Source organism: Pseudomonas sp. JAI120 (assembly GCF_014207255.1).
Lineage (GTDB): Bacteria > Pseudomonadota > Gammaproteobacteria > Pseudomonadales > Pseudomonadaceae > Aquipseudomonas.
Genome location: NZ_JACHCZ010000002.1, coordinates 625,246 through 682,916, shown reverse-complemented (window position 1 = coordinate 682,916; position 57,671 = coordinate 625,246). Strand labels below are relative to the sequence as shown.

The 57,671-nt window shown below is 61.3% G+C and carries 44 protein-coding genes (1 of these 44 running past the window's edge); 29 read left to right on the top strand and 15 right to left on the bottom strand.

The genetic code is table 11. The features are described 5' to 3' along the window. Positions 1–492 precede the first annotated feature (492 nt). From HDC32_RS14955 to HDC32_RS14905, 11 genes are all read left to right on the top strand, one after another. Entirely contained in the window at positions 493–726 is a 234-nt protein-coding gene (locus tag HDC32_RS14955) for a VF530 family DNA-binding protein (protein WP_016977534.1), read from the top strand. Positions 727–730: 4 nt separating this feature from the next. After that, positions 731–1,354, top strand: coding sequence for a Pr6Pr family membrane protein (locus HDC32_RS14950; protein WP_131697428.1), 624 nt, complete (start codon positions 731–733; stop codon positions 1,352–1,354). Between the two features lie 426 nt (positions 1,355–1,780). Further along, complete coding sequence (locus HDC32_RS14945) at positions 1,781–2,302, top strand: fimbrial protein (RefSeq protein ID WP_131697427.1); 522 nt, start codon at positions 1,781–1,783, stop codon at positions 2,300–2,302. Positions 2,303–2,352: 50 nt separating this feature from the next. Then, positions 2,353–2,913 carry a fimbrial protein gene (locus HDC32_RS14940; RefSeq protein ID WP_131697426.1) on the top strand — a complete coding sequence of 187 codons (561 nt, stop codon included), beginning with the start codon at positions 2,353–2,355 and terminating at the stop codon, positions 2,911–2,913. Between the two features lie 19 nt (positions 2,914–2,932). Then, the gene (locus HDC32_RS14935; protein WP_184744548.1) at positions 2,933–5,536 is read left to right on the top strand and encodes an outer membrane usher protein; all 2,604 of its coding nucleotides are present in this window, start codon (positions 2,933–2,935) and stop codon (positions 5,534–5,536) included. Continuing rightward, positions 5,533–6,294: a fimbria/pilus periplasmic chaperone gene (locus HDC32_RS14930; RefSeq protein WP_145335188.1), complete on the top strand. Its 762-nt coding sequence runs from the start codon at positions 5,533–5,535 to the stop codon at positions 6,292–6,294. The genes HDC32_RS14935 and HDC32_RS14930 overlap by 4 nt, the downstream gene beginning before the upstream one ends. 21 nt (positions 6,295–6,315) lie before the next feature. Then, positions 6,316–6,897, top strand: a complete 582-nt coding sequence (locus HDC32_RS14925) for a fimbrial protein (RefSeq protein ID WP_131697423.1) — start codon at positions 6,316–6,318, stop codon at positions 6,895–6,897. Beyond that, a complete protein-coding gene (locus HDC32_RS14920; RefSeq protein WP_409438479.1) occupies positions 6,890–7,402 on the top strand; it encodes a fimbrial protein in 513 nt (170 codons plus the stop codon). Before HDC32_RS14925 ends, HDC32_RS14920 begins: the two co-directional genes overlap by 8 nt. A 13-nt stretch (positions 7,403–7,415) precedes the next feature. Further along, entirely contained in the window at positions 7,416–7,895 is a 480-nt protein-coding gene (locus HDC32_RS14915) for a fimbrial protein (protein WP_131697422.1), read from the top strand. Positions 7,896–7,906: 11 nt separating this feature from the next. Then, complete coding sequence (locus HDC32_RS14910; RefSeq protein ID WP_184744546.1) at positions 7,907–8,455, top strand: fimbrial protein; 549 nt, start codon at positions 7,907–7,909, stop codon at positions 8,453–8,455. Between the two features lie 106 nt (positions 8,456–8,561). Next, on the top strand, positions 8,562–9,518 hold the full coding sequence (locus HDC32_RS14905) for a fimbrial protein (RefSeq protein ID WP_145335184.1): 957 nt from the start codon (positions 8,562–8,564) through the stop codon (positions 9,516–9,518). A gap of 18 nt (positions 9,519–9,536) precedes the next feature. Here HDC32_RS14905 and HDC32_RS14900 read toward each other — a convergent pair whose 3' ends face one another. Continuing rightward, positions 9,537–10,304: a siderophore-interacting protein gene (locus tag HDC32_RS14900; RefSeq protein WP_131697419.1), complete on the bottom strand. Its 768-nt coding sequence runs from the start codon at positions 10,302–10,304 to the stop codon at positions 9,537–9,539. Further along, on the bottom strand, positions 10,301–10,849 hold the full coding sequence (locus tag HDC32_RS14895; RefSeq protein ID WP_145335182.1) for a PadR family transcriptional regulator: 549 nt from the start codon (positions 10,847–10,849) through the stop codon (positions 10,301–10,303). The genes HDC32_RS14900 and HDC32_RS14895 overlap by 4 nt, the downstream gene beginning before the upstream one ends. A 522-nt stretch (positions 10,850–11,371) precedes the next feature. On the opposite strand from HDC32_RS14895, the gene HDC32_RS14890 reads away from it, so the two are divergent. From HDC32_RS14890 to HDC32_RS14860, 7 genes are all read left to right on the top strand, one after another. Then, a complete protein-coding gene (locus HDC32_RS14890) occupies positions 11,372–11,863 on the top strand; it encodes a CS1 type fimbrial major subunit (RefSeq protein ID WP_131697417.1) in 492 nt (163 codons plus the stop codon). Positions 11,864–11,981: 118 nt separating this feature from the next. Then, the gene (locus HDC32_RS14885; RefSeq protein WP_184744544.1) at positions 11,982–14,507 is read left to right on the top strand and encodes a CS1-pili formation C-terminal domain-containing protein; all 2,526 of its coding nucleotides are present in this window, start codon (positions 11,982–11,984) and stop codon (positions 14,505–14,507) included. Positions 14,508–14,747: 240 nt separating this feature from the next. Continuing rightward, the gene (locus HDC32_RS14880) at positions 14,748–15,800 is read left to right on the top strand and encodes a hypothetical protein (RefSeq protein WP_260403617.1); all 1,053 of its coding nucleotides are present in this window, start codon (positions 14,748–14,750) and stop codon (positions 15,798–15,800) included. 365 nt (positions 15,801–16,165) lie between these two features. Continuing rightward, positions 16,166–17,089 carry a hypothetical protein gene (locus HDC32_RS14875; protein ID WP_260403616.1) on the top strand — a complete coding sequence of 308 codons (924 nt, stop codon included), beginning with the start codon at positions 16,166–16,168 and terminating at the stop codon, positions 17,087–17,089. Between the two features lie 15 nt (positions 17,090–17,104). Beyond that, the gene (locus HDC32_RS14870) at positions 17,105–17,845 is read left to right on the top strand and encodes a molecular chaperone (protein WP_167654793.1); all 741 of its coding nucleotides are present in this window, start codon (positions 17,105–17,107) and stop codon (positions 17,843–17,845) included. Beyond that, a complete protein-coding gene (locus HDC32_RS14865) occupies positions 17,845–18,363 on the top strand; it encodes a CS1 type fimbrial major subunit (protein WP_237683036.1) in 519 nt (172 codons plus the stop codon). The genes HDC32_RS14870 and HDC32_RS14865 overlap by 1 nt, the downstream gene beginning before the upstream one ends. A 13-nt stretch (positions 18,364–18,376) precedes the next feature. Continuing rightward, positions 18,377–19,117 carry a molecular chaperone gene (locus HDC32_RS14860; RefSeq protein WP_131697413.1) on the top strand — a complete coding sequence of 247 codons (741 nt, stop codon included), beginning with the start codon at positions 18,377–18,379 and terminating at the stop codon, positions 19,115–19,117. On the opposite strand, the gene HDC32_RS14855 is transcribed toward HDC32_RS14860, so the two are convergent. After that, positions 19,060–22,203 (bottom strand): transglycosylase domain-containing protein, encoded by a 3,144-nt coding sequence (locus HDC32_RS14855; RefSeq protein ID WP_184744538.1) that lies wholly within the window; start codon positions 22,201–22,203, stop codon positions 19,060–19,062. The genes HDC32_RS14860 and HDC32_RS14855 overlap by 58 nt on opposite strands. Positions 22,204–22,395: 192 nt before the next feature. On the opposite strand from HDC32_RS14855, the gene HDC32_RS14850 reads away from it, so the two are divergent. Both HDC32_RS14850 and HDC32_RS14845 read left to right on the top strand, forming a co-directional pair. Continuing rightward, entirely contained in the window at positions 22,396–27,015 is a 4,620-nt protein-coding gene (locus tag HDC32_RS14850; protein ID WP_184744536.1) for a hypothetical protein, read from the top strand. 258 nt (positions 27,016–27,273) lie between these two features. Further along, positions 27,274–28,692, top strand: coding sequence for an amino acid permease (locus tag HDC32_RS14845; RefSeq protein ID WP_131697410.1), 1,419 nt, complete (start codon positions 27,274–27,276; stop codon positions 28,690–28,692). A gap of 50 nt (positions 28,693–28,742) precedes the next feature. Here the strand turns inward: HDC32_RS14845 and HDC32_RS14840 are convergent, their stop codons facing one another. The 6 genes from HDC32_RS14840 to HDC32_RS14815 form a co-directional block, all read right to left on the bottom strand. Next, on the bottom strand, positions 28,743–35,231 hold the full coding sequence (locus HDC32_RS14840; protein WP_184744534.1) for an NEL-type E3 ubiquitin ligase domain-containing protein: 6,489 nt from the start codon (positions 35,229–35,231) through the stop codon (positions 28,743–28,745). Between the two features lie 66 nt (positions 35,232–35,297). Then, positions 35,298–36,431 (bottom strand): OpgC family protein, encoded by a 1,134-nt coding sequence (locus tag HDC32_RS14835; protein WP_184744533.1) that lies wholly within the window; start codon positions 36,429–36,431, stop codon positions 35,298–35,300. 248 nt (positions 36,432–36,679) lie between these two features. After that, entirely contained in the window at positions 36,680–36,964 is a 285-nt protein-coding gene (locus tag HDC32_RS14830) for a putative quinol monooxygenase (RefSeq protein ID WP_131697407.1), read from the bottom strand. A gap of 12 nt (positions 36,965–36,976) precedes the next feature. After that, complete coding sequence (locus HDC32_RS14825) at positions 36,977–38,596, bottom strand: FMN-binding glutamate synthase family protein (RefSeq protein WP_184744531.1); 1,620 nt, start codon at positions 38,594–38,596, stop codon at positions 36,977–36,979. A gap of 81 nt (positions 38,597–38,677) precedes the next feature. Beyond that, on the bottom strand, positions 38,678–40,942 hold the full coding sequence (bglX, locus tag HDC32_RS14820; protein WP_311771971.1) for a beta-glucosidase BglX: 2,265 nt from the start codon (positions 40,940–40,942) through the stop codon (positions 38,678–38,680). After that, positions 40,939–42,519, bottom strand: a complete 1,581-nt coding sequence (locus HDC32_RS14815; protein WP_260403625.1) for a glucan biosynthesis protein — start codon at positions 42,517–42,519, stop codon at positions 40,939–40,941. Before HDC32_RS14815 ends, bglX begins: the two co-directional genes overlap by 4 nt. A gap of 371 nt (positions 42,520–42,890) precedes the next feature. On the opposite strand from HDC32_RS14815, the gene HDC32_RS14810 reads away from it, so the two are divergent. Then, positions 42,891–43,418 carry a hypothetical protein gene (locus tag HDC32_RS14810; protein WP_184744527.1) on the top strand — a complete coding sequence of 176 codons (528 nt, stop codon included), beginning with the start codon at positions 42,891–42,893 and terminating at the stop codon, positions 43,416–43,418. Between the two features lie 159 nt (positions 43,419–43,577). On the opposite strand, the gene HDC32_RS14805 is transcribed toward HDC32_RS14810, so the two are convergent. Genes HDC32_RS14805 through HDC32_RS14790 form a run of 4 tightly spaced genes read right to left on the bottom strand, consistent with a single transcriptional unit; the run spans position 43,578 to position 49,647 of the window. Next, positions 43,578–44,957 carry an ATP-binding protein gene (locus HDC32_RS14805; protein WP_131697403.1) on the bottom strand — a complete coding sequence of 460 codons (1,380 nt, stop codon included), beginning with the start codon at positions 44,955–44,957 and terminating at the stop codon, positions 43,578–43,580. Beyond that, positions 44,954–46,768: a DAHL domain-containing protein gene (locus tag HDC32_RS14800; RefSeq protein ID WP_184744525.1), complete on the bottom strand. Its 1,815-nt coding sequence runs from the start codon at positions 46,766–46,768 to the stop codon at positions 44,954–44,956. The genes HDC32_RS14805 and HDC32_RS14800 overlap by 4 nt, the downstream gene beginning before the upstream one ends. A 10-nt stretch (positions 46,769–46,778) precedes the next feature. Further along, positions 46,779–47,747, bottom strand: coding sequence for a cytochrome-c peroxidase (locus HDC32_RS14795; protein WP_131697401.1), 969 nt, complete (start codon positions 47,745–47,747; stop codon positions 46,779–46,781). A gap of 25 nt (positions 47,748–47,772) precedes the next feature. Next, a complete protein-coding gene (locus HDC32_RS14790; protein ID WP_131697400.1) occupies positions 47,773–49,647 on the bottom strand; it encodes a bifunctional diguanylate cyclase/phosphodiesterase in 1,875 nt (624 codons plus the stop codon). Positions 49,648–49,902: 255 nt separating this feature from the next. Between HDC32_RS14790 and HDC32_RS14785 the strand changes: the two genes are divergently transcribed. From HDC32_RS14785 to HDC32_RS14775, 3 genes are read left to right on the top strand one after another with little or no spacing between them, the layout of a single operon-like run. Next, complete coding sequence (locus HDC32_RS14785; protein ID WP_167654804.1) at positions 49,903–51,219, top strand: HD domain-containing phosphohydrolase; 1,317 nt, start codon at positions 49,903–49,905, stop codon at positions 51,217–51,219. A gap of 32 nt (positions 51,220–51,251) precedes the next feature. After that, positions 51,252–51,665 carry an NUDIX domain-containing protein gene (locus tag HDC32_RS14780; RefSeq protein WP_184744523.1) on the top strand — a complete coding sequence of 138 codons (414 nt, stop codon included), beginning with the start codon at positions 51,252–51,254 and terminating at the stop codon, positions 51,663–51,665. A gap of 5 nt (positions 51,666–51,670) precedes the next feature. Then, the gene (locus tag HDC32_RS14775; protein ID WP_167654805.1) at positions 51,671–52,177 is read left to right on the top strand and encodes a GNAT family N-acetyltransferase; all 507 of its coding nucleotides are present in this window, start codon (positions 51,671–51,673) and stop codon (positions 52,175–52,177) included. A gap of 17 nt (positions 52,178–52,194) precedes the next feature. On the opposite strand, the gene metR is transcribed toward HDC32_RS14775, so the two are convergent. After that, the gene (gene metR, locus HDC32_RS14770) at positions 52,195–53,112 is read right to left on the bottom strand and encodes a transcriptional regulator MetR (protein WP_053133526.1); all 918 of its coding nucleotides are present in this window, start codon (positions 53,110–53,112) and stop codon (positions 52,195–52,197) included. A gap of 182 nt (positions 53,113–53,294) precedes the next feature. Between metR and HDC32_RS14765 the strand changes: the two genes are divergently transcribed. The 5 genes from HDC32_RS14765 (at position 53,295) to HDC32_RS14745 (ending at position 56,845) form a co-directional block, all read left to right on the top strand. Next, entirely contained in the window at positions 53,295–54,314 is a 1,020-nt protein-coding gene (locus tag HDC32_RS14765) for an alpha/beta fold hydrolase (protein ID WP_145335156.1), read from the top strand. A gap of 55 nt (positions 54,315–54,369) precedes the next feature. Then, positions 54,370–55,029, top strand: coding sequence for a DsbA family oxidoreductase (locus HDC32_RS14760; RefSeq protein ID WP_184744521.1), 660 nt, complete (start codon positions 54,370–54,372; stop codon positions 55,027–55,029). Between the two features lie 117 nt (positions 55,030–55,146). Next, positions 55,147–56,067 carry an arginase gene (locus HDC32_RS14755; protein ID WP_184744519.1) on the top strand — a complete coding sequence of 307 codons (921 nt, stop codon included), beginning with the start codon at positions 55,147–55,149 and terminating at the stop codon, positions 56,065–56,067. Next, on the top strand, positions 56,064–56,444 hold the full coding sequence (locus HDC32_RS14750; RefSeq protein WP_131697393.1) for a transporter: 381 nt from the start codon (positions 56,064–56,066) through the stop codon (positions 56,442–56,444). The genes HDC32_RS14755 and HDC32_RS14750 overlap by 4 nt, the downstream gene beginning before the upstream one ends. Beyond that, positions 56,441–56,845, top strand: coding sequence for an EamA family transporter (locus HDC32_RS14745; RefSeq protein WP_131697392.1), 405 nt, complete (start codon positions 56,441–56,443; stop codon positions 56,843–56,845). Before HDC32_RS14750 ends, HDC32_RS14745 begins: the two co-directional genes overlap by 4 nt. Before the next feature lie 116 nt (positions 56,846–56,961). Here HDC32_RS14745 and HDC32_RS14740 read toward each other — a convergent pair whose 3' ends face one another. Beyond that, on the bottom strand, positions 56,962–57,671 hold the 3' portion of the coding sequence (locus HDC32_RS14740; protein ID WP_131697391.1) for a MipA/OmpV family protein. Its footprint extends 61 nt past the window's final position; only the last 710 of its 771 coding nucleotides appear in the window; its start codon lies beyond the right edge, outside the window; its stop codon occupies positions 56,962–56,964.

The following is a 57,671-nucleotide window of genomic DNA, read 5'->3' as shown; positions in this document are numbered from 1 at the left end:
GTTACGTTGGAATTATGTATCCCCGTGTTTCTTCACTGTAGATGACGATTCGGCACGGGCTTGGTTCAGCGTTAATTACGTTTTTCTGGGGATATCAGCGTTATCCACAGGCGGGCGATTTATTCCCAGGCGCAGATCGGTGTAAGACAGCGCTGTCTTGACGGGTAGGAATAATCAGCAAAATGGGGTCGACCGGGGAGTGAAACGTTTCAGGTTATTGCCGACAAGGATAAAGCGCCGGCGCACCAAGAGAAAGCACGAATCGCAAGATGCATCATTTCCGATTTGGTAACAGTGACAGATCGTCGCTGCCAAATAGGGGGGGAGGGGGAACTTCAGGGTTTTTTAGACGGTGGGGGCGGACGGTGATAAGGGTTGAGACGGGTGGTTACAACCTAACATCTGTCTTTCGCCGAAAGCGGGAACTTTTTTACCTGTAAGGGTGGAGTGATAAGGTGTGCACCTTCGTGAGTACTTTTTCATAGGCCCGGCATGACCGCGACAAGCAACGACCCCCTCCACGGCGTGACCCTGCAACACGTCCTCACCACCCTGGTGGAACATTACGAATGGGAAGGCCTTGCCGAACGCATTGATGTGCGCTGCTTCAAGAGTGACCCGAGTATCAAGTCCAGCCTGACCTTCCTGCGCAAGACGCCTTGGGCGCGGGAGAAGGTCGAAGGCTTGTACGTCAAGCTGATGCGCACCAAACGCCCGCTGGATTGATCCCATGAAGCGGTATGTGGCGGCAGCGGCGCTGGCCGGTTGGGTGGGGTTGGCGATTCAGCAATACCTGATTTTCTATTCGCGCTGGGAAGCCGGCGCCAGCCTGCTGGGCGGGCTGATCAACTTCTTCAGTTTCTTCACGGTGCTGACCAATACCCTGGCAGCGGTGGTGCTCAGTTACGCACTGATTCGTCGGGACTCTGCCGCCAGGCGGTTTTTTCTCGCGCCCAGTGTCAGCAGTGGCATTGCCGTGAGCATCGTGGTGGTGAGCCTGGCCTACAGCCTGTTGCTGCGGCACTTGTGGCAGCCCGAAGGCTTTCAATTTATCGCCGACGAATTGCTGCACGACGTGATGCCGGTGTTGTTTGTCATCTACTGGTGCCGGTGTGTACCCAAGGGCAGCCTGCGCCTCAAGCACGTTGGTGCGTGGGTAATTTATCCGCTGATCTACTTCGCTTATGTGCTGCTACGCGGGGATTTGCTCGGGCAATATCAATACCCGTTCATCGATGTCGGCACCCTCGGTTATCCACAGGTGTTTGTGAATGCCGGGGGCATTCTGGCCGGGTTTGTGCTGGTTGCACTGGCCGTGGTGGGGCTGGATAAGCTCATCAAGCCCCGCGCCTGATTCACTCCTTTCCTTAGCGCTATTGGGCACGCACCGTCTTGTCGAACGGTTGCGTGCTTCCTCTCGAACTCTTCAACTCATTAGTTAATCTTTTCACATAAATGCCCTGGTTTTTCAGGTGATGTAATCCTGTTCCTACAGTTATATTTACCCATAAAACCTTCTCCTTAAAATCCATGTAATCCAATTCTTACAGATACATTCAAAGTTTTGGCAAATTGCCATAATTTTCCTATGTGTCTTGGTGTTGCAGGGCTACGTAATTAAATGAATCTGCCGACTTAACTTCTAAAATCTGCGCTGGATAATTGCCGGGCTTCAAATGAGCTGAGTTGCAATGCAAGTAATTGGAAAAAAGTGGGATGTTCTGCGTGCTAAAGCGGCGGAATGACTTAATGACGTTTATTACTATGTGAGCCTCTATACATGAACGCTAAAATTAACACTGCGCTGTTATCCATCGGGTTGTTGGTAGGGTCGATGTCTGTCGCTCAGGCGGCGGATGGAACGGTCACGTTTGTGGGCTCGGTCCATTCCGGGGCCTGCTCCATCAAGCCTGACTCCGTCGATCAAACCATTCCCCTCGGCGCGATTGCCAAGCATCAGTTGCAGGCGGGAGGGAAGTCCGAGCCTCGGCGCTTGCTGATTGAGCTCGAAGGCTGCGATCTGGCCGGCCTCACCGATAACACCGTGACCACGACTTTCACGGGGGCGCCATCCAGCGTTGTGCCGGGTGCGCTGGGTACCGTCGGTAGCGCGGGCAATGTGGGCATCATGATGACCCATGGCAGCCAACCCGTTCAGTTGGGTGTGGCTACCACACCGCAGGTTATTGCCACCGGTGATAACACACTGGAGTTCGGTGCCTATGTGCAAGGCGCTGCTACGGGCGACATCGTGCCGGGCGATTTCAGCGCGGTGACCAATTTCACCTTGGCTTATCAGTAAGCTTTTTCCCCCGCCACCCAGGGTGGCGGGGGAGGCTGGTGGAGGCATAGGTGAAAACATTCATAAGTCTCGCTATTTCCTCTTCATTGACGATGTTCATCAGCCCTTGGGTGGTTGCCCAGGTGCCTGCGCAAGGTAATGGGCTCGTCACGCTGGGAGGAGAGGTCGTTGACTCGGCCTGTGGGCTGGAGTTGGTCAGTGTCGATCAAACCATCGATGTGGACCCCGAGCCCATTGGCCGGTTTTTGCGACGCGCCAGGGGAGGGGACCAATCCTTCCAGTTGCGCCTGGTCAATTGCACATTGAGTCGCACCGACCCGTTGCGCCCTGGAGTAACGCTGCCCGACTGGCAGCACCTGCGGGTGACATTTGATGGCCCCACCGACAGAGGCGGCCGTTCTTTTGCGGTATTTGGTGGCTCACAAGGTGTTGCCCTCAATATCGAGGATTCCGTTGGCCAATTGAGTATTCCCGGTCAGCCGATGACGCCGCATCCCTTGTCGGAAGGCGACATGACGCTTCACTTCACGCTTCATTTTGTTGGCAACGGATTGCCCATAGTGGCCGGCGCGCACCGTGCCGCAGTGCGGTTCAAGTTGGAATATTTCTGAACTTTGATGGGTTGCTTGCATGTTGAATACGGCGAAGGTCAAAAATACGCTGCGCTCAAACTTTTTCAGTGGGTTGATGTTATTGCCGGGCACTGCGATGGCTGTCGGGGATATTGAGTTTAATACGGACGTTCTTGATCTGAGTGATCGAACTAATATTGACTTGTCTCGGTTCGCGCGCAGCGGTTTTATTCTGCCTGGCACTTACTCGATGGGGGTGCAGATCAATAACCAGGCGATTGCCGAGCACTCAGTGGCTTTCTATCCTCCCGATAATGATCCTAAAGGCAGCCAGGCCTGTTTGTCGCCGGCCTTGGTGGGCCTGTTGGGCCTCAAGGCGTCGGGCGCTGCTGAACTCAAGTGGTGGAAAGGCAGTGACTGCCTGGATATAGAAAGCTTGCCGGGCATGGAGGTCAGTGGCGACCTGGCCACCTCCACGCTGAACATCAGCGTGCCCCAGGCCTACCTTGAATACAGCGCCATCAATTGGGATCCACCTTCCCGTTGGGATGAGGGCGTGCCGGGGCTGCTGGTCGATTACAACATGACGGTGCAGTCCAGTTATCAGAAGAATGACGGCACCCGAAACAATCTTAGTGGTAACGGTACCCTGGGGGCGAATGCCGGGGCCTGGCGCCTGAGGGCGGACTGGCAGGCGCGTGTCGAAAAAGGCCTCGACAGCGGGTACGGGGACCCACAACAGCTGGAGTGGAGTCGTTACTACGCCTATCGCGCAGTGCCTGCACTGAAGGCGCGCCTGACGGTGGGAGAGGACTACCTGTATTCGGACCTGTTTGACAGCTTCCGCTATACCGGCGCCGCTCTCATTTCGGATGCAAGCCAGCTGCCCCCCAACTTGCGTGGTTACGCGCCGGAAGTGGTAGGGGTCGCCAAAACAAATGCCAGGGTTGTTATCAGCCAGAAGGGCCGCGTGCTCTATGAAACGCTGGTCGCGGCAGGCCCGTATCGTATTCAGGACCTCAATGACGCCGTGAGCGGCACCCTGGATGTGCGGGTGGAAGAGCAGGATGGTTCGGTACACACCTTCCAGATCGATACGGCAAGCATTCCCTACCTGACGCGCCCTGGCCAGGTTCGTTACAAGCTGGCGGCGGGGCGACCCTCCGATCTTCAATACGGCGCCGATGGCAATGTTTTCGGCACCGGTGAATTCTCCTGGGGGGTCAGCAATGGCTGGTCGCTGTTCGGCGGCGCTATCACCGATAACAACTACCGTGCGTTGTCTGTCGGCGCCGGTCGTGACCTGTTGGCGCTTGGAGCCGTATCGCTGGATGTCACTCAGTCCCACGCCAGTGTGTGGGGTCAGTCGCTCTCGGGCAAATCCTACCGCCTTCAATACTCCAAGCACTTCGAGCAGTACGACAGCCAGGTGACGTTTGCCGGTTACCGGTTTTCCGAGAAAAACTACTTGAGCATGAGTGAGTACCTGGACGCTCGCCATTACGGGTTAAACGGCGAGCGTGGCGAAATCGATAACGTTGAGTTCATCGAGGGCTGGAAACCGATCGGCGACAGCAAGGCACTGTATACGGTGACGCTCAATAAGCAGTTTCGTGACCTTGGGGCGACGGTCTACGCCAGTTACAACAAACAGACGTATTGGGGGCGCCCGGACACGCAGCGCTGGAACCTGTCGATGTCGCGCTACTTCAATGTGGGCTCCGTCAGGAACATGAGCCTGTCCCTGAACATGTACCGCAGTCAGGAGTACGCCTACAAGGATAGCGGAATGGCGCTGACGGTCAGCCTGCCATTGGGGCGCAGCGGCACACTGTCGCTGGATGGGAGCAGGACCTCGGGCAAAGAGAGCTTTTCCACGCGTTACAGTGACCGCATCGATGAACGCAACAGCTACCAGCTCAGTGCCAGCGATCGCTCTGCCAGTGGTTATCTGAGCCATATTGGCGACCAGGCTGATATCGATCTCAGCGCCAGCACACAACAAGGCAATGGCAGAACCCTCAGTGCGTCTATTCGCGGTGGCGGCACGCTCACGCCCTACGGTGCGGCCCTGCACCGAACCAATACCGTCGGCGGGACCCGCCTGATGCTCGACACCGGTGGGGTACCCGACGTGCCTGTGCGGGGTTACGGCGTGTCGACCCGCACCAATGTCTTCGGCAAGGCGGTGATCTCCGATATCAGCAGCTACCAGCGTACGGCCGCCAGTGTTGACCTGGAGAGCTTGCCGAGCAACGTCGAGGCCACTCAGTCGGTGACGCAACTGACACTCACCGACGGGGCCATTGGTTATCGATCGCTGGACGTGATTGCCGGTGAAAAGGCCATGGCAGTCCTGCGCCTGCCGGATGGCAGTTCACCGCCCTTCGGCGCGACGGTGAAAAACATAAAACAGCAGGACACCGGAATTGTGAACGACGGCGGCGCCGTTTACCTGAGCGGCATCCAGGCCGGCGAGCAGATGATCGTCAGTTGGGGAGGCATCGACCAATGCCTGCTCACGCTGCCTGTGGTGTTGCCAGCCGACAGCTTGACCGATGCCCTGCAACTGCGCTGCCAGAGTGTCGCCACTGATCAATCCTCACCCGAGCCAGCAGCGCTGACCGGGAAGCGCACCGATACGGAGAACACCGCCTCATGATGCTCAATACGCGCCCTACACTCCTGGTCTTCGCACTGCTGGCTCTGGGCCTCAATCCGAACGCTGACGCTGCGGTTGGCCTGGACCGGACCCGTGTGATTTTTGATGGGGGCAAGGATGCCACCAGCGTGAACATTACCAATAACAACACCCAGTTGCCGTACCTGGCCCAGGGGTGGATCGAGGACGAGCAGGGCAACAAAATCGCCTCGCCCCTTATCGTGCTGCCGCCGGTTCAACGCTTGGAGCCCGGTAAACAAAGCCAGGTGAAAGTCCAGGCGTTGCCAGCGGTCAAATCGTTGCCCCAGGATCGCGAGACCGTCTACTACTTCAACCTGAGGGAAATTCCGCCGCGCAGCGACAAATCCAACACCCTGCAAATTGCGCTGCAGACCCGCATCAAACTGTTTTACCGCCCGCAAGCCATCATGCCCAGCCAGCAGGACTTGGCTAATCCCTGGCAGGAAAAGCTCACCCTCACCCGGCAAGGCGACCGTTACCAGGTGAATAACCCCACGCCTTACTACGTGTCCCTGGTGGACGCGCGCAGCAGCAAAGACGGCAAAACCGTGGCGGGCTTTGAACCGGTGATGATCCCGCCCAAGGGCACGCTGGCTTTGGGGCCAACGGCCAAGGCACTTGGCCAGGCCCCCTATCTGGCCTATGTGAACGATTACGGTGGACGCCCGCTCCTGGCGTTCACCTGCAGTGGCCAGACTTGCACGGTGAACGCGCAAGTCTCATCGCCTAATGAGTAGCGTCTGCTGCGGGAGAACGCCATGAAGTCGCACAACGTGAAAGTCCTGGGCTGCGTGTTATTGGCCTTGGCGGCGCGTGTGAGCGCCGAGGATGACGACGGTATCGATGGCCAGCGTGGCCGGTTGAACGTTAACGGGTCCATGCATGAATCGCCTTGCAGCCTGGAGATGACATCGCGCCATCAAACGATTGACCTGGGCGCCGTGTCGGCCAGCCAGTTGCAAAGACCTGGCGATCAGGCGCCATCGAGGCCCTTTCAGCTGCGCTTCCAGGACTGCCAGCGCATCGCCGGCAGTATCCGCAGTGAGCGTACCGGGAACCTGGCATGGAGCGCCCATCAACCGGTGCTGTCGGTCACGTTTATCGCGCCTGCCGATGCTGATGATCCACGGCTGGTCAAAGTGCAAGGCATCACCGGGATGGGGCTGCGTTTGACCGACGCCCTGGGCCGGGACGTGCAACTGGGCTCCCGGGGCGAGCCGTTGTTTTTGACCGAGGGCAGCAGTCTCCAGACCTGGCATGTTCAACCCACGCGCACCTCCGCTCCGTTGACCAGTGGGGCATTTCGGGCCGTGGTGGATTTCAGGCTCAGTTATGAGTGAGGGCAATCTAATGAGGAAGGCAGTCGGCTCGCGGGCCATTCTTATAGGGGGAGGCCTGCTGTGGGCCGTCAGCCAGGGTGCGCTGGCCGAAACCAGCCTGATCATCCGCGCGGTCATCATTGCGCCTCCTCCATGCGTCATTAATGGTGGGAGTACGCTCAACGTGCCCTTTGGCAATGATCTGCTGACGTCGCGGGTGGACGGTGTCAACTATCGTCGCGACGTGCCCTATACCGTCACCTGCGACGCGCCTTTCAGCAATGCGATGAGGCTTGAGCTCAGGGGCACCGGGGCTTCGTTCGATGGTCGCGTACTCTCGACCCGTAACCCGGATCTTGGGGTGAAACTGTTCGTTAATGGCGCGGATTGGCCCCTGAATGCGGCCGTGAACTTTACCTATCCAACCTTCCCCGTCGTGCAGGCGGTGCCTGTCAAACGCGCGGGCAGCAGACTGACGGGGGGCGCGTTCGATGCCGCCGCTACCCTCGTGGTCGATTACCAGTGATGAGGAACGATCAATGACCTGTTGGCAGCGGCGAGCCTTGCTCGCCTTGTGTTCCATCGCCCTCAGCAGCGGCGCCTCGGCCAACTTGACCTTCAGCGGAACGCTTAATGAACCGCCGCCCTGCACGATCGATGCGGGGAACAAAATTGAAGTCGATTTCGGCGATGTCGGCGTAAAGCGAGTCGATGGTGTGAGATACCGTCAGGAGGTTGGCTACACCATCAGTTGTGGGGCCGACACGCTGCCGTGGGTGCTGAAGTTGAGTGTCAACGGGGCACCTACGACATTCGACGGCGCGGCATTGCAGACCAGTGCGCCAGACCTGGGGATTCGGATATTTCAGAATAACCTGCCGTTTCGACTCAATACGCCACTGGACATAACCGTGTCGTCACCGCCGGTATTGGAAGTCGTGCCGGTCAAGCAGCCGGGTGCAACGCTGGCCCCCGCAAGGTTTACAGCGGTGGCCACGCTGTTGGCCGAATACCAGTAGGAGTTGAAGCCATGGGACATGAAAGGGTTCATCGGAGGTGGCTGTGTGCCGTGCTGGCGGGGCTGCCAGCCTTCAGCCTGATCCCCGGGGCGCAGGCGGCGGACAACCTGAATTTCAAGGGCAACCTGGTTGAAGAGGCCTGCACTATCCGGCCTGGCGACGAGGCAATTAACCTGGAGCTCTGGGACCTTACCAGCAAGCACCTCTACATCAACACGCGCTCAGTGGGCAAAGGTTTCAAGCTGCATCTGGAGGACTGTGACACCACGATCGGCAACACGGTGACCATCACGTTCGGCGGCGTGGAAAACCAGGCGCTGCCCGGATTGTTCGCGCTTGATGGCGGTAGCGGTGCCTCGGGTATCGGGCTGGGGCTGGAGACGCTGAGCGACAAGCCATTACCCGTGAATAACGTCAGTGACGAACAGGTATTGGTCAATGGCAGCAATGTGATCGAGCTCAAAGCCTATGTGCAGGGTGAGCCGAATGCCATCAGGGATCAGACCATTGGCCATGGCGCCTACACCGTGACCTCTACGTTTACGCTGGACTATCCGTAATTCATAAGCTCAACAACCGGGTGCATACGCATTGGCTTTCAGGTCATTTACACGGGCTGATTGTTCGCTGGATGGCGCCTGTGTAGAGAAGCAACGAGAGATCAACATGAAACGACTATATGACAGCGCCATTGTGCTTCTCCTGCTGATGGGCATTAACACAACCGCGCAAGCCGTAGACTGCCGGGTCAATGGCGGTGAGTGGGCGCGCGTCACTCATCTGACCGTTCCCGTAACTGTGCGACTCGATACAGATCGCACGAGGATTCTGATGGAAGGTGCTCGGCTCGAATGTCGGTTTACGGCTGGAGCGGGCCCCGTGTGGGGCGCTGACTATTGGGAAACGGGCAATGCCTCAGGTACACCTTGGACATCCGGCCCCAAGTTCGCCGGTGAACAGAGTGGTTTGCGCATCAATGGCGCTTTCCTCAATACCCCGGTTCCGGCGGGTATACGGGTGGCCACCATGCCCAACAACGGGATCGGCTATCCGATCAATATCACCCCCTATATTCTGGTGCGCCACAGTCCCTCCAACCCGATCGATATTCGAGCAGGCGACACCCTCGGCCTGTTACGCCTGACCAGCTCGAACAATTACGACGCGACTCGGCCGCAACTCACCGTCACTTATACGGCCGCCAACAACTTCACCATCTCCCCGTCTACCTGCACGATCAACAATAACAACCCGATCGAGATCAACTTCGGCGATGTTCATCAGAGAGCAATAGGTACCGATCCGCTGACCACGTCCATCCGCAGCAATCGCCGGCTCACTTATTCATGCCCGGACGGCGGGATTTCCACGCCGATCACCATCACTTACAAGGGCAGCCCCTCATCGTTCGACACGCGTCTGCTGATGATGACCAACCCGGACGTGGGGACAGCCCTTGTTCGTGGCGCAAGTGCGGTTCAAGTCGGTGGTTCGTTCCTGACCCAGATTACCAACAGTGTAGGAGGCGACGATGTGACGTTCTCCCTCGTACGGCGTGCCGGGTCCTTGCCTGCCGCCGGGGCTGTGAGCGGCAGCGGTGTACTTGTCATGGGGGTGCCATGACATCCCCACACCTGAGGCTTACTCCTCTTCGCTGTCGGCCGCACGCCAGTAACCCACGGCCTTGAGGAATTCCTCATTGACCTTATGCGTGTCCAGCAGCACCCGGCGGACCTGGCGCGACAGCTTGGTTTCGGTGGCGACAAAGCTGTACAGCGAGCCACTCGGCAGCGTGAGGTTTTTCACGCTGTCGAGCAGGTCATCCTGACCGCGCACCACCCAGATCACCTCCACATCGGCGGCGCTTTCCAGGGCCTGCTGTTCCGCCGCATTGGCGATTTCAATCAGCGCAAGTACCTTGCGCCCCGCCGGCAGTTCTTCCAGGCGTCGACCAATGGCCGGCAGCGCGGTTTCGTCACCGATCAGCAGGTAGCTGTCGAAGATGTCCGGCACGATCATCGAGCCGCGTGGCCCGCCGATGTACAGGTGTTGGCCGACCTTGGCCTGGTCGGCCCAGGTGGAGGCGGGGCCGTCGCCGTGCAGCACGAAGTCGATGTCCAGCTCGCCGGTGTCCAGGTCGAAGCGGCGTGGCGTGTAGTCGCGCATCGCCGGTTGCGGGCCGTCACCCTTGATGCTGAACGTCGGGCTCTCCAGCGCTGCCTGTTCGGCGGCATTCTGCGGGAACAGCAGCTTGATGTGATCGTCACTGCCCAGGCTGATAAAGCCCGCCAGTTCCGGCCCGCCCAAGGTGATGCGGCGCATGCGCGGGGTGATATCGACTACGCGCAGTACCTCGAGGCGGCGGCGTTTGATTTCGTGGGTCACGCGGTGGATGGCTTGGGTATTCATTGGGCTTCCCCGTCGGCAATGGCTTGGGCGGTGCCGTTGAGCAGCGCCGCGACACGAACGATTTCTTCCGGGCTCCAGCGCCCGTGGTGCGAATGCAAGGCGTGACGCAGGTTATGCACCGCCTCGTGGATTTCCGCTGGGCGATCATGGCCGCGCAACGAGCGCTTGCTCACCTCCATGCGCAGGCGAATGCCGTCGAGAGCGACAGCCTGTTCGCTTAAGAACAGACGACCGGCGTCGGTGATTGTGTAGCGTTTTTTTCCACCCTCGGCATCGCCGGCGATCAATTCGCTTTCTTCCAGGAAGGTCAGCGTGGGGTAGATCACGCCGGGGCTGGGGCTGTAGGCGCCATCGAAGAGGGTTTCGATGCGGCGAATCAGGTCATAGCCGTGGCACGGTTGTTCGGCGATCAGGGCCGGCAGCAGCAATTTCAGGTCACCCGGCGCAAAGACGCGCGGGCCACGTCCGCCGCGTTCGCGGCCGGGGCGTTTTTCGAAGCCGTCGCGGTCGTCACCGTGGTCTCGGTGGTGATGAGGGTCTCTCATTGTCGTGTTCTCCTGTCTGGTTTAGATACAACTTAAGATATATCTTACGCTTTGCGCAAAAGCGTCTGACGAGCGGTAGCGGCGACAAAATGCAGCCTGCAACGGGCCGGATGCATTGAATTAGCGCCTGGCAATACCAGCAATTACTTGACAGGTAAATGGCACTTTTATGAATGAAAGATAAACTGGTTAATCAGTGCGTTAGTTCTAATCACGTTGAGAACCCCTCAATAGATAGCGTGTAGCCCATGTCCTACGGATAAGTGATTAATGCGAGTGGTACTGAGGTATCTGCGGTGTAATAAATGGATGACAGTTAATATTCATCTTATTGAATAATAAGGTTTTTATCTGTCGCGTCGCGTCGTGATTAATTACGCGTTTAAGCGAAAGCGCTGGCATCGTTAAGTGGGTTTTCGAGGGACTATTTACCGGCGTCGCAAGACACGAATTGCTCGGGTTTTGCCATGCAGTAAATAACGAATCCCCCACTAACATCTGATGCCACAACAGGTAATTAAAATGCTTAAAAAGACCGCTTTCGTACTGCCACTGATCGCACTGGCTGTCGGCGCTTCCAGCGTGTTTGCCGCCGGTGAAGCCACCAGCGTCATCAACATCAAGGCAACGATCCCAACCAAACAGTTCCACGCCCAGCCGTTGGACCCGGATTTCGGTAAGGACGAAACCATGTCCTACAACACCGTGACCGGTCAGTTGAGCCCGATCCGTGCGACCTACGCGGTAAAAAATACCGACGGTTCGATCAAGGCCTACATCGAAGGCGGCCCGGCTTCCCTGAGCAACGGCACCTCTTCGATTGCCCTGACCACCACCTTCAACGGCGTGACCCTCACCGGTTCGCCACTGGAAGTCGTGGATGATGCCAGCTCCACTCCCGGCACCCAGGCTGACCTGGTCGTTGCGGCCGCCAAACCGGCTGACACCGACGCTGGCCTGTACACCACCAACTACACCGTGGTGTTCGATCACGAGCCGCGCGTCACCCGTTGAGCGCGATTTGTTGATCGATAAGCATCGGCTTATTGCTTAGCCCTTACCGATCGACGGGCAGCCTCTGTCGGTTGATCGGTATCCAAGAATTCCCCGAGTGTAATCAGAGTATCCGTTCATGTTCCCGATGATTCTCATCGCGGCAGCGCTTGCCTTGTTGTTTTGTACGGGGGCGTTTGCAGCTGACGCGACAACTGGCACAACCCCAAGAAGTTTGCTGTCCCAGGCCAAGGGTTTACCGGCGGACTTTGAAGAGCACTTTTTTGATGTGCCGTTGGCAGTACGGGTCGAATTGGACCAGGAGTTTGTCGCCGAGGCGATGATCGTGCTGACCCGTGATGACCGCCTGACCCTGCTGGATTTCACCGATCACGAAGGCAGTGTGATCAAGGACGTCGAGCGTGATAGTTGGGGTGATTACCTCAAGCAGGGCGTGCCGTTGGGCGCCTGCGAAAGCAGCTGCCCGGCGCAACTGCTGGCGGTCCACTACAACCTGGAAAAGTCCCTGGTCACGTTGTTGACCGAAAACGCCGAACGTGAGGGGCAAGAGTCCAAGTATTACTCCCTGCCCTCCGGTGGCAGCACCGGCCTGATCGTACGTAACCAGCTCAACCTCAGCGGCGGCCAGGGCCAGGACCTCGGCGGACGCCTGGGGCTGGACGCCAGCGGCAGCCTGGGCAACTGGAACCAGGTGATGAACATGCAGTTTTCGCGCTTGGGCGGCCCGGACGACGATGCCCTCAACCATGCCGTGTACTCGCTGTATGCCCAGCGCGAAATGCACGGTGAGTTCCTGCGCCTGGGCTATTTCACCCCCAATGCCGAAGGCCTGACTCGCCAACTGCGCACCTTCGGTGCCAGCCCCGACACCGCCGTCGGCGTGATGTATGGCAGCTCCGACAGCCTGATGATCAGCAACCCCAAGCCGAGCATCTACCCGATTTACGTCACCGCCAATCGCCAGGCCTCGGCGGAGATCTACCGCAACGGCCTGCTGATCAACACCCAAGCCGTTTCCACCGGCCTGCAAAGCCTGGACACGCGGCCCTTGCCCGGCGGCATCTACGAGGTGGAAGTGCGCCTGGTAGAAGACGGCCAGATCACCAGCACCACCCAGGAGTTGGTGTACAAGCCCAACAACTGGCGCAACCTCGACAACCGCTGGCGCTACAACGTATTTGCCGGGCAAGAGAGCAAGTTGCTCAGCAACTGGGACGAACAATCCAGCGGCGACCTGACCGCCGGCGTATCCCTCAACTACCTGGCTCACCCGCGGGTGGTGCTGGGCATGTCCGGGCGCCAGGTCAAGGACAGCATGCAATACGGCACGTCGCTGGACTGGAGCCTGGCCAGTAACGCCAGCCTGTATGCCAACGTCTACCAGACCGACAACTACGGCACCGGCGTCGACTTCAACAGCCTCTACAACTACGGCCTGGGCAGCGTGGTGTTCAACCACACGCGCAGTTGGCTGGACAACCGCAACACCTACGAAACCCTGCCCGACGGTACCCGCATCCGCCAGCGCGATGTGTTCATCGGCCAGACCAGCCTCTCGTCGCTGTCCATCAATCATCGCCTGAGCAACCTGCGTTCCATCAATGCGCGGCTGGCCTACAGCGAAGGCAACAACGAAGGCCTGGGCCTGGACCTGGGCTGGACCGAACGCACCCAATTGTTCGGCAGCGATGCCAACTGGCGCTTGTCGGTGTTCGACCGCCCGGCCAGCTCCAGCACCGGCGACAAACGCAATCGCGGGATCGACCTGAGCGTCAGCCTGGCGCTCGGCAGCCCCGGCGAGCAGTGGTCCGCCAGCATCGGTACGCGAACCTCCCGCGATGGCAAGCGTGACAACAATGGCTCGCTGAGCTACCGACGCGACCTGCAGGACCACGTGCTGCAAAGCGTCTCCGCTACGGTACTGGCCGATACCTACGGCGTGGGCCTGTCGGGCATGGCCAGCTTCCAGAACGACGCGGTCAATGGCGACGGCTTCGTGCAGCGCTCATCGTTCAATAACGAACTGACCGGTGGCCTGAACCTGGACAGTACCTTTGCCTTCGGCGGGCAGAAGATGGTGTTCACCAGCCAATACGCCGGCAGCGGCTCGGGGATGATTGTCGATATTGAAAGCGACGTGGACGACATCGTCCTGCGCGCCGATGACCTGAGTGGCGGCAGCACCGTGCTGCGGCCGGGGCGCAACTTCATCCCGATCACCGCCTACAGGGGCAGCTCGGTCAGCTTCGACTTCGACGGCAACCACGCCCCGGCGGCGAATATCCAGCCACCCCGCACCGCCTACCACTTGAACAAGGGCGGCGTGGACTACCGCAAGGTCAGCGTGATGCGCACCGTCACCGTACTCGGGCGCCTGGTGGACCCCCAGGGCAAGCCGCTCAAGGGCCATCACATCCTCAACCACGCCAGCCGTGGGGTGAGCGAAGTGGATGGGTTCTTCTCCCTGGAGATGAACGCCAGCTCGCCGACCCTCGAAGTGCGCCGCAACAACCAGTTGCTGTGCCAGTTCCGCCTGGATACCGCCAACGCGCGCAATGAAAACGACGTGCTGATGATCGGTGATCTGCGGTGTACGCCGGATACGTTGGCCGATTCCACCTTCAAGTCTGAGACGGCGGGTTAAGTGAGCACCATGAAAAAGGTTTCAGAAGTGAATAGATTCAGGGCCTTCACACGCCGTCTCTCATGTTGCGTGATACCCGCGATGGCGTTGGCGTTTTCCCTCGAAGCTCATGCCGGGAGGATCGAGATAACGGCGGATTTCAGGCCAGATCCGGCGAATCCGATGGTCAATAAGTTCAAGAACACAACGCCTGACTTCGGTTACTGCGCGAACTGGGCACCGTATTGTCGAGCGCGCAATATGTTCAGCCTCAACTTGCCGATGGGGGCTTTTCCTCAAACGGTAGGTGGCCCGATTGCTGCCAACCACAGCGATCCGCGCGAGGGTGCATTTTGGCGGGTGCCTTCGCAGTGGCGAACCCTGACGGTGACGAATCAGAAGGGGGATACCGAGCAACTCGAAATTCGAGTCTCCGGGATCGGTGGCCGTGCCGACCTGGGGGAGGACGCACGGGTGCTGACTGGTGAGTCGACTATCTACAACGCCTATCAAGCTTTATGGTCATCGGGCCGCTGGAACTTCGCCCCGTTACCGTGCATTTCCCCAGGGGGGCTCAATGGCAACGTCGACCATGTGATCTGGATGTGGTTGATGCCCGAAGGCGCCACCCAATGCAGCACCACGGCGCGTTTCGATATCCCCAACTTCTTCTATCGCTACGTCCAATTCGCTTATGAACTGCGAACCCCCGACCCGCTGGGGATGCCGACCGGCATCTACCGTGGGAGCCTGTCCTACACCATCGGCCCGGGCATGGACTTTGACTTCGGCAATCGCGTATTGCCCAACGACAGTATTGCCCAGCTCGATTTCGTGCTGAATGTCGAGCACACCCTTCGGGTGGAAGTCCCCCCCGGTGGCAACCGTGTCGAACTGATCCCTCAGGGCGGCTGGCAGGCCTGGTTGAACCAGGGGCGCAAGCCGGCGCGGCTGTTCCGTGACCAGACCTTCAATATTTCCGCCTCGTCGCGTTTCAAGATGCAGATGGCCTGCGAGCGCGTCATCGGGGACACCTGTGCGTTGAAAAACAACACCGACGGTCATGAAGTACCCCTGGATATCAGCGTCAGCCTGCCCCATGGCTTGAATCGTCAGGATGGCGCAGCCGTGAACCGCCAGCCGCTGCTGTTGAGCGGTGCCGGTACCGAGTTGTTCCAGCCGGGGTTCTACGTCGATCGACGGCCCGGTACGTTGCACTTCGAGGTCACGAAAGACTCCGCCGACCAGATGCTCAGCCGGGGCGGATCGACCTATTCGGGCCAGGTCTCGGTGGTCTGGGATTCAGAAGTATGAGGTGCCGTCAGATGGATGCCGTTGCTGGAAGAGGCAAGAATGTATCGAGGCTGGCAGGGCGGTGTTCGCAGCTTGCTGCCAGTTTGTTATTGGCGTCGCTGGCAATGCCCGTAATGGGTGTGGAGATGAACATCCATGCTGAGTTTCGGCCGGACCCTTCACAGCCGCACTTGAATAAGTTCGAGAACAAAACGCCAAGCGTTGGTTACTGTGCGTCTTTTCCCGCCCAATGTACTGCCTTGAATATATTCAGTCTCAGGGCCGCCATTTCGGCGGATTCCGTTACGCAGATCGCTGCTTTTCATACGGATCAACGCCAAGGCGCGATGTTTAAAGTGCCAACGGAGTGGCAGGACCTGACCGTCGTGCATCGACAGACTCAGGAGACCGAGACGTTAAGGGTACGGATCATGGGTGTCGGCTCGACGTATGCCATCCCCAATCTGGTCAGCCTGGTGGGCGGCGGCGTTACCCCTTTGCAAGCTCACCAGCAATTATGGACCGGCTCCAGTTGGGTTTACCCGCCGCGCACCTGCCTGGGCACCGGGGTGAGCTTGTATGGGACGACAACGTATGGGTTTTTCTGGCGAACACCGGTCGGTTCTCTCTGTGCCAGACAAGCCAGGTTCGATATTCCCACCATGCGCTTAACCAACCTTGAGTTCGCCTATGAACTCATCACGCCCAACCCCTTGGGCATGACTTCAGGGGAGTACGTCGGTCGCCATCAATACACCGTAGGGCCAGGGAAGGACTTTGATTTGGGCGACGTGATGTTGCCCAGCAGTCCTACCCTGACCCTGAACTTCACCCTGGCGGTGCAACATGACCTTAAAGTCGAAGTTCCCCCCAACGGCAACCGTATCGAGCTGGTGCCCCAAGGCGGTTGGCAAGCCTGGCTGAACCAGGGCCGCAAACCTGCGCGTTTGTTCCGCGACCAGACCTTCCGCATTTCTGCTTCGTCGCGTTTCAAGATGCAAATGAGCTGCGAGCGGACCATAGGCGACACCTGCGCCCTGAAGAACCCCACCGACGGCCATGAGGTGCCGCTGGACGTCAGCGTCAGCCTGCCCCATGGCCTGAATCGACCGGACGGCAGCGCTGTGAATCGCCAACCGCTGTTGCGCAGCGGCGCCGGTACCGAGCAGTTCCAGCCGGGCTTCTATGTCAACCAACGGCCCGGCACCTTGCACTTCGAGGTTAAGAAGGATTACGCCGACCAGATGCTCAGCCGGGGTGGATCCACCTACTCGGGCCAGGTCACGGTGGTCTGGGATTCGGAGCTCTAAATGAGGTTTACAGCAATGAAACATTTGTTGGCGCTGTGCGCGCTGTGCTGGTTGCCGCTGTCGGCACCAGCGGCCCCCAATATCAACGTGGGGGTGTTTTATGACTACCTGGACGGCGACAAAAGCACCTACCTGAAACGGGTCTTCAACGGCGGCGACAGTACGGCGTTCATCAAGGTGTCGGTGATGGAGATCCTCTACAAGGCCGACGGTAGCTCCGAGGAAGTCGAGCTCCAGAGCAACGCAGAAAACACCGCTCGCGATGGCTTGATGGCCACGCCGGCGCGTCTGATCGTCCCCTCCAATGGCATGCAGGGCACACGCTTGCTGTACCTGGGCGCGCGGGAAAAAGAGCGCTATTTCCGCCTGCGCTTCGTGCCGGTGATGCCGGAGCCGGAGGATGACTTTGCTGTGTCCAGCGAGGCGCGTGAATCCTATAAAGAAAGTCTCTCGGCCGGGGTCACGGTGCTGGCCGGGTTTGGCACGGTGTTCTTCGTGCGCCCCAAAGACACTCGCTTTGCCACCCGTATCGACGAGCAACCCGCCCAATACGCGCTGCATAACGACGGTAACAGCGTCGTGGTGGTGGATCAGTTCAAGGACTGCGCCAGCGGCGATGCCCAGGACTGTCTGCCCGTCACCAAGAACCACATCCTGCCGGGTCGTGCCTTCAGCTTTCCCAAGCAGGCCGGGCGTACCTACCGCTTTACCCTGGTTGAGGGCAGCGAAAAAAAACCTTATGAGGTCAAAGGCTGATGCTCAGAAAAAGAGCCCATGGAGCCGGGTATCGCCCGGACAAGGTCATCGCGACGCTATTGCTGTTGATGGTTACAGCGCTGCTCAGTACCCAGGCCCTCGCGATCCGTGAGGAGCAGGTGTTCGATGTGTCGGTCACCATCCCAACCGCCGATTTTTACGTGCTGCCCATCAACCCGGTGTTTCTGGAGCGCGAGCAGGAGATGGCCTGGAACCTGGTGAGTCGCACGCTCAAGCCATTGCGTGAGCACTTCGATGTGAAGAACAGCGGCGGCGGCATCGTTGCGCGCCTGGGGGAGTTGCCGGTGCTCTCCAACGGCCGGCGCCTGATTCTGTTGAATGTCAACTTCAACGGCGAATGGCTGGACTTGACCGACACCCTGGTGGTGCCTGCCGAGGAGGCGCGGGCCGGCAAGCGGGTGCTGTTGGAAATTGCCGCTGTCGAGCCCGAGGACGGTTATACCCCGGGCGACTATTTCGGCAGCGTTCATCTGATCTTCGACGCGTTGCGACCGTGATAACGAGGTGCTTATGAAATACGTTTATGCAGTACTGGGCATGTGCCTGTGGTCCTTCAACGCCCAGGCCGGGCCGGCCATCAACGTCGGCGATTTTTACGACTACTTGAATGGCGACAAGAACACTTACCTTAAGCGCGTGTTCAACGGCGGCACCAGCACCGCGTTCGTCAAGATCAAAGTCACGGAGATGCTCTACAAACCCGATGGCAGCTACGACGAAGTGCCCCTCAAAAGCCAGGCCGACGGCCTCGTGCGCGATGGCCTGATGGCCAGCCCGGCACGCCTGATCGTGCCGGCCAATGCGATGCAAAGCACGCGCTTCCTGTTCATGGGCGAGCGCGATCGGGAACGTTACTTCCGGGTGCGCTACCTGCCGGTGGCGCCGGAAAAGGACGATGACTTCGGCATCAATGACGAAGACCGCGCCGCCTATGAAGCATCCCTGGCGGCGGGTGTGCGGGTGATGTCCGGATACGGCACGGTGTTTTTTGTGCGGCCCGAACACAGCCGTTTTGATACCCGCGTCGAGAACGGCGGGCGCACCTACACCCTGCGCAATGCCGGTAACACCGTCGTAGTGGTGGATGAGTTCAAGGACTGTTCGGTCGCCGACCGCACGGACTGCGCGCCGATCACCAAGAACCATATCTTCCCGGGTCGGGTGTTCAGCTTTGAGAAGCAGGCCGGACGGGTCTATCGGTTCTTCGTGGTAGAGGGCAGCACCGAGAAAGTCGTCGAGATCAGTGGCTGAGGTACGCTGCACAAGGTATGGCCACCCGGTTGCAGATACGGCATCAGCACCGGCGCCATGCCCTTGAGCACCTGCACCGGCAGTGCCGAGGTAAAGGTGAAGTTCTGCGCGCCGCTGCCGGGGACGAAGGCGGTGAGGGTGCCGAAATGCCGGTCGCCGATATAGAACACAAAGGTAGCCGTGCGGTTGATCGACTTGGAGCTGAGCACGCGCCCACCGGCGCCAATCGCTTCGATGCGGTTGTCGCCGGTGCCGGTCTTGCCACCCATGGCCAGCGGTGTGCCGTCGCCCAGCTTGAAGCTGCCCGACACGCGTTTCGCCGTGCCCGCATCCACCACCTGGGACAACGCCCCGCGCAAGGCGCTGGCGACTTCGCTGGGCATCACCCGCTTGCCTTTGTCGGGGTTGTTGACCAGGTGGGTTTCATAGGGGGTGTCTGCGGCAAAATGCAGGCTGTCGATGCGCAGCGTCGGCTCGCGTATGCCGTCGTTAAGGATCGTCCCCACCAGTTCCGCCAACGCCGCGGGGCGGTCTCCCGAGCTGCCGATGGCGGTGGCCAGGGAAGGCACCAAATGGTCGAACGGGTAGCCGACCGCCCGCCAGCGTTGATGAATATCCAGGAACGCCTCGATCTCCAGCATGGTACGGATGCGACTGTCGCGCGCGCTCTTATGACGGCTCTTGAACAGCCAGCCATAGACCTCCTGGCGCTCGTGCTCGCTGGCGGCGACGGCTTGGGTGAAGGTGGCGTCGGGGTGGTTCAGCAGGTAACCGAGCAACCACAGGTCCAGGGGGTGGACCTTGGCGATATAACCTTGGTCCGGCAGGTCGTAGGCACCGGGGCCGTAGTTTTTGTAGAGCTTGCTCAGGCGCTCGTCGGTGAGTTTTTCTGCGGTTTTGGTGCCGGTCAGGTGCGAGCGCACGAAGCTGTTGAAACTCGCCTGGCTGGCCTGGGGCAACAGGTAGCGGTGCACGGCGGCCAGGCGGATGGCGGTAGGGTGCAGGCCGTCCAGAAAGGTCGCGAGCCGGGCCTGGGTGTCCTTGTTGCGGTATTTTTTCCAGAAGCGCAGCAGGAAGGTTGTGCCTTCGCGGTCGGCGAACTGGGCCAGGTATTCCTGGCGCCGTGGGTCGCTGTCGTCCTTGAGCAACTCGGCACTGTTGTTGTCACCGTGATAGGTGCTGTAGCGCACCAGGTCGCGCATCAGGCGAATGAACGGCAGGTTGATCGACTCGCGCAGGGCGTCGCGCAAGGTCGGGTTGCGGCCGTTGTCTTCATTGCGAAAGTTATGGAAGCGATGCAGGCCGCCACCGGTAAAAAAGCTTTCGCCGGGGCTGGCGGAATATTGCCGGTCGAGCGCGGCGTCGAGCATCTTCGACAGGCTCTGGTCGCGGTTTTGCGCCAGGTAGTCCACGGCCCAGCGCGACAAGCGGTCCTGCTCGTCAATCTCGACTTTTTTCAACACGGCGGGCGTCTGGCCGGCATAGCGCTGGTGCAACTCGCTGATGATTTGCAGGTAGGTGGTGAGCACCCGCAGCTTGGCGGTGGAGCCCAGTTCGAGCTTGCTGCTCTCGTTGATATCGAAAGGTTGGTCGGTGTTGTCGGTCTGCACCCGCACTCGCGCGCCGTCGCCCGTCATCTCGTATAGCGTGAAGCTGTAGCGCACCTGAGTCGTGCTGGCGGGTGTCAGCAGGCGCGGGCCGAGCAGGCCGAGTTGCCCGGCGAAGGCCGGATCGGCCAGGTGCTTGAGGTAGGCGGTGGTCTGGGTTTGCAGGTCATTTTGCAAGGTGCTGGTGGCGCTCAGGTCCAGGCGATCAAGGTCATACAGCGGGCGGTTGAGCAGGGTGGCTAGACGGTTGCGGGCCACGCTGATGCCTTTGTTGGTTTCAATCGGTTGGATCGTCGGTTGCTGCTGCCAGTCGCGGTAACTGACCTTGCTGGCCAGGGCCGCCTTGGCCAGGGCAGGGGCGATGACGCTGTTTTGTTCCAGCAGGCGGATATGGCTGTCGGTCAGGGTCGCCAGCTCCGCGTGGCCTTTGGACAGGTAATGGGAAGGCCGGCGCTGGGCGATCATCAACGACAACACTTCGCGCAGGGCCAGGCCCTTTTGCGCGAGGTTCTGCGGGCTGTTGTCGGCGAGCAGCGCATTGGTGCGGTTGAAGTCGGCGCCGTACCACACCCGCAGACCGTCGGCCATACCATGCACTTCGCCGTGACCGGGCACCGCAGACAACGGCACGCTGTTGAGGTAGTCGCGCACGATGTTCTGGCGCGCCTGCAAGGTCTGCGGGCCGTCCTGATAGGCGCGCACGCTGGCGGAAAACATCTGGCGCAGTTTCTCGCCGCCCGACAGCGTCAACCCGTCAGGGGAGTGGCGGTATTTTTCCAACTGGGTGGCCAGGGTGCTGCCGCCGGCCGTCTGTCCGGGCAAATGCAAAAGCTTGGCCACTTGCGACCACGCCGCCTTGGCGAACCGCGGCCAGTCCACCGCCGGGTTGGCCTGGGGCTGTGCCGGGTCGAGCAGGTCGCGGTTTTCGATGAACAGCAGGCTATTGACCACCACGGGCGGGATCGCCTCGAAACGCTGGTAGGACTGCTGTGGATAGGTGAACTGGTACAACGGCTCGGCGCGGCAGTCGCTGATCGACAAGCCCGCCTGGATTTTCTCCGTGTAGGGCACGAACAGGCCGCGCTCGACATAGGTCATCAAGGGCGCGGAGAAGCGCACCTGGCTCTGGATCAGGTAGTTGCGCTTGAGCAGGCGCGGCAGGAACTCATCGAGGTCACTGTAACCCAGGCGTTTGTCGAACGGCCCGGCACCGGGATAAACCAGCGCATCGCTGGGGCCGGGTTCCAGGGTGTAGGTCAAGGTCGCGGCCAGGCGGCTCAGTTCCCGGGCCTGCCAGTGCGACGTGCGCATTTCGCGCTGGGCGGCAAAGCCCGCAGCGATCAGGCCGATCACCAGCAGCAGCCATACCATTCGCCACCTGTACAACGGTTTGCGGGGGCGTCGTGGCAATGGCTGTTCGTCCATGCTGTCGGTGGGAGCCGCAGCCTCGGTTGAATCGGTTTGCCATAAAGCGCCCATAGTCGATTGATCCATCCCTGCAGATTGATCGGACTTGACTGAAGCTTAGACGCTGATTGGCGCTGTCGAGGAAATTGTCTGCAGTGAGGGCGGGCGGGTGCATACCCGGTTACCACAAATGGGCGCGGGACTGCCCCTACCGTTCAGGGCTTATCGGACCGATTCCAGCGTCCGTACAAGGAAGTCCAGCCCATGCCTGAAACACCTTCATTGCGTCGTAACCATATCGAGCAAATTCTCACACTGTTTTCCAACGTCCCCACCCTGCGGGAGGTGGCGATCACGCAGGTGCAGGCCACACTCGATCGACGTTTCCCAGCCTTCAACCTGCTGGCCGAACGGGTTGCCATCGGCACCCCGATGCAGGCCGACCAGTACCACTACAGCCTGCTTGCCGATGAGGTGATGGTGCGCCTGACCAGTGCCCGGCCGATGCGGTATATCGAGGACTACCATCAAGTATGCCTGCGTCAACGAGAAATCCATGTGCCCGGTGGCCCGCCCTTGGCGGCTATCGAGCAGGTGGTCAACCAGCTCGGGCCGAACCTGTTGCAGGCCTGGCTGGAGCGGCTGGAAGCATGGTGGCGGGCAACGGTGTCGGTGAACACCACGCGATGGGCCTACCTGTCCGATGACTGCCTGGCCTTGTTGTATGACAGCCAGAAACCGCCGGGGATGGATGAGCAGCAATTTGCCCGGTTATTCCCCCGCACGGCGTTACGCGCCAGTCGCCCGGATCGCGAATGGAGCCTGCACGGCGCAACGTTGCAGGTCCAGACCGTACATGTCAGGCCGCAAGGTTCACAGACCTCGGAAATGCTGCCGCTGCTGATCCTCGCCCATCGGTTGCCCGGTGCCGAGCTGCCTGCCTTGCTGCTGTTCAGCCCGGCGACCGGCCTTCACCCGCTCGCCCGCCTGGAGGACATCGAGCCATTGATTCCCGACTACCTCAGCCAGCGCCTGGTCGGCCCGACGCTCGAGTGGTTTGTCCAGGTGCCCTGGGGGGATCCGTTCGATGCGCTGGCCGCCAGTTATGCCGAGCGTCAGCGGGCGGATGTATTGGCCATCGACCTCACGGTGCCCCGAACGCCCGCGCAGTTTCAGCACATGCTCGACTATGTGACTGATCCTTCGCGCTGGTTTGAGTCAGTCCTGACCCCGTTTCAACTGCGCTTGCAGGACCAACTGCCACTGTGGCTGATCCATGCGTCGGCGGCAGACAGCCTGGCGTACGCCCGTGCGCTTCAGGCACTGGTCGTGGCGCAGGCCGCAGCCGGCGGGCGTAGCTTTGTTGACGGCATCGCGCCGCTGGGTACCTTTGCCGCACAGGCTCTGAAGCAATGCCTGCGCAAGGATCGCCGGGCCGACGGCATCGAGCCGGAGGACATCGAAATGACTTACCACATCGTGACGGCGGCGATGACGCCGGGCGGGTTTGCCACGGGCGAGGTGCACCCGGTGAGCCTGAGCCTTACGGACCTGGCCTTGGCGAACCTGGGTGGTTTTCCCCATTTGCCGTCGTCGATCCACCTCAACGGCAGCCCCGCCCCCGACTGGCTGACGGCAACGTTGCTCAAGGGATGTGTGACCGAGGTGGATATCGGGCAAACCTACCCGGCGCTGCTCCAGCAAACGCTGGTGGACGATGCGGCTGAGCGGCAGCGCCGTGAAGGGTTGTTCACCCGGCAGGTCCGTGCACAACTGCCGCTGCTGGCGTTGCAGATGAAGATCAAGGGCGAGCACGGCTTGACCGAGGCCGGTTATCGCCTGGTGCAGGCGGCCGTGATGCAGCAGCCAGAGGCGGCGTTTTGGCCGTTGGCATTCGAGGCCACGCCGACCTCATCGCCGGATGCGGTGGTCAATCTGTATGTGATTGGCCCCCGGCAGTCCGAGGAGGGGCCGCATCTGCTCTACCAGCCCTTGTTCAGTCCCTGCCTGCGTGAATTCGCAACGGCTCAAGCCTTGTTCGATGCGATCAAGGCTCCCGGCGAACTGCAGGACACGGTACTGGCCTGGCTCCCCGCGACACGCCAGGCGATGTATGCCAACGGCGGTTTTGAGGAGCCGCATGTGCGGCGCTTTCTGGCCGGCGATGAGTTCAGTGTGCCCGAGCGCCCGGCGCCGGCGCGCTTGAGCAAGCAACCGCTGGCCGCTGACCCGCTGCCTCAGGTATTTGCTTCCACGGTCCAGGCGCTGGTCAGTCTGGCCCAACGCCAATCGGTGTCCAACGCCGAGCAGCGCTGGGCGACGTTGAAGGAAGGCGGCTGGTTGCTGTTCAACAGCCTGTTGCCGTTCCTCAGGGGACCGGTGGCGTTGGTGGGATGGATGGTTCAGGTGATGGACAGTGTTCAGCAGGACGTGCAGGCCATCAGCGGCAACCAGCCGGCCTTACAGGCATCGGGTGTGATGGACCTGTTGAGCAACCTGGTGCTGATACTCGCGCACCGGGCTTCGCCCCACGAGTGGCCGTCGACCCTGGACCTGCAACACCCGGCGTTCGAGCCGACCCCCCGGAGGCTCGCGCCGGCAACCCTGGTGCGTGGCCCACTCGACGTGCAACTACGCGCCCCCGGTGGCTGGAGCAATGCCCGCGACACCCTGACAGCGGATTTGAAAGCCCGCCTTGAGCAGCTGAGTCTCAAGGCCTTTGCCCTGCCTTGGCCGGTACGTTTGCCCGGCGCGCAGGTGGGCGGGCGGCTCAATGGGATGTTATTCAACCCCGCCACGCAACCGCCGCAGTGGCAGGTGCTGGTACGCGGTCATTTGTACCGGGCCAGGGTCACGGACAACAGTGTGCGGATCATCAGCGCCGATGGTCGTGTGTCCGGGCCTTGGCTCAAGTTGGTGGACAATGTCTATTGGGACGTGGATTTGAGCCTGCGTCTGCGCTTGATCGGCGGGCAGCCCGATACACCGGTGGCAGGGGCGGACACTGAGTCGCGTCACGAGCAATTGGAGCGGGACTATCGTCAATACGGCCAGCGTCGGGAAACTGCGAATCGGGCCATGGTCGTGGCCTACACCCTCAAGACCAGTGATGCCGCCAGCGTCACCGACCAGCAGCGCGCCACGGCGAGCAGTCGTTATACCCAGGAGTTGCAAAGCAAGCTGGAGGCTTCGTTGCTGGAACTGCGATGCCTCAAGGCGCTGCAACTGCTCAAGCCCCGAGCGGGTTATGAACGTGAACTGTCGACGTCGCTCGAGGGGCTGATCCTCAGCCTGCGGCAACTGCTGATGCACGCCCGGGCAACGACCGTCGCCATCAATGCCCGATTGGTACCGGTGCTGGACCGGGTGCAATCGCTGAGTGAGGACGAGGCCACCTGGGACGTCAATCAACAGGCTCACCAGGTGTTGATGGAAGGGCTGCGGCAGTTGGCTGACAGCAACGAAAATGCGATCCGCTGGCGTACTCAGGAACTCAACTTGCTGCAAGAGCTGGAAGCGGTTCCCAAGTTCGGGCGGGACAGGGCCCAAGCTTTGCGGCAGAGCGAGTTGGTTGGGCCGACGGTGCTGGAACTGCAGTCGTTGCAGGTGACGGCCCTGTGGGCGGTGGCGCTGAAGACCGAAGGGCCGAGGCTGGATGAAGATTTTTTCCAAAGCCTGGACGACACCATTCAGCGCGCGCGTTGGGCCAGTGGGTCCCAGGCGCAACTGGACGAATTGGCGCCCCATAGCACGGAGTTACGCATCGAGTTGCTGGAGAGCTTCAACCGTGTCTACGCCCAGACCGATGACCGCATCGAATTCTGGCGGGCCATGGAGCCGGATAAATTCCATCTCGATTACCTGGATAAGTTGCAGCAACTGTTCACCCAACTGCACGCTGAGGTCGAACGCGAGCTGTCTGCGGCCCTGATGCCCGCGAACCCTGCGCCACGCCCGGTGCCGGCACCTCGTGCACCGCGCAAAAATATCATTCGCACACGCAATCAGGGTTTGTATGTCGCTCAACTCAAGATGACGACTGGCGAACAGCCGACGCAGGTGGCAGAGGTGTTGGATGCCCAGAACAGCGTGATTGCCTCGTTCACCCCGGCCGCCGATGGGATCTGGGAACCGGTCGAGAAAGCGGCTCCCCGGCGTGCAGGTTCAATGCCCAGTCTCAATCGCTTGATTGAGCAGGGCCAGGCCTTGCGGGCTGCGGTGGAGCAAGCCATTGGCGAAGTTCTGAAAATGGCGCGCAGGGCCAACGAACCGCAGTCGCTGCAGGACATCCTGGAACAGCGCGCCGACAAGTTGCGCCAGTGTGCCGAGGCCATCCAGCGCCACCTTCAGCACAGCGAGCCGGCGCGCCTGGCTGCCACCCAGCGGGCGCGGGCCAGGACCGAAGCCGACGCACTGCGGGCTGCGGCCAGTCGTTTATCCGAGCAGGGCCTGCAGGCTCGATTGAATGCGATCAAAGCGCGCCTGCCCACTCAGTCCGGGGTGGACGTGCTGGTCAGCCATCATGAGGCGAATATTTTCCGGCAGGGCGGGCGTGTCGCTCTCGCCGCACGCCCCAATGATTGGTTGCAGGCTTATGGGGTGGTGGATGTACACACGCGCCAGCCCCTGTGGTACGCGCATTTCCACTATGAACGCCAGGCGGGGCCGGACGACCATTTCACTGCGGCGCACCTCAAGACCCCGGAGCAACACCGCATGGGCAAACAGACTCAGGCCCAGGCGCAGGCCCAGGCGTTTGCCAGCATCCAGGCCGGGCAGGGCGGGCGGGCCTCGCAGGCCCTGGAGATCCATCGTGGCGAAATCAACCTGCGCATGGCGCGCAAGTTGTTCTTCGACGCACCGCAGTGGAGGCGTGACGAATAGGCGCGGCTTGAAATGACGCACCATTGCCGTGCGATACTCCAACCGCGCAATCGGAGTTTTCCGGGAATTCCCGCTGAATATTGCCGTTTATAGAGTGAAAATCACTGGGTTGAGCTTTTTATACTGCACCCCCCTGATCTGGCCCGGCCAGACCGTTTGACCCAAAAGGTCAAGCGGAGACGGCACGCCATGGCACACCCGCCGTGGCGTGCCGGACTCGGAGGCTCATATCCAATAACAAGACGAGGTTGTATCCCTATGCCAGTCGGCAACCACCTGCCCCATGGCGAGACCGCTTCGGGCGGCCCGCTCAAACGCGAACTGGGCGAACGGCATATCCGCCTGATGGCGCTCGGCGCCTGTATCGGTGTCGGCCTGTTCCTTGGCTCGGCCAAGGCCATCGAAATGGCCGGCCCGGCCATCATGCTCTCCTACATCATCGGCGGCCTGGCCATCCTGGTGATCATGCGTGCCCTCGGCGAAATGGCCGTGCACAACCCGGTCGCCGGCTCATTCAGTCGCTACGCGCAGGATTACCTCGGCCCGTTGGCGGGCTTCCTGACCGGCTGGAACTATTGGTTCCTGTGGCTGGTGACCTGCGTGGCGGAGATTACCGCCGTGGCCGTTTACATGGGCGTGTGGTTCCCCGACACACCGCGCTGGATCTGGGCCCTGGCAGCCCTGATCAGCATGGGTACCATCAACCTGATCGCAGTGAAGGCCTTCGGTGAATTCGAATTCTGGTTCGCGTTGATCAAGATCGTCACCATCATTGCGATGGTGATCGGCGGCGTCGGCATCATCGCGTTCGGCTTTGGCAACGACGGCGTGGCACTCGGCATTTCCAACCTGTGGACCCACGGCGGTTTTATGCCCAATGGCGTCCAGGGCGTGTTGATGTCCCTGCAAATGGTGATGTTCGCCTACCTGGGCGTAGAGATGATCGGCCTCACCGCCGGGGAAGCGAAGAACCCGCAGAAGACCATTCCCCGCGCCATCGGTTCGGTGTTCTGGCGCATTCTGCTGTTCTACGTGGGCGCGTTGTTCGTGATCCTGTCGATCTACCCATGGAATGAAATCGGCACCCAGGGCAGCCCGTTCGTGATGACTTTCGAGCGCCTGGGCATCAAGACCGCCGCCGGCATCATCAACTTCGTGGTGATCACCGCAGCGTTGTCGTCATGCAACGGCGGCATCTTCAGCACCGGGCGCATGCTCTACAGCCTGGCGCAGAACGGCCAGGCACCGGCCGCGTTCGGTACCACCTCGAGCAACGGGGTACCGCGCAAGGCACTGCTGTTGTCGATTTTTGCCTTGCTGCTGGGCGTGTTGCTCAACTACCTGGTGCCGGAGAAAGTCTTCGTCTGGGTCACGTCCATCGCCACCTTCGGTGCGATCTGGACGTGGGTCATGATCCTGCTGGCGCAGCTCAAGTTCCGCAGCAGCCTGAGCCCGGCCGAACAGAAAGCCCTCAAGTACCGCATGTGGCTGTACCCGGTCAGTTCGTACCTGGCCCTGGCGTTCCTGGTGCTGGTGGTGGGCCTGATGGCGTACTTCCCGGATACCCGCGTGGCGCTCTATGTGGGACCGGCCTTCCTGGTGCTGCTGACCGTGTTGTTCTACGTGTTCAAGCTGCAGCCGACCCAGGTCGCCCAGGGTTCACAGCCGTCGGCGTGATCCCTTGAGCGCGGGCCGGCCTGTTTCGCGACAGGTCGGCCCGCACTGTCTCAGACCCGCTGCAACGTGCGTTGCGTGCCTTCGGTCAACTGCCGCACCAGGCGGTTGTGTTCGTTGGCTTCCTCGTCGGCCAGTTGCTGGCGACGCTCCAGGTATTCATCCGAACGCCTGTCCGAAAACGCCTGATCCAACACGCTGACTTTGTAGGTGATGGTGTCCTTGACGGTGAAAAACGCCTCCGGCTCACTGCTGGCCAGGTACTCGATCCAGAACTCGGTGGCCACGATCGCCTCCTGCAACGCCGGTGACTGGCCGAGCCTGCGCAGGGTTCGGCGCACGTCGTCGATCACTGCCGGCGTCACATAGTCATCCACGCTGTACAGCAGCTCCAGTGGATAAAACGGCAGGTTGAATTCCCGCGCCAGTTTACTGCGCAGGTAGATGGTCACCTCGGCGTGATCGACGTCCAGGTCGGCACGCTCGCGCGCAAGCACGAACTGGTCGGCAAAGTGATCGAGCTGATTGAGGTAGAAGCAACTCTTGGCCAGTTCCAGCAAGGCCCGGTCGGCCAGGTAGCTCCTGGGTTGCAGCTTGGCCTGGTGGATACGGTGATGCAGCTCCATGTTGGTAAAGGCCAGCAGCACGCTGTCGCCGCAATTGCCTGAACCATAGGTATTGAGGCAGATCGTGTTGCGCAGTTGCGTCGATTCGCCCATGGCGATCAGCAGGCTCCAGACCCGCTCGGTCAGCCGTGTTCTTGACGCGGGGCTGCGGTAGGCGTGGGTCCTCTTCAGGTCACGCAGTACCCGGAACACATCATCGGCACTTGCCGTTTCATTCGCCTTCAACTGCTCCCACAGTTGTTGGCGGGCGGCCACGTCCTGCGCCGCCACGCCGGTCAGCCAGGTATCGAGGTCGTTCGGCGCCGCCGGGGCATGGGCCGGTGTACGCAGTTGGCCACCCAGTCGGATACCCGTGGCAATCCGGTAGGCGTCGATGCTCTCCAGGGTCTCCACCGACAGCGGGTTTTCGTGCAGCAGGGTGTTGCGATTGGCGGTTTGCAGCCAGGGGTTGGTGAAGACTTCTTCGGGAACGGTAGTGATCCCGTTTGCCTGCAGGTGCAGCTCTGTAAGCACCGGCAGCGCGCTGGCCCCGATGGGCCATTGCGTGATGCCGGTGTTGGCCAGGCGCAGTGTATTCATCTGCAGCATCCGGCTGACATCCGGTGTGAGGGTCAGGTCCGGGTTGTCGTTCAGGTCGAGTTTTTGCAAGTTGACCATGTTTGCCAGGCGCTGCACGGCCTCTTCGGTCAAACGCAGGTCGTTGTCACTCAGGTCAAGGTGGGTGAGGGTGGTCATATCCGTGATCGCGCTGGGCAAGTCCGTGAGGCGACAGTCGACGCGCAATGCCTTGAGCTGGGCGAACTTACTGAGAAATTCCGCCCCCGTGGCAGGGAACGTGTTGCCGGAAATTCGCAGGTATTCAATGTGGCTGAAGCCGCTGGTACCCGTCAGGAAAGACCCCGGCGGCAGACCTTCATCGTCCAGTTGCAACTCCAGTGACGGCACGTTGAACAGGCCGGCGATATAGAACGTCGCGTTTTCGCGCCGCCATGCGCCCCGCAGTTGGTAGGCGATATGGCGTCGCCGGCCACGGTTCATGCCCAAGGGGTCGTTGAGTGCGTTGTCAGCCGGCAGCAAGGTTTCACTCCAGCGGGAAAGCTCCACATCCATGGCCTGGTACTCGGCCTGGCGGCGCTCCAGCTCGATCAGTATTTCCGGGTCCGTCATGTTCAACGACCGCAAGAAGCGCCGTGCGTCGTCGTTGTTGAAGCTGGGGTAAAGCTCCTGGGCCTTGGCCACCAGACTCGGCGGTCGGGGGCCGAAAAAAGACTGGATCTGGCGCCATAGCGGATACACCAGAAACGAACGGTCCAGCCCCATGGCCGGTTGCATCCAGGGCTGCAAGTGCGGGATGTCCAGCAGGCCCTTGATGTCCACGCGACGGGCGAAGGCCAGTTCGGCAAGCTGGTTGCGCAGGTCGGCGATACCGGCTTCGGTGTCCACTTCAAGGACGGCCTGCTCGGCGGCAGTCAAGGTGCTGAGAATGACCCGCAGCAGTCTGATCGAAGGCTGGCCCAAGGCTCGGCCCTGTTGGTCATAGGCTTGATAGCCGTGGGTGGTTCGGGCCACGGTCTTGCGTGATGAACCCACCAGGTAACCCGCCGTTTCCAGCAGGCGCCCCTCGTTGTCCCGTTCACGGATATCGATGCGCAGGCTCCGTGGCCAACCCGGCAGGGAACGCAGCAGGTACAAGGTGATCCTGTCGCTGTCGGCATTGGCGCAGGCGTCTGCATATAAGCCTTCGAAGGCGCGATTCAAGCGCAACTCGTGGCTACTCAGGCGCGCCTGTTCCGAAAGGCGCAGGCTCAACTGGTTTTTCTCGTGCAACTGCTTCAGCTCGCGTGGCGAGGCGTGGCCAAGAATGGCCTTGACCGTGCGGGTCGGCAGGTCTGGATGCCGGGTCTTGAAGCGGCGCTCTTGCTCGGTGCCTTCGGACTCGCTGCGTCGGTAAAGGGACTTGAGGATTTGCGCCCGCTCCCGGTCGGTGTACTCGACGATTTGCGTAATCAGCTCGACCCGGCGCTGTTCCGGGGTCTTCGGTAGCCGGCCCAACAGGCCCTGGACCACATCGTCGTGGGGGACAATGGCGTCCAGCAGCCTGGCGCTTTTGAACTGCGCATCGGTGACCTTCACGACCTGGTCGTTGGGCCGCCGATGCTCAGGGTATTGGTGGGTGACACGATCATTGCTGTCGACAATCTGCAGCACGTGGCTGTCGGGCCAGCCGGGCAGGCTGGAGATCACCAGCAACTGCAGGTCCGGGCGCGCGGAAGGGGAGCCGGGGAACTCATACATTGCCTCGATGAACCGGTTGATTTCCTGGTCGATACGCAGGCGTTTGCAGGTATCGGCCAGCAGCGGCGGCGCCGCCCGGCCGCTGCGGTGTGCCTGGCGCAGTACGTGGGCCGGGGTGTCGGTCAGGGCGAGAAGGGTGCGGGCGGTATCCCGAGGGAATGCGTAGTGGTCGCCCCCAAGACGGTAGAGCAGGCTGTGGTCGTCCCACCCCATGGGATTCTCGCTGGACAGGCGCCAGGCGCCGTCGCCATTGTGCTCCAGGGTTGGCGTGTCGACGCCGATCTTTTGCGGGTGCTTGAGCCGCCACTTGAAGGTCCGCGTGTCATGGACAATCCGGTACCAGGAACCGAACAGGGGCAGATAGTGCTCGCCCCCAAGCGCGAAAATGCCCAGGGCATCCGGCCGCAGGTGGGTCGGCAGTGACAGCGTATGCTCGTACTGCGCCAGCGACCCGTCGGCCAGCCTCACAAAACCCTCCGGGCCGCGCTGGTTGCTCATGTAGTCGCCCAAGGTGACCCGCAGGCCCATGGTGTCGGAGGCACTGCGCATGCCCAATTGTTGCCGCTCATGGGGTTGCAGCACCGAGCTGATGGCCAGGTAGAAACTGTCCACCGCCGGCGATACCGCAATCGTGCCGGCATTGTGCATATCGTAGGCTTCATAGACGCCCTCGCCGTAGTGACGCAGCTCTACAGTGAGGTCGTCAGGACCGCTGCTGGCATACGGCTTGGCGATACGGCCGGCAACCACTTCGGTGATGACGAAATTGCGCTTGAGGCTTCGGCGTATCAACGCCGAGGCGAACTCCCTGGCCCATTGATCGGCATCGTTGTTGAACTGGCGCGGGTGATACAGCGCGTCGATCGCGGCGTCGATACGCAGCGCGGTGCGATGGTTATCCAGCAGTTCGGCAAAGACCGTCGGCAGTCCTCCTTCTCGTAAGTAGGCCTGCTGTTGGCGCGGGGTCAGCGGATGCTGGGCCAATAGACGCTCCAGCATGGCCGGTGACAGTGGGTTATTGAGGTCGCGCAATTTTTTCAGCAGTGGAGTGACGGCGACCGCCGGCGCTGAAGCCTTGAGTGGCAGGAAGCGGCGCACATTGGTGGGTGGCAATGCCTCATGTTTTTCATAACCGGCGTAATTCACCACGGCGGCGAACAATGCCAGGCGTTCGCGACGCGCGAGGGCGGCGACGTCGCGCCGTACCGCCATGATCCGCTGTTCAGGCGTGGCGTCGGGTTGATCCGTGAAGCCCAGTGGTGAGGTGCCCGGTTGCAGGCTGATGACCAGGCTCAACAGGGGGTCGGCCCGATAGGGCGGCTGGCCGTGATCGCCTTCGGCCTGGTAGCTGCCGTTAGCGCTGCGGATGATCGTGATCGTCGTCGAGCCGGGCATCGGCTGCTCGGTCTTGCCGAAGGTTGCGATCACGCTGCGTTGCGGGTCTTGGATGCTCAGCAGGGCGGCGCTGGGCCAATCGGGGAGCTGGGTCAGCAGGCATATCACCACGCTTTCGCCATAGGGAGGCAGGTAGCCGGCTTCATGAAAGCGATTGATGATGTGTTCGATCACCTGGTCGGCCTGCAGGCGTCGCACGCCTTCGATCAGGTTCAACGGTGCCGGTTCGCCGCGCCACACATGCTCCAGGGTATCGCGGGAGGTGGCCGTGCTGCGCAGTGTGCGTTCCAGATCGGCCTGGGCGATAACCGATGCATCGTTGGGCAGCATCTGCTGCAGCAGTTGGGTATCCGACAGGGCTTGGGTGTTGTGCAGGTCGAAGGTCCAGGCTTGCAGCGCCGGGTTGAAGATAATCGGCGGCTTGTACCCGCTGCTGCTGCGCTTGAGGCTGTAGCGCTGCGAGACCTGGTCGTGGACGACCTCTGCCACCAGGGTCTGGTTGTCATGGTGTAGCTTGACGTATTGCCGGTCTTGTACGGTGAACACGCACAGGGCGTCGGCGCGTTTACCCTCGAGCAGGTATTGCTGGCTGTGGGCGTAGGGGCGGGCGTCGGGTTTCCACAGTTCATCCACACCGTCGGGGCGCGTGACTTTGCGCGGGTTGCCCAGCCGGTGCAGGTGTTCGCGCATGCGCTGGCGATGGGCGCTGCCGGCAACGCTGATCAAGCGCCCGCTGATGGCCAGGTCGGCGACATCGCTCAGGGTCGAGGCGAAGCTGCTGGCATCGCCCTTGACCGCTTCATCCAGGCCTGCGCTGACGCTGTAGGTCATGCTGCCCAGTACTGCCAGTTGCATGACCCGGTTCATGCCCGTGACCCCGCCGGGCAGGGGTGTGAGCAGCAGTTGCAGGACTTCGGCGGCAATGGCGGCGGTGGCGTCCTTGACCGCTTGCCAATCGGCTTCGGAACGGCTGTTGGCCAGGGTGTCCAGATCGGCCTGGCAGCGTTGGATCTGGCGGTAAGTCAGGGCTTGCACCAGGGTGACGGCGGGGCCGGTATGCGGGTCGGTGGAGAAGCGCATATCGTTGAGCGTCCGCTCCGGGAACGCCGTGTGAAAGCCATCGTAAAGCCGCCCGGCCAGCCAGCTCATGCCCTCGGGGCGTGGCGCCTGGGTCAGCAACGACTGGAACACCGACAGCCCCACCAACGGCAGTTGCTGGGAAAACCAACCCAGGTCGCCTTGCTGGTGACTGTCCAGCAACTGCTGGCGAAAATCCGCCTCTGCCGCGCGCGCGTCGCTGTGGTGGCGCAACGCCCCGCCGGGGCGGAACGGAAAATAGGACAGCACGCCGAGGCTGGCCACCCTGATCAGCAGCAGCGGTACGGGAATCGCGCTTTCCCAGGGGACGAAAGGCACGGCGATGATGGGCGTGACGCCGGAGGTCAGGCTCAGGCTGTCGACCGGCAGTTGCGGCCCACTGCCTTCGAGCGATGCCGTAAGGCGGTCATACACCTCGCGGGTCAGGCCGTTGCGGGCGCGGTTGCGCCAGGCGTCGAGCACATCGAATTGCAACAGCGCCAGTACCGCCTCGCCCATCAGCCGGCGCAGCGTGCCGTTCTCACCGAGGGTGGCCTGGATTTTCACTTGCAGTTGGTGGCCCAGGTCCAGCTCGCGGGCAATGGCGATGAATGCCTGCGCCGTGAGGCTCAGATCACCGTCTTCGCCCACGACGCGGCTGGCGTCCACCAGGCTGTAGCCGGAGTCCTGGCGGATCGAAGTGGTGAAACCAAAATTCAGGCAGGCGGCTTCCCATAACGACAGGCTCTTGACGTGTTCGATGTTGCGCAGATCCCTATCGGAGCGACGGGGCACGCGGACGTGGCTGCCCGGCTGCCGGTCCCAGGGCAAGGGTTGCTCGACCTTTTCCAGGTAGGTGGTCTCGAAGCGATAGTGCTCCGGATCGCGCCCACCGATTCGGTTACGCAACTGCGCCAGGCCATCTGTCTTGAAGCTGCGTACCACCCGCTCCTTTTCGGCCTCAACCGCGGCCAGGGCCGCCAGGGCGTTGCGTTGCAAGCGCAGGAAACGTGGTTTTTCCTCGGCGTCCAGGCCCTCCAGGGCTTGCAGGACATTACGCTGGATCAGTGCCAGTGCCTGTTGCTGGGACCAGGCGGTACTTGATTGCAGATTGCCGGACAGGCCGTTGAGTAATTGATGAGTCGGCATGCGCTCTACCTTTCACGATAAGTGGAAGGCAGATGGAACCATCGCGCATGCCGGCGCCGGGGCTATCTATTTAAAGGCCGGTGCATCGCCGCGCAGCGTCTGGTCCAGACGCTTGTTGAACTCCAGCCATGCCGCCAGCCCGGCCATCAGCGCCAGCCCCAGCAGTGCGCTGAAAATCTGCATTGGCCAGGCATCCTCGGCCTGGGCGTTGAGCATGTCTGCCAGCGGCGCCAGCAGCACGCCGAGGCAGAACACCTCCAGGGAGTAGCGGCCCATGCGGCAGCTTTGCTCGGCCAGCCAGTTTTGCGTCCAGCCGCGACCCGGCAACAGTTTGGCGGTGACATAGGCCAGGGCCAGGAAGTGCAGCAGGCGTAGCGGCGAAAGGTCGGTCTTGCTGATGGGGTAGATCAGGTCGCTGAGCCAGGACGGCATCACCGCGTCATGCACCTCGGGCCAGCGCCACGACAGCGTCAGCACACACGCCACCACGGTGTACACCGCCGCCGCCAGGAACAACGGCTGGCGCTTGAGCGGGCGCTGTTCCGGCGGGCGCGCTTGGCTGGCATGCAGCGCCGCCGCGCCACCGAGGATAAACAGGAACTGCCACGTCACCGGGTTGAAGTACCACACACCGTCGGCAATCGCGCGCAGGTTCCAGCCCATCCAGGGCGCCAGCAGATACACGGTCGCCGACGCGGCCACCACCAGCCAGGTCCTGCGCAACAGCAGCGGCAACACCAGCGGCAATCCGGCAAGCAGCACGATATACAGCGGCAGCGGGTCCATCAGGTTGGGTTTGAAGCGCAGCAGCAACTCATCGGTCAGGGCCTGTTGCGGGTGGGTGACGAAGTGCGTCAGGCCCATCTCCTCGACCAGGTCGCGGGTTTCCACATGGCTGTTGGCGAAGAACACGATGCCCATCAGCATCGCCAGCAGGAAGATATGCACCACGTACAACACCCAGGCGCGGCGCAGGATTTTCAGTGCGGCAATCCAGTAGCCGTCACGTTGCAGGATCTTGCCGTAGGCCAGGACGGCGGCGTAACCCGCGAGGAATACAAAGACCTCCGCCGCATCGCTGAAGCCGAAATTTCGCAGGGTGATCTGGCCGAGAGGATTGTGGGGGACGTGATCCCAGAAAATGAAGATCAACGCCAGGCCCCGAAAAAAATCGATGCGTGGGTCGCGTCCGTTCAGCATGGCAGCGGGCTCTTGAACAAAAGGTTTAGTAATGACAGGCGAACGCGCGCGTCGTCGTACGCCGCACGTCGGGCGGGCGCAGGTTGGCGTTATTTGTAAGTAATTGCAAAGGTTGGGTATTACTGAATGTCTCTAGGCATCAATGATCACCAGTAGCCCGGCGATTGCAGCGAAGTCCAGTAACGGCATGTGAATTTCCTTGTTTCAACGATGCCGTCGGTGGTCCGGTTCAGCGGGGAAAGGGGGGGCTAGAACGCATTCATCAACAGTACTGTGCACGGCTTGGCTTGGTGCTCGTTGATCTGCGGCACCAGCCGGGTGAAGTGTTCGGTCCGGCAATGGGTGTCGAGCGCGGCCTGGTCGGGCCATTGCTCGATGAAAATGAAGTGCCCTGGGTCTTTCTGATCGACAAACAGATCGTACGAAATGCACAGCGGTTCCTGGCGGGTTTTTTCCACCAGTTCGGCGTACCAGGGGCGCACGGTGTCGAGGTATTCGGGTTTGATGAAATCTTCGGCGATGACTTTCAACACGATCTGGGTCCTTTAAGCAGCGTCGACTTCATGGGGCTCAAAACTGTCCGCCCGCGCCATTTGCCACATGCGTGAATAAAACTCGCCAGTGACCTCGCCGGTGAGCAATTCGCCAGGCTTGAGGAACACATGCAACTGCGAGAACAGCTTGATCTCGGTCGCCGACATGCGCCGTACCAAGTGTTTGGCCGACAGCTGCGACGGATGGTCCAAACCTGCCGCCGCGAGCATCTCGGCCAGGGCCTTGAGGGTGTTGCGGTGGAAGTTGAACACGCGCTGGGCCTTGTCCGGTACCACCAGGGCGCGTTGGCGCAATGGGTCCTGGGTGGCGACGCCGGTCGGGCATTTGTTGGTGTGACAGCTTTGGGACTGAATGCAGCCGATGGCGAACATGAAGCCACGCGCCGAGTTGGCCCAGTCGGCGCCGATGGCCAGCACGCTGGCGATGTCGAAGGCGCTGACGATCTTGCCGCTGGCACCGAGCTTGATCTTGTCGCGCAGGTTCAGGCCCACCAGGGTGTTGTGCACGAACAACAGGCCTTCGCGCAGCGGCACGCCGATATGGTCGGTGAACTCCACGGGCGCCGCGCCAGTACCGCCTTCCTTGCCGTCCACCACGATAAAGTCCGGGAGGATGCCGGTTTCGAGCATGGCCTTGGCAATGCCCATGAACTCCCACGGGTGGCCCAGGCAGAACTTGAAGCCCACCGGCTTGCCGCCGGACAGTTCGCGCAGTTGCGCGATGAACTGCATCAACTCGACAGGGGTAGAGAAGGCGCTGTGACGCGACGGCGAGATGCAGTCTTCGCCCATCATGATGCCGCGCGTTTCGGCAATCTCTTTAGTCACCTTGTGCTTGGGCAGGATGCCGCCGTGGCCGGGTTTTGCGCCCTGGCTCATCTTGATTTCGATCATGCGCACCTGCGGGTTTTGCGCCTGCACCGCAAAGCGCTCCGGGTCGAAGCGGCCGTCGCTGGTGCGGCAGCCGAAGTAGCCGCTGCCCAATTCCCAGGTCAGGTCGCCGCCGTTTTCGCGGTGATAGGGGCTGATGCTGCCTTCGCCGGTGTCATGGGCGAAATTGCCGAGCTTGGCGCCCTGGTTGAGTGCGCGGATCGCATTGGCGCTCAACGAGCCAAAGCTCATCGCCGAGATATTGAACACCGACGCCGAATACGGCTGCGTGCATTGCGGACCACCGACCATCACGCGAAAGGCACTGGGGTCGCTCAGCGGCGCGGGGCGCATGGAGTGGCCGATAAATTCGAAACCCAGTTGGTACACATCGATCAGGGTGCCGAAGGGTTTGTCGGCCGTTTCGTTCTTGGCGCGCGAATACACCAGCGAGCGTTGCGAGCGCGAGAAGGGCAGGGCGTCGCTGTCGGACTCCAGCAGGTACTGGCGGATTTCCGGGCGGATGGCTTCTACCAGGTAACGGATATTGCCCAGGATCGGGTAGTTGCGGCGCACCGCGTGGGGGCTTTGCAACAGGTCGAAAATACCGATCAGGCTCAACACACCGGTGACCAGGGTGATGGGCCACAGCCATTCGTGTTGGATAAAGGGGAGGCTGGCGAGGGTGAAAATGGCGCACACGGCAAAGAAGGCGTAACGGCTTAGCAAGGACAGGCTCATACGGTTTCCTTGGGTTCGGACTCTCAGGTCGATCCGGCATTCTGCGCCAGTAACGAAACGCCAGACAACCTGCAGGTGTGCTCAGTTTGATCCCCGTGATGGGACAGACTGGCCCGAAATAGACAATGCGCGGCTATCGGTCAGTTCAAACCGGGCCTGGTTTTCGGTGGTCGAATCTGCCCCGACGAAGACGGTGAACGTGCCGGCCTCAACCACCGGCGAAAAATCGCGGTCCAGCAGGGCGAAGTCCTCTTGATCAAGGGTAAAGGTCAGGTCCCGAGCCTCGCCGGGCGCCAAGTGCACTTTGCGAAAGCCGCGTAATTGGCGAACCGGGCGGGTCACGCTGGCGACATCATCGCGCAGGTACAACTGCACGATTTCTTCGCCTGAGCGCGCTCCGGTATTGGTGACGGTGACCGATACGGCCAACGCTTGGGTGGACGCCAGCCGCTGTGCGCTGAGCCGCGGCGGGGAGTAGCTGAACGAGGTGTAGCTGAGGCCGAAGCCGAAGGGGTACAGCGGCGCCCAGTGCTCATCGATGTAGCCGGAGACATACCTCTCATCGCCGCTGGGCGGACGACCGGTGCGCTTGTGCGCGTAGTAGAGGGGGATCTGCCCCACGCTGCGCGGGAACGTGATCGGCAGTTTGCCGCTGGGGTTGACGTCACCGAACAGGATATCGGCCACGGCATTGCCCATCTCACTGCCCAGGAACCAGGTTTCCAGCAGCGCCGGCGCCTGGCGCACGGTCTGCGAGAGCACCAACGGGCGGCCATTCATCAGCAGGATGACCACGGGTTTGCCGCTGTCCAGCAGGGTACGCAACAGCGTCTCCTGGCCACCCGGCAAGCCCAGATTCGCGCGACTGCGGGCTTCGCCGCTCTGATCTGCGTGCTCGCCAAGTACGGCGACCACCACCTCGGCAGCGCGGGCGGCCTGCTGGAGCTCGATAAGGTTCTGAGTCTCGTTGCTGATGGGCGAAGCGCCGGGCAGGTAAACCACCTCAGTGTCAGGCGCGACAGCGCGGCGTATGCCCTGCAAGACCGTGATCGAATCTTCGGGATGACCCGCCAAGGCCCATGGGCCGATCGTGGCCTCGGCATCCGTGGCCAGGCTGCCGACCACCAGCACGTTACGCAGGTGCTTGGACAGCGGCAGCAGGGCATCGGTGTTTTTCAACAAGACAATCGACTTCTGCGCGGCCTCGCGCGCCAGTGCCCGGTGCTGCGGTGTCAGCACATTGGCCTGTTGCCGTGCCTCGTCGCTGTAGCGGTAGGGATCTTCAAGCAGTCCCAGGCGCTGCTTGGCCTGAAGTACGCGGCGCACCGCATCGTCCACGGCGGTCAGGGGAACCTGGCCATTGCGCACCAGCGTGGGCAGGTATTGGCGGTAAGTCTGGCTGGCCATGTCGATGTCCACACCGGCGTTGAACGCCAGCCTTGCCCGGTCGGCCGGAGCGCCGGCGATGCCGTGCCGGCTCAGCTCCCAGAGGGCGTTGAAGTCACTGACAATGAGGCCACGGAACTGCCACTGATTGCGCAGCACACCGGTCAACAAGGCGCTGTTGCTGTGCAGGGGTGTCCCGGCCAGCTCGTTGAACGCGGGCATGATCCCATCGACGCCAGCTGCTATAGCCGCCTGGAAAGGCGGCAAATACACTTCCCGCAACGTGCGTTCCGACACGTCAGCGACGTTGTAGTCGCGCCCGCCTTCCGCCGCGCCGTAGGTCACGAAGTGTTTCGCGGTCGCCAGCATAAATGAGGGGGCTGGAGGCCCGGGACCATGGAACCCCAGCACTTTAGCGCTGGCCAGCGCCGCGCCCAGGAACGGATCTTCGCCGGTACCTTCCACCACGCGACCCCAGCGCGGGTCGCGGGCAATGTCGATCATCGGGGCGAAGGTCCAATGCACGCCGCTGGCCGTCGCTTCAACGGCCGCCGCGCGAGCGGTCCGTTGTGCCAGGTCGGGGTCCCAGGCCGCGGCTTCTGCCAGCGGCACGGGAAATACGGTACGAAAACCGTGAATCACATCGAACGCAAACAACAGCGGTATATGCAGGCGCGAACGCGTGACGACCTGTTCCTGCAACCGGCGAGTCCGCTCGAAACCGTAGACGCCGAGGACCGAACCAACGGTGTGCATGGGCAGTTGCGTCAATTCGCCCTGGTCAATGACGGGGCCGGTAGGCGTGTCCTGGACGCCGAGTTGGTTGAGCTGGCCAACTTTTTCTTCGAGTGTCATCTGCTGCAACAAGCGCTCGACGGGATCTTGCTCGCCGGCGTGGAGAGCGCTGCCGCTGAGACTGAACGCCAGGTAGCACAGTGCCAATTTGCTATAGAGCCTCACGGGCGATTGCCGGTGTCAGCCGTTGAAGGGGTACCGATTGCCGTCGATTCCGAATTGAAGGGATGGTACTGATACAGCCAGGTCTCTGACAGCGGCTGGCCGTCAAGGCGCAGGAAAAGGCGCAGTTCCACCGGGTCCTTGCCGTCGACGCTCAAATCGAACTGTGCTCGCCAATGGCCGGCGACGTCGTCCGGCACCGCTTCGGTAAAAACCTGGCTGAGCTCGCCTCTGGAGCAACTGATCACGGCCTCGGGCTTGACCCCTGGCGCGAGTTTTTCCAAGGGTGCGCCTTGGAATTCGACCACGAATTTACGCACACCCACAGCGCGCGGCTGGCCCGGTTGGCCGCCTTTGCCCAGGCGTGTGGCCACGCACACTGCCAGTGGCGAAACGTAGGGCTCCCGGGCCAGCCAGTGCAGGCGATAACGCAGCGCATAGCGGTTGCCCGCTTCGGCTGGCGCCGAGGGCACCCACATTGCGACGATGTTGTCGTGGATCTCGTCGTCGGTGCCGTTTTCCATCAGTTGCACGCTGCCTTCGCCCCAATCGCCCAACGGCTCGACCCACAGGCTGGAACGCCGCTGGTAATTCACACCATCGAGGTAGTGGTCAAAATTGCGGTCGCGTTGTAGCAGGCCGAAGCCCTTCGGTTGACGATCGCTGAACGCCGAAACCAGGGTGCGTGGCGGGTTGTTCAGGGGGCGCCAGATACGTTCTCCGCTGCCGGTCCACAGCGCCAGGCCGTCACTGTCGTGGACCTCGGGGCGCCAGTCGGCGGCGGTGCGCTTGGCGGTTTCACTGAACCAGAACATCGAGGTCAGCGGCGCAATGCCCAGCCGGCTGACGTTCTTGCGCAGGAAAAACGTGCAGTCGATGTCCATGACCACGCCCTGTGTGCGGTGGATCTCGAAACGGTAGGCGCCGCAGATACTGGGACCGTCGAGCCGCGCATAGAGGGTCATGGCGTTTGCGTGTGGGTGCTTTGGCGGCTCGAACCAGATGTGGGTGAAGTCGGGAAATTCTTCGGCCTTGCCGGCTTGTGCCACGTCCAGGGCAATCGCCCGTGCCGATAGACCGTACTGGTACAACTCGCCGATGGCCCGGAAGTACGATGCGCCAAGAAAGGCCACCCAGTCGTTCTGTTGCCACGCCAGCCTGGCCTGGTCGCCCAGGCGGCTTTCCTGGATACGGAAACCGGCGAACCCACTGTTACGGGGCAAGGCATGGGCCGGGCTGTCGCCTGGCATATCGAAGTGCGCCGGGTCGTAGACGATCTCGCGGGCGATGCCGTTGTCCAGGACATACATCCTCACGGGCGTGCGAAAAAACGACCCCAGGTGAAAGAACGTCACAGGGAACTTACCCGGGCCTTTGGCGAACAGGGCGCGCTCGGGTTTGAAGCGGATCTGGCCGTGGGCGGTGTAGTCGAGTCTCGCCAGCAGCGTGGCCGATGCGGTGCTGGGGTAGGTGTAAGGTTTCAAGGCATCGGCTTGTGCCTGTTCGATCAAGTCTTCGAAGGAAAAAGCGCGTGACTGGTCGGTTGTATTGGCCGCCTGGGCGCCCCTGCCCAGAGGCATGAGCAGGACGCCCAGTGAAGCGTATGTGAGGAACTCGCGGCGCGTAGACATGGTGTCCTTTCCTTCGACGATGAGGGGCCGGGCCTCACGTTCAGCACGCCACCGGCATGCAACCGTGTTGCTTGTGTGGAGTGTCGAGTCGGGAAAAGGGTCTGTCTACTGTCAGAAATAACAGGTTGCGAGGGCAGGCAGATCAACGCTCTGAGCAGGTTTTTTTAAAGGTCGATCGTTCATGCTGCGTCTGCTGCGAAATCGCGGCCAAGGCTTGGCCACGCAGGTGCCCATTTCAGAGGCCTTGGCGCGCGGAACTCATAGGTCGTCCCTGGCCACTTAAACGGGAGTTCCTCCACCTTTCCCAAAGTGAGCCGACCATGAATATCAATACTGCCCTGACCTCTTTGGACCTCCTGGCACGCTTTGCCCAGCCGCCGCAGGTGCCTTCTACCGCGCCTCCTTCTGCGTCAGACAGCACGCCGCTCTATACGTCGACACGCCGCGAATCTGCACCCGCCATGTCCAATGACAACGCGTTGGTCAAGGCCAGGCTCGATCGGCAACTGGCACCGTCATTGGGTTCTACTCACCGGGCTCCATCGGCGCAGACGCCCGAAGCCGCAGAGCGCAGCGGGATACAAAAGGCGAGTGGCGACATTGCTCGGCACACCTGGTTTATTCCCGGCTTGAGCAACATGCTTCATGGGGTGGAAAAGTCAGATGGCAGCGTAGACGGGATGATGGAAGGGCTGAAAAGCGGCCTTGATAAAACCCTGAAGACGGGTTTGGCCACAGCGATTGCGGGGGCCACGAGGGGCGATTGGTTGTCGGTTATAAACGGATACGGGCAAGCGGTCGCCCATAACGAGTCCACGCCCAAGTCGGTCAAGTCGATGTTGGGCTGACCCAGGCGCTGGGGGGGCACGTTCGTTTGCGCTGCCGGGCTTGCAGGAGCACTGAAAACAGCGCCGACTGGGATTTGATCCCCCGCATTCGAGCGATGTCCTTACTGGCGGGGCCGCTGAGCGTCAAGCGGCCTACGTTCAGTTCGCGGAGGGCGTGTCCTACGTCGTCGTCTGCCGAATCGGCAATACCACGCGAAACGTCGTCCCCTTGCCCAGCTCACTGCTGACAGAGATATCGCCATGGTGTTTCTTGACGATGCCGTAGGAGAGTGACAGCCCCAACCCCGTGCCTTCGCCCACCGGCTTGGTGGTGAAAAACGGGTCGAAGATTTTCTGTATCGCCTCGGGGGCAATCCCGCAGCCGTTGTCCGCCACTTCCAGCCACACGTTCTCGCCTTCCACACCGTTGCTGAGGGTGATGATGCCGCGTTCCGGCCCCATGGCCTGCGCCGCATTGATCACCAGGTTCATCACCACCTGGTTGAGCTGCGAGGCCAGGCATTCGATCTCTGGCAGCGGCGCGTAGTGCTTGACCACATCGGCCTTGTACTTGAGTTCGCTGGCAACGATGTTCAGTGTCGAATCGATGCCTTGTTGCAGGTTTGCAAATTGCCAGGTCTGGTCGTTGTCCACCCGCGAAAAGTTTTTCAGGTCCTTGACGATCTGCGCCACGCGACCGATGCCTTCCTTGGACTCGTGGATCAATATCGGAATGTCGTCCTGTAGAAAGTCCAGTTCCAGGCGGGTGCGCAATGCCTTGAGCTGCGCGTGCTGTTCACCCGTGGCGAGGGTTTCTTCGGCCTGCTGGTAAGCCTCCAGCATCTGTTGCAACTGGTTGAAGTAGCCGTCGAGCGTGCTGAGATTGGACGAGATAAAGCCTACCGGGTTGTTGATCTCATGGGCCACGCCCGCGGCGAGCTGCCCCAGCGAGGCGAGTTTTTCCGACTGCACCAGTTGGCTTTCCAGGTGCTTGCGCTCTTCGATTTCCTGCTGCAGCGCTTGCGTGCGTTGTTCCACCTGCCGTTCCAGCTGGCTGGTTTGCAGGGTGGCGCGACGGGCCATGTCCCATTTATTGCTCAGGGTGTTGGCCATCTGCTGGACTTCGATGTTGTCGAACGGCTTTTTCAGGATCAGCAAGCGATCATGACCGTGCAGGCGATCCAGCAGGTCTTCCCAGGAATAGTCCGAGTACGCGGTGCACACCACCACTTGCAGGTCGGGGGCGACTTTCCAGAGTTCTTCTATGGTCTTCGCACCGTCCCAGCCTTGGGGCATACGCATGTCGACAAACGCCAGGGCATAGGGCTTTTGTTGCGCCATGGCGGTGATGAGCAACTGCAGGCCTTCTTCGCCGCCGTAGGCCGAGTGCAGGTCGAACACCTGGGCCTGGGCTTTGGCTGTATCGCCGAAGAGTGCCGACTCCATGTCGTCCAGCACCTGGTTGGATTCAACGGCAGGCATCAGGATCTTGCGGAAATCGTCGTGAATCGACGGCGTGTCATCAATCAGCAGGATGCGCCGGTTGGGAGGCTGGTTCATACGGGGCTTCCGGCAGGAGTGAGGGGGATTGTCAGGGTGAATATCGCACCTTGGCCCGGCCCGTCGCTATGGGCGGTGAGCCGTCCATTCATTTCCACGGCGGCCAGTGCGCAGCTGTGCAGGCCGAAGCCGTGGCCTTCCTTGCGGGTGGTAAAACCGTGGGTGAAGATGCGCGTCATATTTTCTGCGGGTATACCTTCGCCCTCGTCCTTCACGCTGATCTGCAGAGTGTCTTCATCCAGCTGCTGGACCGTCAGGGTCATCTGCCGTGGCCGGTCGGTGAGGTTGGACATGGCGTACTTGGCGTTGCTGATCAGGTTGACCATGATCAGCAGCAAGCGATGTTTGTCGCCGAGGACTTCCGGAACCTGCCCGTAGTGCTTGACCACCGTGACATTGTGCCGGCTCAGTGCCCCCGCGTTCATGCGCAGGGCGTCTTCCATCAAGGTGCTGATCTGCACCGGCTCCTTCAGTGAGGCTGCACCCGCATAGGATTGTTGGGTGGAGACGATGTCCTTGATGTGGTCCACGCTTTTGCTCAACTGCGCCAGTTCCTCGATCAGGCCTTGTTGCTCGACGGCAATGGCGTCCACCAACTGGTTCAAGTAGCCGGGCAGCAGTTTGCCCTTTTCATCCTCGGTGATAAAGGTGCCCAGGTCGGCCTGGCGCTCATTGATCAACTGCATGGCTTTGCCCAGGCCCATCGCCTTGCTGCTGCGCAGTTTGCGGGTGACCAGGTCGGCGGAGATGTTCACGCTGTTAAGCACGTTGCCGACATTGTGCAGCACGTTGGTGGCGATCTCTGCCATGCCGGCCTGGCGCGCGCTGTCCATCAGCTCGGTTTGGGCATTCTTGAGCTGTTGGGTGCGCCGCTCCACGCGCTGTTCCAGGGTTTCGTTCACCGCCTGCAAGGCGCGATTGACGCGGTTGATCTCGGCGAAACTGCGCAGCAAGCGAATCGTCAGGTACAGCAGCAAGGCCACCAGCAGGGTCGAGAACACCAGCAGGTAGCGGTGGTATTGCTGTTCGACAAGGTCGAGGGCCTGTTGGTCCTGGTTGAGGTGGTTGGTCAGGTCATCCAGGCGTTCGGCAACCGGGATGGCGGCGATCTCTTCGAGCAAGGTGTTCACCACCGGCTGCTCGCGCAGGATCAGTTCGATGTGATTGCTCAGGATCTCCACCGGGGCGCGGAACTCGCTGGGCAGCAGTTCCTTGTTGACTGCCAGCTTGCCCAGGCCGACGAGGATGTCGGCGGCGCGCTCTTGGGTGGTGACCAGGGCGAATTCCAGGCTGCTGAGCAGCAAGTCGTAGGTGTCGGTGGCCACGCTTTGCAGTTGCGGTTTTGTATCGTCGTTCACCTGGTTGAACTGCGCCTGGATATCGTCTTCGGCGGTCGGCAGGAAGGCCAGGGAGTTGCGCAACACGGCATTGTGGGACTTGAACTGGTCGATGCGCCGGGCCTTTTCCTGGATGGCCGCTTGATAAGCCTGCCGGCTGGCTTGCCAGGCGGGCAGGTCTTGCGGGCTGTGGTACGAGTCGTGCGCTTCCAGCTCGGCCCACAGCCGCGTCATTTCTGTCAGAGGCGCCACCAGGGGGTCGTAATTGTGGGTGATGGCGATCCTGGCCTTGAGCACTTCGCTGTCCCACTGGGCGTTGAGTTGTTGCAGCTGCCGGATCAGGTCCCGGGAGTGGGTGTAGGAAGACGCCTGGTCGCTGGACGACTTGACGTACAGGAAGATCAGCGTCGAGGCCAGCAACAGGGTGATGAACCCCAAGGCCAACTGGCTGGCGCGGCGGCGATAGAGGGTCATGACAATCTGCTCATAAAGGCTTGCCCAACCATTCGCCGGTCAGGGTCTTGAGAAACTGGATAATCAGGTCTTTATCCTCTTGTGAGGGGTTGCGTCCCAGTTGGTACTTGAACATGACGTCAACCGCTTCTTCCAGGGTCCTGGCCGAGGCATCGTGAAAATACGGCGCCGTGACCGCGACGTTGCGCAGGCTGGGCACCTTGAACACGTGGCGGTCTTCTTCATCCTTGGTCAGCAGGTAGCGCCCCAGGTCCGACTCGACGGGGTTGCCGCGTGCCTTGAAGTAGTCGCCCATCACGCCGAACTTCTGGAACATGTTGCCGCCGATGTTGATGCCCTGGTGACAGGCGATGCAGCCGTAATCCTTGAAGCGCTGGTAGCCGTACTTTTCCTGGATCGTGAGGATTTCCGTGTTGCCCAGCAGGTACTGGTCAAACCGTGAGTTGGGCGTCAGCAGCGTGCGTTCATAGGTGGCCAGGGCATTTTGCACATTGGCCGCGGTGATGCCATCGGGGTAGGTCTGTTTGAACGCTGCCTGGTAGGCGGGCAGGGCGGTCAGGTTCTGCACCACGGTTTTCCAGTCGCTGCCCATTTCCACCGGGCTGATGACCACCTGCTCGACCTGCGCTTCCAGGGTATCCACCCGGCCATTCCAGAACTGTTTGAAGTTCAGGCTGGCGTTGAATACCGAAGGCGTATTGATTTCCACGGGCTTGCCGTCGAAACCCAGGGAGAAGGGTTTCGTGTCGGCGCCCCCGGATTCGAGGTGATGGCAGCTGGCACAGGACAGTGTGTTGTTGACCGACAAGCGCGGCTCATTGAACAGTTGGCGCCCCAGCTCGACCTTGGCCGGGTCGAGTGGCGGCACCGGCGGCATGGGTTTGAGCGCTTCGTCGAGCGGCGCGGCCGTCACGGTCATCCCCAGGCACAGCCCCAACGAGAGGGTGAGGCCGAAACGGTAGGTTGAAACGTCGCTCAAGCGAGCACTCCTTGCAGGCATAGGGCTATTGGTCGGGCATCAGTGTGGGGCTGCCCACCTGCAGTAACTGGGCGAAATCCTTCGCAGGTACGGCCTTGCTGAACAGAAAACCCTGGCCTTCTTCGCAGTGCTGGGCTCTCAGGAAGTTCAGCTGTTCGACGGTCTCCACCCCTTCGGCGATGATGTTCAGCTCCAGGCTCTTGCCCATGCCGATGATAGCGCTGATCAGTTGCGCGTCCTGGCTATTTTCGTGCAGCCCGCGCACGAATGATTGGTCGATCTTCAGCACATCGATGGGAAAGCGTCGCAGGTAGCTGAGGCTGGAGTAGCCGGTGCCGAAATCATCCAGGGCCAGGCGCACGCCCATGGCCTTGATCCGGTTCAGGATATCGACCGTATCGTCGACATTCTGCATCAGTACGCTTTCGGTGATTTCCAGCTCCAGCTGGTTGGGCGGCAGGCCGGTCTGCTTGAGGATGGCGGCCAGGTTGTCGACAAACTCGCGCTGGCGGAAGTCGATGGCCGAGATGTTCACCGAGATGCGCAGCGGCGCCAGGCCCATGGTGCGCCAGGCCTGTGCCTGTTCGCAGGCGTGGCGCAGCACCCACTGGGTCAAGGGGACGATCAGCCCGCTGTCTTCGGCCACCGGAATGAAGTCGGCCGGGTGGACCCAGCCCGAGCGCGGTTGAAACCAGCGGATCAGCGCCTCTGCGCCGAGGATCCGTCCGGTTTTCAGGTCCAGCTTGGGCTGGTAGTGCAGCGCAAACTCATCGTGTTCCAGGGCCTGGCGGATCGCGCTTTCCAGGTTCTGTTGATGCTGGGCGCGCAGGTTCATGTCTTCGGTGTAGAAACTCAGATCGTCCGGGCCACGCTCCTTGGTGGTGTGCATGGCGGTTTCGGCGTGCTTGATCAGCTCCACCGCAGTGCTGCTGTCATTCGGATAGAGGCTGATGCCCAGGCTGGCGGTGACGCTCAGGTCGTGCCCCGCGACATGGCGGGTGACGCTGATGGCCTTGAGTACCTTCTGGGCGATGTGCTGGGTTTGTTGGGGATGCTGGACATCATTGAGCAGGATCACAAACTCGTCCGAGCCATAGCGAAACACCGAATCCGACGCCCGAACGGCCGCCACCAGGCTTTGGCTGACCTGCTGGAGCACCTCATCTCCCACCGGATAACCCAGGGCGTTGTTGATGCGCTTGAAGCGGTCGAGCCCGATAAACATCACCGCCAGTTGCGTGTCATGGCGTCGGCCCAGGGCAATGGCCTGGGTCAGGCGGTCGCCCAGCAACGTGCTGTTGGGCAACTCCGTGAGCGCGTCGTATTGCAGCAGGTGCGAGACTTTCAGCAACTCCTGCACGCGGTCCTCAATCGTGCGTTCGAGCCCGATCACCTTAAGGGCGGCATCCTGGGCGAGCTGCCATTTCCAGGTCAGGGCGCTGGCCATCTGGCGGATTTCCAGGTGGTCGAAGGGCTTCTTCAGGATCAGCAACTGGTCGTTGTACTTCAATCGCGCTTCGATCGCTTCAAACGAATAGTCGGAATAGGCGGTGCACAGGGCGATCTGCAGGTTGGGATCGACGTTCCACAACTGCTCGATGGTTTCCAGGCCGTCCCAGCCAGGCGGCATGCGCATGTCGATGAACGCCATGGCATAGGGCGCATTGGCTGCCAGGGCCCGATTCACCAGATCCAGGGCTTCCTGGCCCTGGTAGGCGGAGTCCAGCACAAACGCCTGGCGCACAACCGTCGTGGTGCCGAACAGGGTTTGCTCAAGGGTGTCCAGGGAAGCCTCGCCGTCTGTGTCGGCGCAGAGGATCTTGCGAAAGTCCTGGTGGATGGATGTGGTGTCATCGACGATCAGAATTCGCCGATTGGCCCGTCCTGAGTCCGGGGTCATGACGCACTCCACAGCTGCAAGCGACTCGACGACATAACGATTCCTTCCCTGATTGCAAAGATGAGTGAGACGCCCACTTAAGGTGACAGCATAGTCGAGCTCCCTTGATATCGACGGCCAGTTGGCGTCAAATCAGTGCAGGCTTTTGCATGTATACACACCGCGTCGACCGGCTTTGCCCTTCCAGAGACGGAGGCGGCATGGCACAAGTGTATAAATCGGCTCAATTTTGTTTAATTTGAAGGCGCAGTCAGCATGGATGAACAACTCGCTAAACAGCCCACTATTTTGCTGGTCGACGACGAAGAGTCGATCCTCAACAGCCTGCGTCGGCTGCTGCGTGGCCAGCCTTTCGATGTGGTGCTGGCCGGCAGCGGTGCCCAAGCCCTGGAAATAATGGCGGCCCAGCCCATCGACCTGATCATGAGCGATGCGCGTATGCCTGGCATGGACGGCGCGCAATTGCTGGCCGAAGTCCATCGGTTGTACCCCGGCACCTGCCGTATCCTGTTGACCGGTTACGCCGATCTGCCGACGATCATCAAGGCGATCAACGAAGGGCAGATCCACCGCTATATCGGCAAGCCCTGGAACGACGACGAACTCAAGCTGATCCTCCTGCAGACCCTGGATCATCAGCGCCTGGAGCGCTTGACCCTGGAGCAGAACGAACAGCTCAAGGTGCTCAACGCCACACTCGAAAAACGGGTGGCGGCGCGCACGTCCGAGTTGCAGCAAACCGCCGACATGCTCGACCTTGCCTACGACGAGCTAAAGCGCAGCTACGTGACCGGCACTGAAGTGTTTTCGTTGTTGGCCAACCTGCGCCTGCCCAAGAACAAACAGACCAATCGTCCGCTGATCGAACTGGTGCGCGTGTACTGCGCCGCCCAGTACATGGACGAAGCCAGTTCGCGCGACCTGGCCATGGCTGCCGCGTTGTACAACATCGGCAAGCTGAGCTGGAGCGACAGCATGTTGATCGAGCCGGCCGACAAGCTGCACAGCACCGATCGCGAGCGCTACCGTGGCTATCCGGCCCAGAGCGAATCGCTGCTGATGACCCTGGAGCCGATGAAGGATGCCGCGCGGATCATTCGTCATCACCAGGAGCGCTGGGACGGCAGCGGTTTTCCCGACCACCTCAAGGGCGATGCGATTCCGTTTGGTTCGCGCCTGCTGAAACTGGCGGTGGACTTCATCGAGTTGCAGAAGGGGTTGATCCTTGAGCGGCAGATGAACAGCGATGAGGCATTGTTGTACATCCGCAAATATGCCGGGCGCCTCTACGATCCGGAGCTGGTCGAGGACTTCATCCTGGCCTGCGCCGCGTTTCTCAGTGATGTGACCCTGGGCGACCCCACCGTCAAGGTGCTCACCACCCGTGAGCTGGAAGAAGGCATGGTCCTGGCGCGCAACCTCAACGCCGATAACGGCATGTTGCTGCTCAATGCCGGCAAGGTGTTGAACCTGCCGTTGGTGGACAAGCTGATTGCGTTTGAGGCGATGGAAGGCGCCAAGTACAGCGTGTTTATCAAGGAGCCGGACGAGACCGACGCGGTGCTTCATTAATTTTCATTTTTTGAGTTCAAGGTTTTCAGTTCATGCCTAGCACTATCCGTATCGCCGCTGCCCTGCTGATCGGCAGCGATGGCCACACCCTGCTGGTACGCAAGCGCGGCACCCAGGCCTTTATGCAACCCGGTGGCAAGATCGACGCCGGTGAGCAGCCCGCCGAGGCCCTGGCCCGCGAGCTGTACGAAGAGCTGAACCTGCGCATCACGCCCGGTGACGCGGTCTACCTCGGTCACTTCTCGGCCCCAGCAGCCAACGAACCGGGATTCACCGTGGACGCTGAATTGTTCCAGGTGCAGATCGATGGTCCGGTCAGCCCGGCCGCTGAAATCGAAGAGGTGCGCTGGATCGACCCTGCCGGTGATGGTGGCCTGGTTCTGGCGCCCTTGACCCGTGACCTGATCCTGCCGTTTTACCGTGCGTCACTGACCACGCCGGCCTGACGCGAATGAGCGTCCGTGCGCTGGGGGCCAACGATGCCGAAGCTTATCGGGCGTTGATGCTGGAAGCTTACGGCGCCTATCCCCAGGCGTTCACTTCCAGTGTGGCCGAGCGTGCAGCCATGCCGTTGAGCTGGTGGGAAAAGCGCCTGGAGAGTCCGCTGGATCGCTTGCTCGGCGCGTACGTCGACGGGGAACTGGCCGGCATCGTCGGCCTGGCCTTCGAGCCTCGCGAGAAGGCGCGGCACAAGGTGACCCTGTTCGGCATGTACGTGAACGCGGCTTACCAGCACAAAGGCTTGGGTCGGCGCTTGGTCGAGGCCGCGCTGGATGAAGCGCGCCGACATCCGCGTCTGAAAGTGATCCAGCTGACCGTCACTGCCGGCAACGATGCAGCGTTTGCACTGTACCGACGCTGCGGGTTTATCCAGTACGGCCTGGAACCGTTGGCGGTGCGGGTGGGCGTGGACTACTTCGACAAAATCTACATGTGGCGCGAGCTCACGGCTCACTGAGTTCCAGATGTGTTGTTTCAGCGTACCGCGCTCACGCCATCCAGCGTTGAAAACGACGTGTCCTTGGCCGTCAGCAAAAAGTCGCGCATGTACGGCGCATCCAGCATGTCCGCACGAATCCCCGCGTACAACGTCGCAAACAGCCCTTTCTCGCCCAAACGCTTGGCCTTCACGTAGCCGCGCGAGCTGTATTCATGCAGCGCCCAATGGGGCATGCCGCACACGCCGCGGCCGCTGGCGACCAGTTGCATCATCATCACCGTGAGTTCCGAGGTGCGCACCTGGGCCGGTTCCACATCGGCCGGTTCCAGGAAGCGGGTGAAGATGTCCAGGCGATCGCGCTCCACCGGGTAGGTGATCAGGGTTTCGGTCAGCAGGTCTTCGGGCACGATGTAAGCCTTGTTCGCCAGCGCGTGCTGGTTGGCCACGGCGAGCATGGCTTCGTAGGTGAACAGCGGCACATAGGTGATGCCCGGCAGCTCCAGCGGGTCGGAGGTCACCACCAGGTCCAGGTCGCCACGGGCCAGGGCCGGCAGCGGGGCGAACGCAAAGCCCGACGCCAGGTCCAGCTCGACTTCCGGCCAGGCATCGCGGAATTGGTCGATGGTCGGCATCAGCCACTGGAAACAACTGTGGCACTCGATCGCCATGTGCAAGCGCCCGGCGGTGCCACCGGCCAAACGCGCGATGTCGCGTTCGGCGCCGCGCAGCAGGGGCAGGGTGGCGTCGGCCAATTGCAGCAGGCGCAGACCGGCGCTGGTGAAGCGCACCGGCTTGGTTTTGCGCACGAACAGCGGCATGCCCAGGCGTTCTTCCAGCTCCTTGAACTGGTGGGACAGCGCCGACTGCGTCAGGTGCAGGCGCTCGGCGGCCTCCACCAGGCTGTCGGCTTCGCGCAAGGCGTGCAGGGTCTTGAGGTGGCGGATCTCGAGCACGGGCTCTCCATGAAGACAATTTGTGACGAAGCGGGATAGCGTGAGTTTGTCTCATGTTGCAACGCGTGTCGACCAGGACCGCCGGGCACTCTTCATCAAACTGTCATGGAACTGTGGCAGCGCGCTTGAACAAACTTCATCAGACTCGCGCTCTACTGGGGTTCTGCGTTTCGGTGTTTTTCATGCGCGTGTTGCTTTTACTGGCCGCTCTACTGTTCGGCCTGCCGTCTTTTGCGGCTTCTCGATGTGATGTCAATGTCCCGACCCAAACGGTCGACCTGGCTCAGGTGAGCATCGCTTACCAGAGTATCGGCCGTGCGTCCGACCCTGCCTTGCTGCTGGTGATGGGGTTGGGCGGGCAACTGATCCACTGGCCCGACGAAGTCGTCGTCGCCCTGTGCCAGCAGGGTTTCCGAGTGATCCGCTATGACAACCGCGATGTCGGCCTGTCGACCTGGCGCCAGGCGCCGGTAAACGCCAACCTGACCTTTGAGGTACTGCGCTACAAGCTCGGCCTGCCGGTGGCGGCACCCTACACGCTGACGGATATGGCCGATGACGCCCTGGGCTTGATGGACGCCTTGCAGATCCAGCAGTTTCACGTACTGGGCGCAAGCATGGGCGGCATGATCGCCCAGCACCTGGCGGCGATGGCGCCGCAGCGCGTGGAAAGCCTGACCCTGATCATGACCAGCTCCGGTGCCGAAGGCTTGCCGGCACCGAATGCGGCGCTGGTGCAGTTGTTGTCGCGACGCAGTGCGCCGAATCGTGAAGTGGCGCTGGAACAGCAGGCCGATTTGCTCGCGGCGCTGGGCAGCCCGAACGTGAAGGATGATCGCCAGGCGTTGCTGCACCAGGCGGCGTTGTCTTACGACCGCGCCTTCAACCCGGAAGGCGTGAAGCGCCAGATCATGGCGATCCTCGCCGAACCGAGCCGCGTGCCGTTGCTCAACCAACTGCGTGTACCGACGCTGGTGGTCCACGGCACCGCCGATCCGTTGCTGCCGGTGATGCACGGCGTGCACCTGGCGGCGCATATCCAGGGCAGCCAGTTGAAGTTGATTCCCGGCATGGCCCATCGTTTCCAGGAAGCGTTCAAGGCGCCGCTGCTGACAGCGGTGTTGCCGTACCTGCAGGCTCATCGCGAAGATGCCGCACATTGGGCGCAGATTGACCCGGTCGCGCCTTCGAAGCTGCTGTGACATTGGTGTATCGTGCACCCTTTACGGCGTATTGAAGCCTGCGAGGTTGCCTACCATGAGTACTCCCCTGAAAATCGATTTCGTCAGCGACGTGTCCTGCCCCTGGTGCATCATCGGCCTGCGCGGCCTGACCGAAGCCCTCGACCAGCTCGGTGCCGAGGTGCAGGCCGAGATCCATTTCCAGCCGTTCGAACTGAACCCGAACATGCCCGCCATCGGTCAGAACATCGTCGAACACATCACCGAGAAATACGGCTCCAGCGCCGAAGAATCCCAGGCCAACCGTGCGCGCATCCGTGGCATGGGCGCCGAGCTCGGTTTTGCCTTTCGCACCGATGGCCAAAGCCGCATCTACAACACCTTCGACGCGCATCGCCTGTTGCATTGGGCCGGGCTCGAAGGCTTGCAGTACAACCTCAAGGAAGCGTTGTTCAAAGCCTACTTCACCGATGGCCAGGACCCTTCCGATCACGCCACCCTGGCGATCATCGCTGAAAGCGTCGGCCTGGATATAAAGCGCGCCGCCGAGATTCTCGCCTCCGATGAATACGCCGCCGAAGTCCGCGAGCAAGAGCAGTTGTGGACTTCCCGTGGGGTGACGTCGGTGCCGACCATCGTGTTCAACGACCAGTACGCCGTCAGCGGTGGCCAGCCGGCGGAAGCCTTTGTCGGCGCGATTCGCCAGATCATCAGCGAAGCCAAAAACCAAGCCTGACTGAGATCCAATGTGGGAGGGGGCGAGCCCCCTCCCACATTTATTTCTCACTGACCTTGAGGTAAGCGCTGGCCCGCCCCTTGCATTGACCCCCTAAAGCCATAGGGGAACATGACCTTGAACATTCTTGACCTCGACCACAGCCTCACCGGTCAGGCACCGATTGCCCGACGTTTGGCCAGTGGCCGTGCCACGCGTATCGACCTGCTGGACCTGGGCCCGAAGCTGCGCCTGTGGTCTACCGAAAAAACCTGGAAGCGCTTCGCCGAACGCCTGGCCCAGCGGCCCCGGCCCACGGATGCGCGCCCGGAAATCCTGTTCGTCGGCTCCGGCGATTATCACCACCTGACCCCGGCGTTCCTGGCCGACCTGAAAGAACCCATCAGCCTGATCCACTTCGACAACCACCCCGACTGGGTGCGCTTTGCGCCCAAGCGCCACTGTGGTTCGTGGGTCAATCGCGCGCTGAAAATGCCGGCGATCAAGCGCATCGTCACCCTCGGCCCGTGCAGCGATGACCTGCACAACCCGCAACTGCGCGGCGGTAACCTCGCTGCCCTCAAGCGTGGGCAGTTGCAGTTGTTTCCCTGGCAGCATCCGCCGTCGAAAGTCTGGGGCCGGGTCGGCGATGGCGCCGGCCACCAGCAACGGGAAAACCATCTGCACTGGCGCAACCTGGCCGAGTTGGACTGGGCGGCGTTTCTCGAACAGATGATCAGCAGCCTGCCCACTGAAGCGATCTGGATCACCCTCGACAAAGACGTGCTCGCCAGCGAAGACGCCGCCACCAACTGGGACCAGGGCGGCATGCGCCTGACCCACCTGCTGCAAGCCCTGCGGGCGCTGGCAGCGCGTAAGCGCATCATCGGCATCGACGTGTGCGGCGAGTTCGCCACGCCGGCCTTCAGCAATGCGTTCAAGCGTTGGGAAGCCAAGTCCGACCAACCGCCACCGGAGCGCTGGAGCCCGGAGGATTTGCAGCGCAACGCCGCCACCAATGAAGCCCTGATCGACCTGTTTGAGGAGCTGTTCCCGTGACCCTGACCGTGGTGTTGCTGGTGGCCTTTTCCATCGTGCTCGATGTGATCGGCCAACTGTGTTTCAAGCTCGGCCTGGACCGTTTGCCGGAGCTGGAGGGCAACTTTCGCCTGAATGCGTTCTGGGGCCAGGTATTCAATGCGCCGCTGCTGTGGGCGGGGATCGGTGCTTATGTGATTGAGTTTTTCGTGTGGCTCGAAGCGCTGTCTCGTGCGCCGTTGAGCCTGTTGTTCCCGGCCGCGGCGCTGGCCTATTGCGGCGTGGTGCTGGCGGGCAAAGTGGTACTGGGCGAAGTCGTCAGCCGCCGCCGTTGGTTGGGCACGCTGGTGATTACCTTGGGTGTGATGCTGGTAGCGATCGCAGGGAGTCAGGCATGAGTACGCAAACGATCCATACCGGTTGGTTACATGGGCGCCTGGGCACGGTGGTGCTATGGGCCTTGCTGATCTGCACCGAGAGTGCCGGGCAGCTGTTTACCAAGGTTGCCGGCGACCAGTTGGGGCAGATGGATTTCAACTGGCAGTGGTTGTCCGAGGTGGCGCGCAATCCGGGGATCCTGGCGGCGATTGCCTGCTATATCGGCGCGTTTTTCGTGTGGATGCTGATCCTGCGGCGCAGCAGCCTGTCCCTGGCGTTTCCCCTGAGTTCGCTGGTGTTTGTGGTGGTGTTGCTGGGTTCGTGGCTGGGGCTGGGGGAACATATCAGCCCGCTGCATTGGGCGGGGGTGGCGGTGATTATTGGCGGTATAGCGCTGCTGGCCGAAGGCGAAGAAAACTGAAATACGCACCCATGTGGGAGGGGGCTTGCTCCCGATAGCGGTAGATCAGTCCCGTATGCATTGGCTGACCCTGCGCTATCGGGAGCAAGCCCCCTCCCACATTTCGTCCGAAGTGATCAATCGAACGTGTAGCTGATCGCCGTCTGCACCTGGCCCTGGTTCACGTCGCCGGTTTGCTTGACGATGCTGCTGTTGGCCGCCGAACCCACCAGGTGCACCCAGCTGGCGCTGGTCAGCAGTGACCAGTTGGGCGCCAGCGGGAACTGGAAACTCTGGCTCAGCGTGAGGTTCTGGAAACCGCCGCTGGCGTTATAGGCCTTGAAACCTGTGGCTGCCGCCTCGTTATCGTCTACCCCGAAAAACGTCTGGGTCTGGCGCGCATCGGCAAAGTGCGCCACCAGGCCGCTGCTGCCGATAATCCCACCGCCCAGCGGGTAGCCCAGTTCGCCGCCTACCTTGCCTAGCGCGCCGCTTTGCGAATGACCGCCTCCAACCGCCTGGCCCAGTTGGGCATAGACCCGCCAGAAGTCGGCCGGTGCGTATTGGATGAAACCGCCGATCTCGGCCATGTCCGACACATTGCGCAGCCCCTGCAGTGAGCCATTGGAGGTGCGCCCCTGCAGGTAATTGATGTAAGGGCCGGCGCTGAAGCCGTGGGTGTTCAGCGCGCTCCAGGTCAAACCGTCATCGGTGCCCAGGCTGACGTTGCCCCAGTCCAGGTCGAGATAGGGCACCGGCCGAGTTTCATAGCGGCTGCCGGTGGGGTCGTGGGGCTGGTAGCTGATGCCAGCACCGACGTCACCGCTGATGCTATTCGCCAATGCGG

Excerpts from the sequence above, each read along its gene's own strand:
- HDC32_RS14945 (WP_131697427.1), top strand. The coding sequence starts at position 1,781 with ATGAACGCTAAAATTAACACTGCGCTGTTATCCATCGGGTTGTTGGTA.
- HDC32_RS14785 (WP_167654804.1), top strand. The coding sequence starts at position 49,903 with ATGGATGAACAACTCGCTAAACAGCCCACTATTTTGCTGGTCGACGAC.
- HDC32_RS14895 (WP_145335182.1), bottom strand. The coding sequence starts at position 10,849 with ATGAGAGACCCTCATCACCACCGAGACCACGGTGACGACCGCGACGGC.
- HDC32_RS14825 (WP_184744531.1), bottom strand. The coding sequence starts at position 38,596 with ATGAGCCTGTCCTTGCTAAGCCGTTACGCCTTCTTTGCCGTGTGCGCC.
- HDC32_RS14800 (WP_184744525.1), bottom strand. The coding sequence starts at position 46,768 with ATGACCCTCTATCGCCGCCGCGCCAGCCAGTTGGCCTTGGGGTTCATC.
- HDC32_RS14890 (WP_131697417.1), top strand. The coding sequence starts at position 11,372 with ATGCTTAAAAAGACCGCTTTCGTACTGCCACTGATCGCACTGGCTGTC.
- HDC32_RS14900 (WP_131697419.1), bottom strand. The coding sequence starts at position 10,304 with ATGAATACCCAAGCCATCCACCGCGTGACCCACGAAATCAAACGCCGC.
- HDC32_RS14915 (WP_131697422.1), top strand. The coding sequence starts at position 7,416 with ATGACCTGTTGGCAGCGGCGAGCCTTGCTCGCCTTGTGTTCCATCGCC.
- HDC32_RS14775 (WP_167654805.1), top strand. The coding sequence starts at position 51,671 with ATGAGCGTCCGTGCGCTGGGGGCCAACGATGCCGAAGCTTATCGGGCG.
- HDC32_RS14780 (WP_184744523.1), top strand. The coding sequence starts at position 51,252 with ATGCCTAGCACTATCCGTATCGCCGCTGCCCTGCTGATCGGCAGCGAT.
- HDC32_RS14845 (WP_131697410.1), top strand. The coding sequence starts at position 27,274 with ATGCCAGTCGGCAACCACCTGCCCCATGGCGAGACCGCTTCGGGCGGC.
- HDC32_RS14925 (WP_131697423.1), top strand. The coding sequence starts at position 6,316 with ATGAAGTCGCACAACGTGAAAGTCCTGGGCTGCGTGTTATTGGCCTTG.
- HDC32_RS14865 (WP_237683036.1), top strand. The coding sequence starts at position 17,845 with ATGCTCAGAAAAAGAGCCCATGGAGCCGGGTATCGCCCGGACAAGGTC.
- HDC32_RS14805 (WP_131697403.1), bottom strand. The coding sequence starts at position 44,957 with ATGAACCAGCCTCCCAACCGGCGCATCCTGCTGATTGATGACACGCCG.
- HDC32_RS14880 (WP_260403617.1), top strand. The coding sequence starts at position 14,748 with ATGTTCAGCCTCAACTTGCCGATGGGGGCTTTTCCTCAAACGGTAGGT.
- HDC32_RS14850 (WP_184744536.1), top strand. The coding sequence starts at position 22,396 with ATGCCTGAAACACCTTCATTGCGTCGTAACCATATCGAGCAAATTCTC.
- HDC32_RS14835 (WP_184744533.1), bottom strand. The coding sequence starts at position 36,431 with ATGCTGAACGGACGCGACCCACGCATCGATTTTTTTCGGGGCCTGGCG.
- HDC32_RS14810 (WP_184744527.1), top strand. The coding sequence starts at position 42,891 with ATGAATATCAATACTGCCCTGACCTCTTTGGACCTCCTGGCACGCTTT.
- HDC32_RS14930 (WP_145335188.1), top strand. The coding sequence starts at position 5,533 with ATGATGCTCAATACGCGCCCTACACTCCTGGTCTTCGCACTGCTGGCT.
- HDC32_RS14955 (WP_016977534.1), top strand. The coding sequence starts at position 493 with ATGACCGCGACAAGCAACGACCCCCTCCACGGCGTGACCCTGCAACAC.
- HDC32_RS14790 (WP_131697400.1), bottom strand. The coding sequence starts at position 49,647 with ATGACCCCGGACTCAGGACGGGCCAATCGGCGAATTCTGATCGTCGAT.
- HDC32_RS14920 (WP_409438479.1), top strand. The coding sequence starts at position 6,890 with ATGAGTGAGGGCAATCTAATGAGGAAGGCAGTCGGCTCGCGGGCCATT.
- HDC32_RS14815 (WP_260403625.1), bottom strand. The coding sequence starts at position 42,519 with ATGCCTCTGGGCAGGGGCGCCCAGGCGGCCAATACAACCGACCAGTCA.
- HDC32_RS14765 (WP_145335156.1), top strand. The coding sequence starts at position 53,295 with ATGCGCGTGTTGCTTTTACTGGCCGCTCTACTGTTCGGCCTGCCGTCT.
- HDC32_RS14860 (WP_131697413.1), top strand. The coding sequence starts at position 18,377 with ATGAAATACGTTTATGCAGTACTGGGCATGTGCCTGTGGTCCTTCAAC.
- HDC32_RS14910 (WP_184744546.1), top strand. The coding sequence starts at position 7,907 with ATGGGACATGAAAGGGTTCATCGGAGGTGGCTGTGTGCCGTGCTGGCG.
- HDC32_RS14870 (WP_167654793.1), top strand. The coding sequence starts at position 17,105 with ATGAAACATTTGTTGGCGCTGTGCGCGCTGTGCTGGTTGCCGCTGTCG.
- HDC32_RS14935 (WP_184744548.1), top strand. The coding sequence starts at position 2,933 with ATGTTGAATACGGCGAAGGTCAAAAATACGCTGCGCTCAAACTTTTTC.
- HDC32_RS14905 (WP_145335184.1), top strand. The coding sequence starts at position 8,562 with ATGAAACGACTATATGACAGCGCCATTGTGCTTCTCCTGCTGATGGGC.
- HDC32_RS14760 (WP_184744521.1), top strand. The coding sequence starts at position 54,370 with ATGAGTACTCCCCTGAAAATCGATTTCGTCAGCGACGTGTCCTGCCCC.
- HDC32_RS14855 (WP_184744538.1), bottom strand. The coding sequence starts at position 22,203 with ATGGGCGCTTTATGGCAAACCGATTCAACCGAGGCTGCGGCTCCCACC.
- HDC32_RS14950 (WP_131697428.1), top strand. The coding sequence starts at position 731 with ATGAAGCGGTATGTGGCGGCAGCGGCGCTGGCCGGTTGGGTGGGGTTG.
- HDC32_RS14745 (WP_131697392.1), top strand. The coding sequence starts at position 56,441 with ATGAGTACGCAAACGATCCATACCGGTTGGTTACATGGGCGCCTGGGC.
- HDC32_RS14885 (WP_184744544.1), top strand. The coding sequence starts at position 11,982 with ATGTTCCCGATGATTCTCATCGCGGCAGCGCTTGCCTTGTTGTTTTGT.
- HDC32_RS14840 (WP_184744534.1), bottom strand. The coding sequence starts at position 35,231 with ATGCCGACTCATCAATTACTCAACGGCCTGTCCGGCAATCTGCAATCA.